This window comes from Caldicellulosiruptor naganoensis (genome assembly GCF_026914285.1).
Lineage (GTDB): Bacteria > Bacillota > Thermoanaerobacteria > Caldicellulosiruptorales > Caldicellulosiruptoraceae > Caldicellulosiruptor > Caldicellulosiruptor naganoensis.
In genome coordinates this window covers 2232501-2290171 of sequence record NZ_CP113864.1, presented here as the reverse complement: position 1 = coordinate 2290171, position 57671 = coordinate 2232501, and the positions used below count along the sequence as shown (strand labels likewise).

Annotated in this window: 59 protein-coding genes, 7 pseudogenes and 2 riboswitches (2 of these 68 cut by a window edge); of the genes and pseudogenes, 52 read left to right on the top strand and 14 right to left on the bottom strand. The window is 35.7% G+C overall.

Going from position 1 to position 57671, the window contains the following annotated elements; translation table 11 throughout:
• Together OTJ99_RS11455 and OTJ99_RS11450 are read left to right on the top strand one after the other, a co-directional pair.
• Positions 1 to 409, top strand: the end of a protein-coding gene (locus OTJ99_RS11455; RefSeq protein ID WP_045166146.1) for an S-layer homology domain-containing protein. 2819 nt of this gene lie to the left of the window's left edge; the window shows 409 of its 3228 coding nt (coding positions 2820-3228); its start codon lies off the left edge, out of view; the stop codon is at positions 407 to 409.
• Positions 410 to 562: 153 nt separating this feature from the next.
• Positions 563 to 1540, top strand: a pseudogene (locus OTJ99_RS11450) (Rpn family recombination-promoting nuclease/putative transposase).
• 80 nt (positions 1541 to 1620) lie between these two features.
• Here the strand turns inward: OTJ99_RS11450 and OTJ99_RS11445 are convergent.
• From OTJ99_RS11445 to OTJ99_RS11435, 3 genes are all read right to left on the bottom strand, one after another.
• Entirely contained in the window at positions 1621 to 1818 is a 198-nt protein-coding gene (locus OTJ99_RS11445; RefSeq protein ID WP_268748534.1) for a PDDEXK family nuclease, read from the bottom strand.
• Positions 1819 to 1901: 83 nt separating this feature from the next.
• Positions 1902 to 3605: an IS1634 family transposase gene (locus OTJ99_RS11440; protein ID WP_045166147.1), complete on the bottom strand. Its 1704-nt coding sequence runs from the start codon at positions 3603 to 3605 to the stop codon at positions 1902 to 1904.
• A gap of 222 nt (positions 3606 to 3827) precedes the next feature.
• On the bottom strand, positions 3828 to 4403 hold the full coding sequence (locus OTJ99_RS11435; protein ID WP_045166148.1) for a Uma2 family endonuclease: 576 nt from the start codon (positions 4401 to 4403) through the stop codon (positions 3828 to 3830).
• Positions 4404 to 4729: 326 nt separating this feature from the next.
• On the opposite strand from OTJ99_RS11435, the pseudogene OTJ99_RS11430 reads away from it, so the two are divergent.
• From OTJ99_RS11430 to rimI, 10 genes and pseudogenes are all read left to right on the top strand, one after another.
• A pseudogene (locus tag OTJ99_RS11430) lies at positions 4730 to 5177 on the top strand (hypothetical protein).
• Between the two features lie 512 nt (positions 5178 to 5689).
• The gene (locus OTJ99_RS11425) at positions 5690 to 9160 is read left to right on the top strand and encodes an Ig-like domain-containing protein (RefSeq protein WP_045166149.1); all 3471 of its coding nucleotides are present in this window, start codon (positions 5690 to 5692) and stop codon (positions 9158 to 9160) included.
• A 36-nt stretch (positions 9161 to 9196) separates the two neighbouring features.
• On the top strand, positions 9197 to 9370 hold the full coding sequence (locus OTJ99_RS11420; RefSeq protein WP_157841373.1) for a hypothetical protein: 174 nt from the start codon (positions 9197 to 9199) through the stop codon (positions 9368 to 9370).
• A gap of 74 nt (positions 9371 to 9444) precedes the next feature.
• The gene (gene queD / locus OTJ99_RS11415) at positions 9445 to 9810 is read left to right on the top strand and encodes a 6-carboxytetrahydropterin synthase QueD (protein WP_045166150.1); all 366 of its coding nucleotides are present in this window, start codon (positions 9445 to 9447) and stop codon (positions 9808 to 9810) included.
• Entirely contained in the window at positions 9803 to 10573 is a 771-nt protein-coding gene (gene folE2, locus OTJ99_RS11410) for a GTP cyclohydrolase FolE2 (protein WP_045166151.1), read from the top strand. The genes queD and folE2 overlap by 8 nt, the downstream gene beginning before the upstream one ends.
• A gap of 63 nt (positions 10574 to 10636) precedes the next feature.
• Complete coding sequence (locus OTJ99_RS11405; RefSeq protein ID WP_045166152.1) at positions 10637 to 12079, top strand: hypothetical protein; 1443 nt, start codon at positions 10637 to 10639, stop codon at positions 12077 to 12079.
• A 29-nt stretch (positions 12080 to 12108) separates the two neighbouring features.
• Positions 12109 to 13275 (top strand): amidohydrolase, encoded by a 1167-nt coding sequence (locus OTJ99_RS11400; protein WP_045166153.1) that lies wholly within the window; start codon positions 12109 to 12111, stop codon positions 13273 to 13275.
• A 48-nt stretch (positions 13276 to 13323) separates the two neighbouring features.
• Entirely contained in the window at positions 13324 to 13791 is a 468-nt protein-coding gene (gene tsaE, locus OTJ99_RS11395; protein ID WP_045166154.1) for a tRNA (adenosine(37)-N6)-threonylcarbamoyltransferase complex ATPase subunit type 1 TsaE, read from the top strand.
• Entirely contained in the window at positions 13772 to 14428 is a 657-nt protein-coding gene (gene tsaB, locus OTJ99_RS11390; protein WP_045166155.1) for a tRNA (adenosine(37)-N6)-threonylcarbamoyltransferase complex dimerization subunit type 1 TsaB, read from the top strand. Before tsaE ends, tsaB begins: the two co-directional genes overlap by 20 nt.
• A gap of 2 nt (positions 14429 to 14430) precedes the next feature.
• Entirely contained in the window at positions 14431 to 14889 is a 459-nt protein-coding gene (rimI, locus tag OTJ99_RS11385) for a ribosomal protein S18-alanine N-acetyltransferase (protein ID WP_045166156.1), read from the top strand.
• On the opposite strand, the gene OTJ99_RS11380 is transcribed toward rimI, so the two are convergent.
• Together OTJ99_RS11380 and OTJ99_RS11375 are read right to left on the bottom strand one after the other, a co-directional pair.
• Positions 14886 to 15068 (bottom strand): hypothetical protein, encoded by a 183-nt coding sequence (locus tag OTJ99_RS11380; protein WP_235374931.1) that lies wholly within the window; start codon positions 15066 to 15068, stop codon positions 14886 to 14888. The two genes, rimI and OTJ99_RS11380, sit on opposite strands and share 4 nt — an antisense overlap.
• A 32-nt stretch (positions 15069 to 15100) precedes the next feature.
• Positions 15101 to 15424 (bottom strand): annotated as a pseudogene (locus OTJ99_RS11375) (EAL domain-containing protein); the annotation flags it as partial.
• Positions 15425 to 15621: 197 nt separating this feature from the next.
• Between OTJ99_RS11375 and OTJ99_RS11370 the strand changes: the two are divergent.
• From OTJ99_RS11370 to OTJ99_RS11340, 7 genes and pseudogenes are all read left to right on the top strand, one after another.
• Positions 15622 to 16410, top strand: a complete 789-nt coding sequence (locus tag OTJ99_RS11370; RefSeq protein ID WP_045166159.1) for an Mrp/NBP35 family ATP-binding protein — start codon at positions 15622 to 15624, stop codon at positions 16408 to 16410.
• 205 nt (positions 16411 to 16615) lie between these two features.
• Positions 16616 to 16852: a DUF5320 family protein gene (locus OTJ99_RS11365; protein WP_045166160.1), complete on the top strand. Its 237-nt coding sequence runs from the start codon at positions 16616 to 16618 to the stop codon at positions 16850 to 16852.
• A gap of 121 nt (positions 16853 to 16973) precedes the next feature.
• Complete coding sequence (locus tag OTJ99_RS11360; protein ID WP_045166161.1) at positions 16974 to 17456, top strand: hypothetical protein; 483 nt, start codon at positions 16974 to 16976, stop codon at positions 17454 to 17456.
• Complete coding sequence (locus OTJ99_RS11355; RefSeq protein ID WP_045166162.1) at positions 17428 to 17820, top strand: NifB/NifX family molybdenum-iron cluster-binding protein; 393 nt, start codon at positions 17428 to 17430, stop codon at positions 17818 to 17820. Before OTJ99_RS11360 ends, OTJ99_RS11355 begins: the two co-directional genes overlap by 29 nt.
• A gap of 174 nt (positions 17821 to 17994) precedes the next feature.
• Positions 17995 to 18417 (top strand): DUF134 domain-containing protein, encoded by a 423-nt coding sequence (locus tag OTJ99_RS11350; protein WP_045166163.1) that lies wholly within the window; start codon positions 17995 to 17997, stop codon positions 18415 to 18417.
• Between the two features lie 153 nt (positions 18418 to 18570).
• A pseudogene (locus tag OTJ99_RS11345) lies at positions 18571 to 21017 on the top strand (heavy metal translocating P-type ATPase).
• A gap of 52 nt (positions 21018 to 21069) precedes the next feature.
• A complete protein-coding gene (locus tag OTJ99_RS11340; protein WP_045166164.1) occupies positions 21070 to 21279 on the top strand; it encodes a heavy-metal-associated domain-containing protein in 210 nt (69 codons plus the stop codon).
• A gap of 93 nt (positions 21280 to 21372) precedes the next feature.
• Here the strand turns inward: OTJ99_RS11340 and OTJ99_RS11335 are convergent.
• The 3 genes and pseudogenes from OTJ99_RS11335 to mntA all read right to left on the bottom strand — a co-directional run bounded on the left by OTJ99_RS11335 (position 21373) and on the right by mntA (position 23294).
• Positions 21373 to 22440 (bottom strand): annotated as a pseudogene (locus tag OTJ99_RS11335) (DUF1646 family protein).
• A 4-nt stretch (positions 22441 to 22444) separates the two neighbouring features.
• Positions 22445 to 22879 carry a type VII toxin-antitoxin system HepT family RNase toxin gene (gene hepT, locus OTJ99_RS11330; RefSeq protein WP_045166165.1) on the bottom strand — a complete coding sequence of 145 codons (435 nt, stop codon included), beginning with the start codon at positions 22877 to 22879 and terminating at the stop codon, positions 22445 to 22447.
• A complete protein-coding gene (gene mntA, locus OTJ99_RS11325; RefSeq protein WP_045166166.1) occupies positions 22863 to 23294 on the bottom strand; it encodes a type VII toxin-antitoxin system MntA family adenylyltransferase antitoxin in 432 nt (143 codons plus the stop codon). Before mntA ends, hepT begins: the two co-directional genes overlap by 17 nt.
• Before the next feature lie 228 nt (positions 23295 to 23522).
• Here mntA and OTJ99_RS11320 point away from each other — a divergent pair, with 228 nt between their 5' ends.
• From OTJ99_RS11320 to OTJ99_RS11285, 8 genes are all read left to right on the top strand, one after another.
• On the top strand, positions 23523 to 23720 hold the full coding sequence (locus OTJ99_RS11320) for a hypothetical protein (RefSeq protein WP_045166167.1): 198 nt from the start codon (positions 23523 to 23525) through the stop codon (positions 23718 to 23720).
• Between the two features lie 18 nt (positions 23721 to 23738).
• Positions 23739 to 23930: a type II toxin-antitoxin system RelE family toxin gene (locus OTJ99_RS11315; RefSeq protein WP_307735279.1), complete on the top strand. Its 192-nt coding sequence runs from the start codon at positions 23739 to 23741 to the stop codon at positions 23928 to 23930.
• Positions 23931 to 23972: 42 nt separating this feature from the next.
• A riboswitch (cyclic di-AMP (ydaO/yuaA leader) is annotated at positions 23973 to 24121 on the top strand.
• Between the two features lie 150 nt (positions 24122 to 24271).
• Complete coding sequence (gene eam, locus OTJ99_RS11310; protein WP_045166169.1) at positions 24272 to 25498, top strand: glutamate 2,3-aminomutase; 1227 nt, start codon at positions 24272 to 24274, stop codon at positions 25496 to 25498.
• 201 nt (positions 25499 to 25699) lie between these two features.
• Positions 25700 to 26116 (top strand): DUF3794 domain-containing protein, encoded by a 417-nt coding sequence (locus OTJ99_RS11305; RefSeq protein ID WP_052671527.1) that lies wholly within the window; start codon positions 25700 to 25702, stop codon positions 26114 to 26116.
• Positions 26053 to 26544 carry a DUF3794 domain-containing protein gene (locus OTJ99_RS11300; protein WP_045166170.1) on the top strand — a complete coding sequence of 164 codons (492 nt, stop codon included), beginning with the start codon at positions 26053 to 26055 and terminating at the stop codon, positions 26542 to 26544. The genes OTJ99_RS11305 and OTJ99_RS11300 overlap by 64 nt, the downstream gene beginning before the upstream one ends.
• Positions 26545 to 26619: 75 nt before the next feature.
• Complete coding sequence (locus OTJ99_RS11295; protein ID WP_045166171.1) at positions 26620 to 27090, top strand: SPOCS domain-containing protein; 471 nt, start codon at positions 26620 to 26622, stop codon at positions 27088 to 27090.
• Between the two features lie 7 nt (positions 27091 to 27097).
• A complete protein-coding gene (locus tag OTJ99_RS11290; protein WP_045166172.1) occupies positions 27098 to 27445 on the top strand; it encodes a hypothetical protein in 348 nt (115 codons plus the stop codon).
• A 345-nt stretch (positions 27446 to 27790) separates the two neighbouring features.
• Positions 27791 to 28771, top strand: coding sequence for an Rpn family recombination-promoting nuclease/putative transposase (locus OTJ99_RS11285; RefSeq protein WP_045166173.1), 981 nt, complete (start codon positions 27791 to 27793; stop codon positions 28769 to 28771).
• A gap of 82 nt (positions 28772 to 28853) precedes the next feature.
• Here the strand turns inward: OTJ99_RS11285 and OTJ99_RS11280 are convergent, their stop codons facing one another.
• Both OTJ99_RS11280 and OTJ99_RS11275 read right to left on the bottom strand, forming a co-directional pair.
• A complete protein-coding gene (locus tag OTJ99_RS11280) occupies positions 28854 to 29621 on the bottom strand; it encodes a tRNA (adenine-N1)-methyltransferase (protein ID WP_045166174.1) in 768 nt (255 codons plus the stop codon).
• Positions 29622 to 29686: 65 nt separating this feature from the next.
• The gene (locus OTJ99_RS11275; protein ID WP_045166175.1) at positions 29687 to 30058 is read right to left on the bottom strand and encodes a CBS domain-containing protein; all 372 of its coding nucleotides are present in this window, start codon (positions 30056 to 30058) and stop codon (positions 29687 to 29689) included.
• A 138-nt stretch (positions 30059 to 30196) separates the two neighbouring features.
• Between OTJ99_RS11275 and OTJ99_RS11270 the strand changes: the two genes are divergently transcribed.
• The 15 genes from OTJ99_RS11270 (at position 30197) to tgt (ending at position 43968) form a co-directional block, all read left to right on the top strand.
• Positions 30197 to 32341, top strand: a complete 2145-nt coding sequence (locus OTJ99_RS11270; RefSeq protein ID WP_045166176.1) for an efflux RND transporter permease subunit — start codon at positions 30197 to 30199, stop codon at positions 32339 to 32341.
• A 32-nt stretch (positions 32342 to 32373) separates the two neighbouring features.
• Complete coding sequence (locus OTJ99_RS11265) at positions 32374 to 34536, top strand: YhgE/Pip domain-containing protein (protein ID WP_045166177.1); 2163 nt, start codon at positions 32374 to 32376, stop codon at positions 34534 to 34536.
• A gap of 137 nt (positions 34537 to 34673) precedes the next feature.
• The gene (locus tag OTJ99_RS11260; protein ID WP_268748524.1) at positions 34674 to 34985 is read left to right on the top strand and encodes a YhfC family glutamic-type intramembrane protease; all 312 of its coding nucleotides are present in this window, start codon (positions 34674 to 34676) and stop codon (positions 34983 to 34985) included.
• 58 nt (positions 34986 to 35043) lie between these two features.
• Positions 35044 to 35457 carry a YhfC family glutamic-type intramembrane protease gene (locus OTJ99_RS11255; protein WP_268748525.1) on the top strand — a complete coding sequence of 138 codons (414 nt, stop codon included), beginning with the start codon at positions 35044 to 35046 and terminating at the stop codon, positions 35455 to 35457.
• Between the two features lie 43 nt (positions 35458 to 35500).
• A complete protein-coding gene (locus OTJ99_RS11250) occupies positions 35501 to 35734 on the top strand; it encodes a hypothetical protein (protein WP_045166178.1) in 234 nt (77 codons plus the stop codon).
• 245 nt (positions 35735 to 35979) lie between these two features.
• Positions 35980 to 36672, top strand: coding sequence for an Rpn family recombination-promoting nuclease/putative transposase (locus tag OTJ99_RS11245; protein WP_235374934.1), 693 nt, complete (start codon positions 35980 to 35982; stop codon positions 36670 to 36672).
• A 15-nt stretch (positions 36673 to 36687) separates the two neighbouring features.
• A complete protein-coding gene (locus OTJ99_RS11240; protein WP_235374935.1) occupies positions 36688 to 36897 on the top strand; it encodes an RpnC/YadD family protein in 210 nt (69 codons plus the stop codon).
• A 101-nt stretch (positions 36898 to 36998) separates the two neighbouring features.
• Positions 36999 to 37124: riboswitch (TPP riboswitch) on the top strand.
• Between the two features lie 172 nt (positions 37125 to 37296).
• On the top strand, positions 37297 to 37491 hold the full coding sequence (thiS, locus tag OTJ99_RS11235; protein WP_083943575.1) for a sulfur carrier protein ThiS: 195 nt from the start codon (positions 37297 to 37299) through the stop codon (positions 37489 to 37491).
• 75 nt (positions 37492 to 37566) lie between these two features.
• Positions 37567 to 38331 (top strand): thiazole synthase, encoded by a 765-nt coding sequence (locus OTJ99_RS11230; RefSeq protein ID WP_045166179.1) that lies wholly within the window; start codon positions 37567 to 37569, stop codon positions 38329 to 38331.
• A gap of 30 nt (positions 38332 to 38361) precedes the next feature.
• Positions 38362 to 39480: a 2-iminoacetate synthase ThiH gene (gene thiH, locus OTJ99_RS11225; protein WP_045166180.1), complete on the top strand. Its 1119-nt coding sequence runs from the start codon at positions 38362 to 38364 to the stop codon at positions 39478 to 39480.
• Positions 39477 to 40082: a sulfur carrier protein ThiS adenylyltransferase ThiF gene (gene thiF / locus OTJ99_RS11220; protein WP_045166181.1), complete on the top strand. Its 606-nt coding sequence runs from the start codon at positions 39477 to 39479 to the stop codon at positions 40080 to 40082. The genes thiH and thiF overlap by 4 nt, the downstream gene beginning before the upstream one ends.
• On the top strand, positions 40069 to 40734 hold the full coding sequence (gene thiE, locus OTJ99_RS11215; protein ID WP_045166182.1) for a thiamine phosphate synthase: 666 nt from the start codon (positions 40069 to 40071) through the stop codon (positions 40732 to 40734). Before thiF ends, thiE begins: the two co-directional genes overlap by 14 nt.
• A gap of 7 nt (positions 40735 to 40741) precedes the next feature.
• Entirely contained in the window at positions 40742 to 42007 is a 1266-nt protein-coding gene (gene thiC / locus OTJ99_RS11210) for a phosphomethylpyrimidine synthase ThiC (protein ID WP_045166183.1), read from the top strand.
• 56 nt (positions 42008 to 42063) lie between these two features.
• On the top strand, positions 42064 to 42843 hold the full coding sequence (thiD, locus tag OTJ99_RS11205; protein ID WP_045166184.1) for a bifunctional hydroxymethylpyrimidine kinase/phosphomethylpyrimidine kinase: 780 nt from the start codon (positions 42064 to 42066) through the stop codon (positions 42841 to 42843).
• A 51-nt stretch (positions 42844 to 42894) separates the two neighbouring features.
• On the top strand, positions 42895 to 43968 hold the full coding sequence (gene tgt, locus OTJ99_RS11200) for a tRNA guanosine(34) transglycosylase Tgt (protein WP_039764827.1): 1074 nt from the start codon (positions 42895 to 42897) through the stop codon (positions 43966 to 43968).
• Between the two features lie 3 nt (positions 43969 to 43971).
• Here the strand turns inward: tgt and OTJ99_RS11195 are convergent, their stop codons facing one another.
• Together OTJ99_RS11195 and OTJ99_RS11190 are read right to left on the bottom strand one after the other, a co-directional pair.
• The gene (locus OTJ99_RS11195; protein WP_235374939.1) at positions 43972 to 44523 is read right to left on the bottom strand and encodes a hypothetical protein; all 552 of its coding nucleotides are present in this window, start codon (positions 44521 to 44523) and stop codon (positions 43972 to 43974) included.
• A 3-nt stretch (positions 44524 to 44526) separates the two neighbouring features.
• Complete coding sequence (locus OTJ99_RS11190; protein ID WP_235374948.1) at positions 44527 to 45513, bottom strand: glycosyltransferase family 39 protein; 987 nt, start codon at positions 45511 to 45513, stop codon at positions 44527 to 44529.
• Positions 45514 to 45718: 205 nt separating this feature from the next.
• Between OTJ99_RS11190 and OTJ99_RS11185 the strand changes: the two genes are divergently transcribed.
• Genes OTJ99_RS11185 through OTJ99_RS11175 form a run of 3 tightly spaced genes read left to right on the top strand, consistent with a single transcriptional unit; the run spans position 45719 to position 48547 of the window.
• Positions 45719 to 46666 carry a glycosyltransferase family 2 protein gene (locus OTJ99_RS11185; protein ID WP_045166408.1) on the top strand — a complete coding sequence of 316 codons (948 nt, stop codon included), beginning with the start codon at positions 45719 to 45721 and terminating at the stop codon, positions 46664 to 46666.
• Positions 46659 to 47090, top strand: a complete 432-nt coding sequence (locus OTJ99_RS11180) for a GtrA family protein (protein WP_045166185.1) — start codon at positions 46659 to 46661, stop codon at positions 47088 to 47090. The genes OTJ99_RS11185 and OTJ99_RS11180 overlap by 8 nt, the downstream gene beginning before the upstream one ends.
• A gap of 17 nt (positions 47091 to 47107) precedes the next feature.
• Positions 47108 to 48547, top strand: a complete 1440-nt coding sequence (locus OTJ99_RS11175) for a glycosyltransferase family 39 protein (protein WP_045166186.1) — start codon at positions 47108 to 47110, stop codon at positions 48545 to 48547.
• Here OTJ99_RS11175 and OTJ99_RS11170 read toward each other — a convergent pair.
• Positions 48532 to 49527: a radical SAM protein gene (locus OTJ99_RS11170; protein WP_045166187.1), complete on the bottom strand. Its 996-nt coding sequence runs from the start codon at positions 49525 to 49527 to the stop codon at positions 48532 to 48534. The genes OTJ99_RS11175 and OTJ99_RS11170 overlap by 16 nt on opposite strands.
• Positions 49528 to 49653: 126 nt before the next feature.
• On the opposite strand from OTJ99_RS11170, the gene yajC reads away from it, so the two are divergent.
• The 6 genes and pseudogenes from yajC (at position 49654) to OTJ99_RS11120 (ending at position 55243) form a co-directional block, all read left to right on the top strand.
• Positions 49654 to 50025 carry a preprotein translocase subunit YajC gene (yajC, locus tag OTJ99_RS11165; protein WP_045166188.1) on the top strand — a complete coding sequence of 124 codons (372 nt, stop codon included), beginning with the start codon at positions 49654 to 49656 and terminating at the stop codon, positions 50023 to 50025.
• A gap of 101 nt (positions 50026 to 50126) precedes the next feature.
• Entirely contained in the window at positions 50127 to 50966 is an 840-nt protein-coding gene (rsmA, locus tag OTJ99_RS11160; protein WP_045166189.1) for a 16S rRNA (adenine(1518)-N(6)/adenine(1519)-N(6))-dimethyltransferase RsmA, read from the top strand.
• Positions 50967 to 51177: 211 nt separating this feature from the next.
• Positions 51178 to 52895: pseudogene (locus OTJ99_RS13100) on the top strand (phosphoenolpyruvate carboxykinase (GTP)).
• A gap of 230 nt (positions 52896 to 53125) precedes the next feature.
• Complete coding sequence (locus OTJ99_RS11130; RefSeq protein ID WP_235374949.1) at positions 53126 to 54181, top strand: V-type ATP synthase subunit I domain-containing protein; 1056 nt, start codon at positions 53126 to 53128, stop codon at positions 54179 to 54181.
• 286 nt (positions 54182 to 54467) lie between these two features.
• Entirely contained in the window at positions 54468 to 55019 is a 552-nt protein-coding gene (locus OTJ99_RS11125; protein WP_235374950.1) for a sugar phosphate nucleotidyltransferase, read from the top strand.
• Positions 54932 to 55243: a hypothetical protein gene (locus OTJ99_RS11120; RefSeq protein WP_269015361.1), complete on the top strand. Its 312-nt coding sequence runs from the start codon at positions 54932 to 54934 to the stop codon at positions 55241 to 55243. Before OTJ99_RS11125 ends, OTJ99_RS11120 begins: the two co-directional genes overlap by 88 nt.
• 71 nt (positions 55244 to 55314) lie before the next feature.
• Here OTJ99_RS11120 and OTJ99_RS11115 read toward each other — a convergent pair.
• Positions 55315 to 57030: pseudogene (locus OTJ99_RS11115) on the bottom strand (IS1182 family transposase).
• A 357-nt stretch (positions 57031 to 57387) separates the two neighbouring features.
• Between OTJ99_RS11115 and OTJ99_RS11110 the strand changes: the two are divergent.
• Positions 57388 to 57671: the 5' portion of a sporulation protein YunB gene (locus OTJ99_RS11110; protein ID WP_235374953.1), read on the top strand. The gene runs 43 nt beyond the window's last position; the window shows 284 of its 327 coding nt (coding positions 1-284); it begins with the start codon at positions 57388 to 57390; its stop codon lies off the right edge, out of view.

The window sequence follows — 57671 nt, the reverse complement described above, 5'->3', positions numbered from 1 at the left end:
ACCATACCTTGCAAATGAGCAGACATACTTAACGCTAAAAGCAGGTGATCTGGATATAAGTGGTAGTAGCAAAGTTATAAAAGACGGGGATGTTGTGGACTACAGCTATATTCAGAAAAATGATGTTGTCTATGCTGTGACAGATATCTGGGGTGGTAATAAGTTCATACTTGTTGTAGATGACAGGGTTGAATGTTATATCAAGAGCTACCAGCCAACAAGGTTTACACCAAAGTCAATTGTTGTAAGTGCAGTAGACCTGACAACAGGAAAGCTTGTGGACAAGACATATGAGGTGAGTGAAGATTTTGACCCGTCTGTGCTTCTCTCTGACACCTTCAAAATTGGTCAGAGAGTGTACCTCATCTTAGGCTACGATGGCAAAGTTGTGAGCATGGTAAATCCGTAACTAAATTGAGAAACAGCTTTCAAAAGGCCGCCAATTCGATATCGAAGGCGGTCTTTTTTCTTAAGACAAAATAGAGAATTTGTGGTATAACTATAATTGAACAATAAAATCAGCTTAAAGCAAAAAATCTAAAAATTGAAAGGAACAAATGTTTTGAGCAAAAATTTGCCTCCTAAAGAACATGATTCCACATTTAAATTTTTATTTGAAGAGAAATAGGATATACTTCTTTTAGTAAAAGATATACTAAAGTACAAATGGGCAGAGATGATAGATGAAGATTCAATTGAGCTGGTAAAAACAAACTATGTAACACAGGATTTTATGCAGATAGAAGCTGATGTCATTGCAAAAGCAAGGTTGAGGGAACGGGAAGTGTATTTTTACATATTGATAGAGAATCAGTCTACAGTAAAAAGGGATATGCCACTTAGAATATTAAAATACATGATAAGCTTATGGGCGCAAGAGATAAGAAAAGGAGTAGAAGTTTTGCCCGCAATTATACCGATAGTTGTTTATAACGGAATTGACGAAAGATGGAATATATCAACAAACTTAATGGAGGCTTTTGATATATTCAGGATGATATATTTAAATACCGGGTAAGTTGATATTATAGAGCTTGATATGAAAAAGTTTTTGGAAAAACAAGAAGATGTCCTTGGTCCAATAGTATTCTATTTAGAGCAGGTAAGAGAAGATAAAAATGATCTTGTGAAGAGACTATACGAAATAGAAGCAAATTTAAAGAGTTTGAGCAGAAGAAATATTGACCGATTTTTAAACTGGGCACATTATATTATACGGCCAAGACTTGCAGAGGATCTCAAAGCAGAGTATGACAAAATAGTAGCAAGGATAAAAGAAGGAGGTGCAGGTAAAATGGGTGATTTTGTATCCAATGTTGCAAGGCTGCTTGATGAGACAAAGACAAAAGAGTTTAATATGGGAATTCAGCAGGGAATTCAGCAGGGGATTCAGCAAGGGATTCAGCAGGGGATATACAGAGCCAAGGTTGAAATGGCAAAAAAGCTTATTAAAAAAGGTTATAGCGATGATGAAATTGCAGAACTTACAGAGCTTGAAGTTGAAGAGATAAGAAAGCTTCGAAAAGAGATTGTTCCTTGATGGCCGCTTTGCCATCAAGGGTTTTATTTTTAACGTTACTTTGAAAATAACCTTTCTTGGAAAATCCATTGTCTTTTTGATTACTTTATCACGCTAAATATTTCATCAACATCTAAAACAAGGTTATCAAATACCTTTATGCTCATACCTTTTTTGTATTTATTTATAGAGCAATATTTCCCATTAATATTATTGCTGTAAACTTCTATACACTCATTTGAAATGTCAACTATCCAGTACTCAGATACTTGAAATTTTTCATACACAGACAGTTTAATTGTCTTGACTTTGTCAGTTTGAAGCTCAAAAAGCTTGGGAGGACTGGGATTGACAAAATATGGACCTCAATTTTGTCACTACATCATTTGCTAATACCAATAAATTCTAAGCCTTCCTCATATGTCATGAAGTTTTTTGGACCCTTTATCTTCATTACATTCAGTATATCTCCAGCTCCTCCCTCAATTCTTTGCTTTATCAAATATTTCTTCCCTTTTATCTCTATTTCAAAAAAGTTCATTGAATATATTGCTTCCATTATCCTTTCACTACTTATTCCTTTACCTTTTCTCCTCAAAATATATTCCAATGTCCTTTGCAGTAAAAATGCCAAAAAACATATCACAAAATGTCCTTTTATTCTGCTTTCTGTAAAGTGATATATCGGTCGCACTTCTAAACAGCTTTTCATTACTCTGAATGACTGTTCTATCTTCCATAAATCGTGATATGCTCCTAAAACCTCTTCTACATCCATATCCTTTTTGCTCGTTTGAATTGCATAATAACCGTCAAATTTCTCATCTCGTTTTATCGTTTCCTCATCCAATACATATTCTTCTGATTTTGATTTCTTCTTCAAATATTTCCTTGCACCTTTCTTTTCTAAGGCTGTTATACTTCCTTTGTTCTCTAAAAGCTCTTTGGCTTTTCTTACCAATCTCTCTCTGTCTTCTTTGTCTTTCTTGGCTCTCTTGCTTGAATACGTTATTATCAAATTCTCTTCTATTTTGAACTCTTTACCCTCTTCATCCTTGACAATATTTGTTCTTTCCAATACCTTATATTTGAATTCATCACCATAAATTTCTTCAGCATTCAAACATCTTTTGCCATCAAGTCTTTTATATCCTTCTTCATTAAAAACTTCATCTAAAATTTCTTTACTTGCATTCTTTAATCTGCTTGCTACTATATAGTCGTACCCAGCTTCTTTTATCATCTTTAAATTTATTCTGCTGTTAAGCCCTTTGTCTGCTACTATTATTATCTTATCTATACTAAATTTTTCCTTCAGCTTCCTCAGTATCTTTACCATCGTCTTGCTATCTATCGTATTACCAGGAAAAAGTTCATACCCTATCGGTCTGCCTTCTTTGTCCACCAAAAGCCCTAATACAACTTGCACTTCATTTACCTTGTTGTCTTTGCTAAACCCAAAATTTTTAAGTTCATCCGCTCTACAACTCTCAAAGTATATTGTCGTCACATCATAAAACACTACATCAACTACCATCTTAAATAAGTCTTTATTTCTCTGATACAGGTATGTCTCTAAATCTTCTTTTACACTGTCAAGAAAATCTAAACACCTGTACAATTGATTCAAATCTATATCCTCTTCAAATCCAAAATATTTGCTTCTCTGATGATAAGTTCTTAGTTTGCTCATTGGCTCTATCAATCTCTGTATGGTCATTAAAAAACTTACTTTGTCTACATCAAATTTTATCTTTCTCTCTTTTGCTGCTTTCCCTTTTAAAAACTTATCAATTTCAAGCTCCTGCCATAACTTTCTGTATACAATGTATCCCCAGTTTTTTACAACTGCATCCAAAATATCTTCTTCAGATTCAATAGTAACAGCTTTTGCATTCTCAGTAGTTGTTTCAGCGACAATATCAGATAGTTTTTTTACAATGTTTTTAAAAGCGGGGTCATCTTTGAGAATATCAAGTCTACCAAAGTTAAATAGTACTCTTTGCTTTACTTTACCATTTTCACGGTAATTTTCGACTAACCTAACATACTGATAACCGCCAGCATTAGTAATTTTGACAAACATATGGCAACTCCTTGAAGATAGTTTGTTATATTGTACCACAAAATATTTAAAAAGTCAAGCAAATTCAGTATATATTAAGCTAAAATTTGTCCCTACATTTTTTAAAATTTTTTATTTTTCTCTTCTTGAAACCCGCATAAATTAAGACTTTGTTATTTTTTGTTAGCTCAAAAACACCTCTTAACTGACAAAGTCAAGTTGGAAAATCCATTGTCTTTTTGATTACTTTATCACGCTAAATATTTCATCAACATCTAAAACAAGGTTATCAAATACCTTTATGCTCATACCTTTTTTGTATTTATTTATAGAGCAATATTTCCCATTAATATTATTGCTGTAAACTTCTATACACTCATTTGAAATGTCAACTATCCAGTACTCAGGTACTTGAAATTTTTCATACACAGACAGTTTAATTGTTCTGTCGCGGTGTTCTGTCGAATATGATAGTATTTCAACAATCAAGCGGGGAATTCCCTTGTATTTAGGTCCGTGGAAAAGTTTAGGGTTGCAGCATACCATTATATCTGGCTGAAATTCGTAAATTTCATTTTGATTTTCAAAGACAACAGCAATATCACTTGTGAAAACTTCACACATGCCACCAAACCCAAGATGATTAATAAACGCTGTTGCGATTTTGTTCTTTACTCTATCATGGTTTGGATGAGCAGGGGCCATAGAAAAGATAAAGCCATTGTCGTATTCAATTTTAAATCGGTTTTCCTCTTTTTGAAGAGTCAAAAATTCTTCGTAGGTGTAATACTCATATTTATTGGGGAAATTTATTTCCAACTTCTACCCACCTTTGCTCAGAACGCAGTGTTTCTCCTTTTTATGATTATACCACAAACTCCATATTCTTTACTACATTAGAAAAGAAATAATTTGTCAGGTTTTCGAAGAGTCCTTCTATATCAAAATCTTTATCTCTGGAAATATTTTAATTTGCTAAATAATTTGATGTAAACTTTAGTTTGCTGTAAATTTTGTGAAGTTGTAATGTCAAAAAAGCAGGGGAGTGTGGTATAATAAAATTGAAAACACAAACAAACTTTCCAATGCAGCTTAAAACTATCATTGTTCAATTTCAACTTATTTGAAGATGGGAGTAAATGAAAATGGAGCAAAAACCTCCTCACAGCCAGTACGATTTGACTTTCAAAAGGATATATTCAGTTTCAAAGAAGTGTTTTTGAACTTTCTAAAATCAACCATCAAAAGACCATGGGTTGATAAAATAGACCCGCAAAGCCTTGAATTCGTTGACAGAAGCTTTGTAAAAGATGAGTTTGTTGAAAAAGAGGTTGGATGAAGGTGGGTGATTTTGTATTTAATGTTCAGCGGCTGATGCAGGAGTATTACAGGGAAGCTGAGGAAAAAGGAAAAGAAAAAGGGTATGAGGAAGGAAGGCTTGAAGGAGAACTTGAAGCCACAATCAGAATAGCACGGAACATGATAGTAGCAGGAGCAGAAGACAGTTTTATTTCAAAGGTCACAGAACTTGACGTTGAGAAAATAAAAGAATTGAGACAAAACATGACAGATGAAGAATTTAGACAATTCTGACAAAAATTAGGGGCTATCTAAAAAATCTATGAAAAATCTAAAATTCAGCTTGTATGTCAAAAGGCGGGAGTGGGCGTTCTAAACGTCCACTTTTCTAGTTTTATCAAGCATACGTTTAATATCATATATCCCTTTGATTTCTCCTCTGCATTTAGTGTAAGCTTTTTATACCACTTTACTAATAATTTGCTAACTTTTTTGAGATACTTCCTCAAATTATCTTCTAACTCTGCTGTTTTTACAAAGAGAAATTGATGTTATTACAAAAGCACGGCTGAAAGAAAGGTATATTTCAGAAAATCAGTCAACAGTAAGGAAGGATATTCTGAGAACCTTTGTAAGCAAAGCGCAGAGGTTTTATTACAAAAGTATTAAAAAAGTATGTAAATTGTGTTTGCTGTTAGGAATAAAGAAAAAATTGCTAAACAATTTCCAACAAAGGTGATATAATATTTTCAAAAGATTATTTTCTTAAGTCTTTTAAAACATTTTTATAAGGAGAGAGAAAAGAGATGGGCAGAATATTTAAAAAATTAGTTGTTTTTTTCTTTTTGGTTTGCTTTACAATCAATATGGTTGCTTTTGCAGGCTTTGCAGCAAACACACAAGCTTATAACCAAGCAGCTCAGGTGCTAAAGCAAAAAGGGGTAATGATAGGAGATACTAAAGGAAATCTTAATCTTGACAAGCCACTCAAAAGGTCAGAGATTGCAAAGATGATGATAATTCTTCTTGGCAAAAAACCTTTGGCAGATTTTTATGCAAACAAGAAAAGATCTTCTTTTAAAGATGTCCCAGTATCACACTGGGCTTTAGGATATATTGAGGCAGCAAAGAATATAGGGCTTATAACAGGATATCCTGATGGAACATTTAGGCCTGACCAGTACTTAAAAGTGGAAGAACTCACTGCAATGGTTGTAAGGGCTCTGGGCGTTAAAGAAAATGAGCTAAAAGGGAAATATCCATTAAATTACATCAAAAAAGCCTATGATATAAACATTTACTTTGGAATTGAGGCTGAGATTGAGGTTGGGAAGCTTATTACACGCGGCCAGACAGCAGTTATTCTATACAATGCATTTTTGAATGAGTCGCTAAAAGAAGCAAAACCTGTTGCAATTGAAAGCATTGACAATACAACTGTAAAAGTCACCTTTGACAAGGAACTGAAAACACTTGACAAGTCTAACTTTGCGTTTGACAATGGACTGAACATCTTAGATGTCAAATTTGCCGACTCTACAAAGAAGGTTGTTGAAATAAAGACAGCTGCCCAGCAAGAAGGAAAAGAATACACATTTGTTTACAAAGGACAAGCAACCAGTTTGAAATTTACAGCTAAAGTCATTCCATTTGGCTTAGGTGAGGATATAAAGGTTGAAAGCCTCAAGAAGATAGACATAAAATTCACAAAAGCAATTTCTCAAAGCCAGATTGATTCGTTGCCAATTAAGGTGTATGTCAACGACAAAGAGGACCAAACAGCAAAATTTGCAGTATCACAAGATTTCAAGACACTGAGTATAATATTTCAAAACAAACTAAATCAAGGTGACAAAGTAAGAATTGTAATTACAAACCTTATGTCAGAAACTAGACAGAGCTTTAGCATTACAAAAGAGGTATCCTGCATTGATGCCACCCAGCCAAAAGTGGTTGATTTTAAAGTTATTAACAGCAAAAAGTTTAAAGTAATATTCAATGAGCCAATTGATAGCAGTTCAAATGGAAGTTTTAAGATCTGCGATGTATCTTCTGTAGGTGCAACAATAAAAGTTGATGGAAACTACCTTTATGCAAAGGTTACACCAAAGTATGAAGAGAACGCAATTGAGATTGAAAACTACACACCGCTTGCAGATGGCAGCCACACAATTGAAATTGCTGATGCCAAAGACTTTGCAGGTTATAGGATTGTATACTATAAAACAACCTTCACAACAACCCTTGACAGAACACCACCAAGGCATGTTGCTTTGAACTTTGTTGCAAACAATAGGCTCCAGCTTGTATTTGATGAGGAGATAAGAACAATTGATGGCAGCACTCCAACTGGAGAGTATGAAGTGTATCAGGCATCAGACAACACAAACCATGCAATTGGTGCAAAAGTGAAATTGCTGCCAGATGGCAAGACAGTTGACATTGAACTTGCCTCCGCTTTGAAACTTGATGTCAGAGCGCTTGTGTCTTTTGAGATAAGGTACAGAAATGTTGAGGATCTTCTTGGAAACAAAGATACAAACTGGATAGTGGTTTCTTCAAAAGCAAACGATGATACAACAAAACCCACTGTGAAGTCTGTTGAGGTTTTAGAAGGGAATGTTATAAAAGTTACATTTTCAGAGAGTGTCAATGCGCAGGACAGAGTATCTTCGTTCAAGCTTCTGTCCTCTGATGGACAAACAATTTTAGATCAGGTTGCAAAAAGTGTTCAGAGGCTAAAAGAAAATGACTATTCAACATATTTGGTTGAATTCAGCTCTCTTGAAAAAGTAAACGGTGGGACATATACTTTAAAAATCAGTGGCATTCCAGATGTGTCTGTAAGGGAAAATATAATGGATGACGCTGCTTTATCTTTTGCTGCAAAGGATACATTGCCGCCAACAATTACAGCAGCAATCGCAAAATATGACCCTGCCTCTGACAATGATAAAATAGACATCTTCTTCTCAGAGGCAATGGATGTTGATAAATTAAAAAACCTCAGCAGTTACTTTATAGGCAATAACACAGCTACAATTCCGCTTTCAAGCGTAAAGGGTGCAAAGATTGACTATATATCACCTTCGGCAAACAGGGTAACATTTATTGTTCCTGGTGCTGATGACAAAACACCCGGAAAGTGGTCTGTATCAGGTGGGGCGGTTGACAAGCTTGCAGCACCTACTTTAACTGATGCAGCAGGAAATTTTTTGGCAAATGCTACAATTGCAATGCCGTATTCAATTCTTGCCAACTTCAAAGGTATATCACCGCAGGACATTGAGGTTTTAGCAATTGGCAGAAACACAATCCAGATAAAGGCACTAAATGACTATATATTTGCATCATTTGACCCAGCTTCGATAATGTTCAGAAATGCCCAAAGCACAACCAGCCTCAATGGCAATCCTGATAACGACAAAATTGTAAGTCTTGGAATTGTAAGCTATGTAATTAGTCCTGATAAAAAGGTAGTGACACTAAAAACAGCTGCTTTGTTAACATCTGATGCTAAAGCTGATACAAATGATACAGGTCAGGAACCTGAAGATCTAAAAATCTATACAACAGGTTCAGGTATAAAAGACCAGTTTGACCAGGTGCTGAATATTCCGCCTACATTGGATGTAAACTTTTATCCGAATATAAAACTGCAGGACAAAATTTCACCCCAGCAGCTTTCTGTGTCTGTTGGCACAGGGCAAAACTCTGATACCATAGTTGTTGCGTTTGATGAGCCTGTTACAACTTTGCCCGGTATAAACAATACCATCTTGGCAGCAGGCATTGAGCTAAAAGATGGAACTGCGACGCTTTTGCCCGATATTGACTATACAGCTTACACTCAAAATGGAGTTCTTTATATAAAAGTCAAAAAGCCAGGAGTTGTTGACAGATCGATTTCTGTTGAGATAAAACGACCTGATTTGATTATAGACTACAATGGAAATCCAGTGGTTGCTGCAAAAGCTCAAGTTATCGACCATGTAACAGAGAGGACATCACCTGATGTGTCGGCTGAGTTTTCCACAACTGATACAAGAAAGGTAAAACTTACATTTACAGAACCAATGGACCCAGCAACATTGGTCCCTCAGAACTTCTCATGCGTTGCAGGCGGGAATATAATAAGCTTTGTAAAATCTTCTGACAATAAAGCTGTTGAAATAACATTTACAAACCCACTGCCAGCAGGAAGTATTGTAAACATATCACCAAACGTCAAGGATTTGGCAGGAAACTCTGTTTTAACACAGGCTGTGAAGAAGTAAGCATCTCAAGAAGTAGAGAAGTGGAAGGTTTTTAAGATGGAAAAAGAAAAGAATAATGAGTCTGCAAAGAAAAAGAGAGATAGAAGGAGAGAAAGAGCATTAAAGCTAATAGAAGAGTTAGCTGGAATAGCGAAAGACGTAGCTATTGATCCTGACAGAGTTAGAGAAGAAAGGATATTAGAAAGATACCACAAATGTGATAAAATATAAATTAAATAAAAGCGGGGGCTGGTCTACAGCCTCCTAATTTTTATTTTTGAATTCAAAAAGGAGTGATTTTTACCATGCTTCTCAAAAAAATCTTCAAGTTTGATGCAGCGCACAACCTCACAAAGTACCATGGAAAGTGCGAAAAGTTGCACGGACACACGTACAAGCTTGTTGTCACAGTCAAAGGAAAATTAGATGAGCAAGACATGGTAATAGATTTTGCCTTGCTCAAAGACATTGTCCAAAAAGAAGTCATAGATATTTTGGACCATGCGTATTTGAATGACATAATTGAAAACCCAACAGCAGAAAACATTGCAAAGTGGATTTGGCAAAGGCTCTACGATAAAATTAAAGCGAAAAATTGTACCCTTTATGAGGTTGAAGTCTGGGAAACAGAAGACAGTGGCGCAGTCTACAGGGGTGAAGATGATGATTGATGTTCAGAGCCAGAAAGACCTTCGAGGAATCGCCATTCAAAAAGTTGGAATAAAGGACTTAAATTGGCCAATTGTTGTGATGGACAGGGCAAACAAGACTCAAACAACCATCGCAAAAATCACAGCAGCAGCAGAGCTAAAAGGTGACATGAGAGGCACTCACATGTCCCGCTTTATTGAGGCAATAGATGAGCTAAATGTGGTAGGCCCGAAAGAAATAGAAAGGCTTCTTGACAGAATAAAGGAAAAGCTTGACTCTCAAAAAGCCTATGTTCGTTTTGATTTTCCATATTTTATAAACAAAAGAACACCTGTAACCGAGACGCTTGCACCTTTAAAAGTTGACTGCTACTTTGAAGCAGAAAAAGGCGAAAAGTTTGATTTAAAGGTAGGTGTAATTGTTCCTGTCCACACACTTTGCCCGTGCTCAAAAGAGATTTCTGAGTACGGTGCACACAACCAAAGATCATATGTGACAATTGAAGTGAGAATGAGACGTTTTATGTGGATTGAAGAGCTTGTTGAAATAGCAGAATCTTCTGCTTCATGCCCGCTGTATTCTATCTTAAAAAGACCTGATGAAAAATGGGTTACAGAACGTGCTTACCAGAACCCGAGGTTTGTTGAAGACCTTTTGCGTGAAGTTGTTGTCAAAATCAGCGGTGACAAGCGAATCAAGTGGTACAAGGTTTTTGTTGAGAGCATAGAGAGTATTCATAACCACAACGCATTTGCATATATTGAAGGGGAGAATACAAAATGATACAATTAAAGTAATAAATCGGCTTTTGAAAAAGCGAGGGAAGGTTTTCAAAACCGCAAAATTATGAAAAAGATAAAGATATACACAAGAAGGCTGGGAATCAGCATTGCAGTTTTAGTATTTGGAATCTTATTTCTCATTCTCTTAATAAGAAGCCTGACAGTAAAAAATGTTCCACCACAGGAAGACAATATAAGCTTTATCAAAAATCTCTTTGGTCTTAAAAATGCTCAGCTTGTTGAAAGTGATATCAAGCTTGAAAAGCTTCCTGATGAGACTTTTATGTACAAGTACCTTTTTGAAGATGGCAAGTCAAAGTATGAAATCTATATGAAAGAGAACCAATCAGTGGTTTACTTTAAAAAATATGTACCATCAGATGTTGTGAACAAATTCTCATTTGGTGATGTAAAATCAAAAGCGTTCAAGCTTCTGTACAAGTTTGCACCGTACACAAAAGGAAATGTTGAGCTTTATGTCACCCAAACCAAAGACAAATACATCTGCAACTTCTACCGTGTTGAAGGGGACAAAAAGGTGCTGTCAAATGAAGCAGTGATTGTTTTGAATAAAGACAATGGAGAACTTTTAGAGTTTGACATAAACTGGTTTTCAAGTATAAACTTTAAATCTGGCAGCAAAAAAGGAGATGAGGAGAATAAAATTTTAAAAAGTATAAAGGTTGTACCAGCAATCAGCAGCGATTCTTTTTTGAAATATACAACATTAAATAATGTACTTTCCTTAAAGGACCTCTACTTTGATTATGTAGAAGGAAAAGTCTTCCCAGAGATCAATTTAAACCCAAATAAATTTAATCTCCAAGAGTACAACAATTACGTAGATTATGCTCAAAAGAAGGCATCAGTTGAGTATGTTAAGCTAAAATTTGGCAAGATTTTAAACATGCTATCGTCTCAGCAAAGAAGATTGCCATTTTCATTATCTGAATTCAAAATTGAGCCATCTGGTGGATATTCGTACAAAAAAGATAGTTTATATGGCAAGGTAGAGATATCAGCTGATAAGTTTGGAAACATCCTCAAGATGACAGCAAACCTCAAAGCATCTGGCAATATCAAGAAGGTAGAAACTAAGGTTTTGAACGACAGGGCGGAGCAGCTCATGCAAACTCTTTTGGGAAAGTTTGTCACTGCTAAATCCTATATTTTTGACAATGAAAATGAACATGCTGTTTCATACAAATTCTATATTGGTGGGGCTTTTGTTATGGCAGGAAAACTAAATATCAGCTTTGACAAGCTTTCAGGCGAGGTCACCACAGTTGATTTTGATTTGGGATTGAAGCCAGAATTCATGGAAAAGGCAAAAGAAGTAAAGGATACAGCTGAGTACCTAAAACTTGTAAAGTCCAGCGGGTTTGAAGAGGTGTATGTATTGACAAAAGACTATGGCAAGGTGTATCTTTTTGAAAAGAGTGTAGATGCACACTTGGCGCTAAAGCCAAAGTTTGACCTGACATATCTTATGAATGCAACAAAGTAAGATAAAATAGAAAAGGATGAGGTACATAGATGGACATACTTATTAAAAATGCAAAGATTTTTACAATGGATGAAAAAGGGATAATCGAAAAAGGAGATATATTAATTAAAGATGGTAAAATACATAAAATTGATGAGAAAATCACAGCAAATGGTGCAGAGGTTATAGATGCAACTGGAAAACTTGTCTTTCCGGGCTTTATAGATGCACACTCTCACATTGGTATGTGGGAAGACTCTGTTGGCTTTGAAGGAGCAGATGGCAATGAAGACTCAGACCCTGTCACACCACATCTTCGCGCAATTGATGCTATAAATCCATTTGACAGAAGTTTTGAAGAGGCGATAGCAGGCGGGGTTACATGCGTTGCAACAGGTCCTGGGAGTGCAAATGTCATTGGCGGCCAGTTTTGTGTTATAAAAACATATGGCAAAAGAGTTGACAAGATGGTTATAAAAGAGCCGGCTGCGATGAAGGTTGCGTTTGGTGAAAATCCAAAAAGTGTTTACCATGAAAAGAATCAAGCACCTAAGACACGCATGGCAACAGCTGCAATCTTAAGAGAAGCTCTTTTTAAAGCTAAAGAGTACTTAAACAAAAAGCTTGAAGCAGAAAAAGACGAGGAAAAAGACCCACCAGAGTTTGATATGAAAAGCGAAAGTTTGATTAAGGTATTGAATAAAGAGATTCCGCTCAAGGCACATGCGCACAGGGCAGATGATATCTTTACAGCTATCAGGATTGCAAAAGAATTTGATGTTAACCTGACTTTGGACCATGTGACAGATGGGTATTTGATTGTGGATGAGTTGAAAGAAGAGAACATCCCATGCATTGTTGGGCCAAACCTTACAGACAGGTCAAAGGTTGAGCTTAAAAACCTTGACTTTAAAAACCCCGGAATATTAGCTAAAAACGGCATTCTTGTTGCTATCATGACAGACCATCCTGTAATTCCGCAAAAGTACCTGACACTTTGCGCAGCGCTTGCTTGCAAAAGTGGAATGGACGAGTTGGAAGCTTTAAAGGCAATTACAATAAACCCTGCAAAGATTTTAGGGGTTGACAGCAGGGTAGGAAGCATAAAAGAGGGCAAGGATGCAGATATTGTTATTTATAGCGGCCATCCATTTGAGCTTTTCTCTGAGGTGGAATATGTACTTATAAACGGACAAGTTGTTTATAAGAGAAAATAATATTTTGAGTATAATGGCAACAAAAATTTCCAAAGGATGTAAATGACTATGAAAGAACTAATTTCATACTCATATGATGAGACAATTTCAATTGGCTATAAAATAGGCGAAAACCTTTTTAAAGGTGCAATTGTGACGTTGCAAGGTGATCTTGGCAGTGGTAAGACTGCTCTGGTAAGAGGTATTGCAAGGGCTTTTTCGATAGACGATATTTCCAGCCCAACCTTTACTATATTTCACATTTACGAAGGAAAATTGCCGGTATATCATTTTGACATATACAGAATAGAAGAGGATGAACTTGAGGATATAGGCTATGAAGAGTATTTTTATAATGATGGGGTAACTTTAATAGAGTGGGCAGACAAACTAAAAAGACTTTATCCAAAAGAGTGTCTTAGAATTGTCATTGAAAAGCTTGATAGCAATGTTCGAAAAATTATTTTAGAAGGTATAGGAGACAGATACAAAAGGATAGAGGATGTGGTTGAAAAGGATGAAGATTTTGGGGATTGAGACATCGGGCAAGGTTGCAAGTGCCTGTATACTTGACGGTGAGAAGATTGTCTCAGAGATAACTCTTAACACAAAGCTTGTTCACTCTGTTATGTTAATTGACTTAATTGACATGGCACTCAAAAATGCTTCAATTGACATCTCTGACATAGACCTGTTTGCGGCCTCAGTAGGCCCTGGTTCTTTTACAGGGCTCAGAATCGGTGTTTCAACCATAAAAGGGTTTTGTTTTGCTCTAAACAAACCTTGCATTGGTGTAAACACTTTAGAAGCACTTTGTTACAACTTTTATTCATCATCAGATTTTTTGATGCCGATTTTGGATGCAAAGTCTCAGAAAGTATTTGCAGGGGTTTTCAGGTTTGAAGCTGGAGAGCTTGTGACTTATGAAGAAACCTCAGTTTATGATATTGATAGAGCAAAAGAAATGGCCGAAAAATACAACCCTATTCTTCTTGGCGAGGGGTTAGATGTATATGACTTTTCATCTTTTAGATTAGCGCCAAAGTTTTTGCAGTATCAAAGAGCTTCAAATGTGGCAATTGTAGCAAAAAAACTTGCAGAAAAAGGCAAGTTACTTTCTCACTTTGAACTTGTCCCGCTGTACCTCAAAAAATCGTATGCAGAAGGGAAATGAGAATGACCCAAAAAGGTATTATCAGAGGGATGACAAAGGAAGATGTTGACAGTGTTTATGAGATAGAAAAGCTTTCTTTTTCTGTGCCGTGGAGCAAAGAAAGTTTTTTAGCAGAAATCGAAAATGATTATGCTATCTATTTTGTATACGAAGAGGACTCAAAAGTGTGGGGCTTTGCCGGCATGCACCATATAGTTGATGAAGGACACATTACAAACGTTGCAGTGCACCCGGAAAAGCGAAGGCAGGGCATTGGCAAAGCACTCCTTTGTGCCCTGATCTCGTATGCAAAAGAAAATGGTTTAATTGGCCTTACACTTGAGGTAAGAAGCAAAAACATCCCTGCAATTTCGCTTTACAAAAGCTTTGGATTCAAAGAGGCAGGCCTTCGCAAAAACTACTATACAAATCCACCTGATGATGCCATAATTATGTGGCTTTATTTTAAAAATAGCAGTTAGAATCTACCAAGAAGCTTCACTCCTGTTGTGTAGATTAAATTTGCAAATGTTGTTGTGTCGTTTTTAAGCCTTTCCCACTCTTCAGGCGTGTACACTATAATGTCAACATCTCTTGAGTAGTCTAAATTTAGTAGCATTTCTTGAACAAGCTTTCTTTTATCAGATGTATCTATAATCAAGCAAAGGTCAATATCACTGTTTTTTCTTACTTTTAAAATCTCTTTGCAAGCTCCAAAAACTCTTCCTTCGGCATAGGCTTTCCAAAAAGATACCCTTGCCCAAAGTCGCAGGAAAAGATCTTTAAAAGTTCTGCCTGTCTTTCATCTTCTATTCCTTCTGCTACAACTTTCAGATCTAAAATATGAGAAAGGTCAATCAGGCTTTTTGCCATCTTTTGCTCTTTTTGGTCATATGTCATGTTTTGTATAAAGCTTCTATCAATCTTGACAATGTCAATTGGAAGCTGCTTTAGATAGTTCAAAGATAAATAACCTGTTCCAAAATCGTCAAGCAAGATCTTTATACCTCTTTCTTTCCGGCTCACACCTTTATTCTTTTCTTTCATTTTTTTACTCCACTAATTTACTTTACATTTTACATAACCTTTAAGAATATTTGTACCCGGTTTGTAGAAATAATTAACATTAAAATTTTAAAGTTATTGACATATGCCAAAAATGAATATAAAATATGAAAGAACAAGAAAACTTTATGATAAGGAGAGGTTTTAAGTTGAGAGAAAATGTAATGCACCCAATTCCCAAAAATGAATTTACTGATGTTAAAAAGATTTACGCAATTGTCAGTGGCAAAGGCGGAGTTGGGAAAAGCCTTGTTACATCTCTTTTGGCGGTGGGACTGAGAAGAGAAGGGTTTGATGTAGGGGTATTTGATGCTGATATTACAGGTCCTTCTATTCCAAAGATTTTTGGTGTAACTGGCGCAAAGATTGATTCTGACTCTAAAGCAATTTATCCTGTGAGGACTCATAATGATATAAGAATAATGTCAATGAATCTGCTTTTAAATAAAGAGGATGCTCCTGTTATTTGGAGAGGACCGCTCATTGCAAAAACAATAGAACAGTTTTGGACAGAAGTTGGCTGGGGTGTACTGGACTATCTTCTTATTGACATGCCACCTGGTACGGGTGATGTTGTTCTCACAGTTTTTCAGTCGATTCCAATTGACGGAATAATAATTGTAACATCTCCTCAAGACCTTGTATCTTTAATAGTCAAAAAAGCCTATAACATGGCAAAACAGATGGATATACCAATTGTAGGAATTGTAGAGAATATGAGCTATGCAATATGTCCTCATTGCGGAAAAGAAATTGATATCTTTGGCAAAAGCAAGCTGGAGAGCATAGCCCAGCAGTTAGATTTAAAAATTTTAGGCAGGGTCCCAATAGACCCGGAACTTACTAAACTTTGTGATGAAGGTGAAATTGAAAGGGCAAAGAATTTGTACCTGGATTCTTGTATAGAGGTCTTAAAGAAAGAAATTGCAGAAGAATAAAAGGGCTTTTAGGTAGCTTTTTGTTTTAAAAACTTGAGTGCTTTTTAAGCGTCGAAACTATTTATCTTGGCTGATCAGTGCCCGTGTGAAAAAACAAGGGTAAAATTTTTTCAAAAAAGTTATTGACATATGCCAAAAACATAGTATAATTATAATTAGCATATGCCAATAATAAAAATAAAAATGGTTTTGGAGGTGAAAAATGATGCCTTGGGGTTTTGGACCTGCATGGGCAGGAAGAGGATTTGCAAGAGGCTTTGGAAGAGGTTTTGGCGGCGGTTTTGGTTTTGGCAGAGGTCTTGGAATTTGCAAATGGCTGTATTTGAGCACTTCAAGTGACGTTCCTTTTGCTAAAGAAGCTTTGGAGTATGAAAAGCAGATTTTAGAGCAAAGGTTAAAACTAATTGACAGGCTTCTTTCAAAAGAACAAAAACAAGAGTAAAAGCTAAAATTGCTTTGAAGGGGGGCTTTCAAAAAAGTAAATTCTCGTGCCCCCCTAAAATAGCTTTTTAGGTGTAGATTGAAAAAGAATGAGCTTCAGTTTCAAAATATGGTGAAATGATATGGTGGTGTATAAAAAGAGGGTTTTAAGAAATAATCAAATATGTGAAATGATACTTGACAATTTAAAAGAAAGTAGCAACATTGCAAAAAAAGAAGACCTGGTTAAAAAACTAATGAGCTTTGCAAGTTTGAGCACTATCTATAGAGGTATAACCAGATTAGAGAAAAAAGGATTAATAGTAGCATTTGATGTAGCCAATGATAAATACATTGCCTGTATCGGTGACAGGTCCAATAAGATCTTGAATTTAACCTTCTTTGTATGTGATATATGTAATCAGAGATTCTGGCTAAAACTGGGCAACAAAAAGCTTGAGAAGATTAAAAGAGAGATAAAAAAATTGTATAATTTTGATTCAAAATTTGTATTGTACGAATTTCACGGGGTTTGCAAAAATTGCTTGCTGTCCAAAAGTTCAAATCCATTGAGTTTAAAAAAGGAGGAGATAAACAATGAAAATAGCAGTTATGCTAATAGGTGACAAAATAAGCCCCCATTTTGGTGGCAGCGAAAAAGTTTGCATATATACAGTTGAAAATGGTGCTATTGTAAATAAGGAATATTTTGACATGCCAGAGCACAGGGCTGGGCTTTTTGCAAAGTTTATAAAACAAAAAGGAGCAGATGTTGTAATTGCAGGCTCAATTGGCGAGAGGGCAAGATATATATTCGATAGTCTTGGCATTAAGTATTTCATCGGTGTTTTAGGTTCTCCAGATGAAGCAGTTGAAAAGCTATTAAAAGGTGAGCTAAAATCAAATGAAGCACTTGCAAATGAGATCCATGAGCATGAAGAGGGACTGCATCATCATTCACATGGACATTCACTCCATAATAAAATCTAAATACTGGAAAGTATAAATTTGATTTTTTGAATATAGAGATTTGAGTAGCCTTGCTTTTTTGATGTGTGTTATAATCTAATTTAGAAAAACAATGTTGAAATAACCAGTATTGAGGGGCAGGGTTAAGATCCTGCCTTTTTGTTCATAATAATTTGAGAAAAGGAGGCATTTGACTTGCCACGACCAATAAGATGCAGAAGAGTAGAATTTCTGCCAAGGTTCAATTACTTTTCACCAAAAGAAGGTTCAAATGATGAAGTGGTTTTAAAAGTAGAGGAGCTTGAAGCAATAAGACTTAAAGACTTAGAAGGGCTCATGCAGGAAGAATGTGCACAAAAAATGCAGGTTTCTCGTCAGACGTTTCAGCTCATATTAGAAGAGGCGAGAAAAAAAATTGCCGATGCTTTGGTCAACGGCAAAGCTATCAGAATTGAAGGTGGTAACTACGTTTTTGGGAATTGCAAGTATACTTGCTTAAATTGCGGTAAAGTTTTTGAATCAGAAAAGGATGAGTGTCCAGAATGCCACTCTTCTCATGTTGTATGTCACAGAGGGAAAGGAAGAGGACACTGCTTCAGGCACCACGGAGGATGGTGATGATAAGCAAAGAGAGCTGATAGTATTTTTTAGTAGTTGGGTATAATAAAACCGAAAGACAAATTATTTTTTAAATAATTCCTACTTGACATATAGAAATAGTAGAGTATAATAAAATTGTATTGGCAAATGCTAAAAAAGAGGGTGTTACATGTGGAGAAAAAAACTTTGAATGTAACAGGTATGACATGTGCTTCGTGTGCAAGGGCGATTGAAAAAAGTGTTAGCAAAGTAGAAGGAGTAAGTAATGCGTCGGTTAACTTTGCCACTGAGAAACTTATTGTTGAGTTTGATGAGAGCAAAGCCAGCATTGAAAAGATCAAAGAAGCTGTTGAAAGAGCTGGATATGGTGTTTTGGATGATGTTGAGGAAACTATTAGAGAAGTAACCATTCCTATTTCAGGCATGACATGTGCTTCATGTGCAAGAGCAATCGAAAAATCAATTTCAAAACTCAGTGGAATAAAAGATGTAAGTGTTAACCTTGCAAGTGAAAAAGCAAGAGTTGTGTATGATTCATCTCAGGTAAGACTGTCTGAAATAAAAAATGCGATAATAAAAGCCGGATATACGCCACTTGAGATTGAGAAGACATCCTATGAAGATTTGCATCAAGAGCGAAAACAAAAGGAGATAAATAGTCTTTTTAAGAAGGTTTGTCATTGCAAGTGTATTTGCAGTTCCACTTTTATTGATTGCTATGGCACATGTGGTGGGAGTTTCGCTGCCAGAGATAATTCTGCCAGAAAAACATCCTTTGAATTTTGCGCTTGTACAGGCAATATTGGAAATTCCAATTGTCATTGCAGGATATAAGTTCTACACGGTAGGCTTTAGCAGGCTTTTAAAGCTGCAGCCCAACATGGACTCATTAATTGCAGTTGGGACAGGAGCTGCTTTTTTTTATGGTCTTTTTGCTATATACCAAATTGCAATGGGTAACTACCAGTATGTAAAGGAGATGTATTTTGAGACTGCAGGTGTAATTATAGCCCTTGTCTTACTTGGCAAATACTTAGAAGCAGTTTCTAAAGGTAAAGCTTCTGAGGCTATAAAAAAATTAATGGAGCTTGCGCCAAAGACTGCAACAGTTATTCAAGGGGGAAATGAAATAGTTATTCCAATAGAAGAAGTTGAAGTCGGGGATATAATTTTAGTGAGACCGGGTGAAAAGATTCCCGTTGATGGGGAAGTAATTGAAGGTAGAAGCTTTGTTGATGAGTCAATGCTAACAGGGGAGAGCATCCCTGTTGAAAAAACACCTGGCAGCAAGGTTATTGGCGCTACAATAAACAAAAATGGTACGCTAAAGATAAAAGCTACAAAGGTTGGCAAGAATACAGTCATTGCACAGATTATCAAGCTGGTTGAGGACGCTCAAAGCGCTAAAGCACCAATCGCAAGGTTGGCAGATGTAATCTCAGGGTATTTTGTACCAGTTGTTATTCTCATTGCTACAATCTCAGCCCTTGCGTGGTACTTTGTTGACAATTCATTTATTTTCGCTTTGAGAATATTTATTACCGTCTTAGTTATCGCATGCCCGTGCGCTTTGGGTCTTGCAACACCAACTGCTATCATGGTTGGTACAGGAAAAGGTGCAGAACATGGGATTTTGATAAAAAGTGGTGAGGCGTTAGAAATCTTGCACAAGATCACAACAGTTGTCTTCGACAAAACAGGAACAATCACTGAAGGAAAACCAAAAGTGACTGACATAATTCCGGCAAATGGGTGGGAAAGCGAAAGACTGTTGCAAATAGTAGCGTCAGCAGAAAGGCTCTCTGAACATCCTTTAGGTGAAGCAATAGTTGCTGCAGCAAAGGAAAAGAATCTGCAACTTTTTGAAGCAAGTCAGTTTGAAGCAATTTCAGGGCATGGAATAGAGGCAGTGGTAGATGGGCAAACAATTCTTGTTGGTAATGAAAAACTTATGAAAGATAAAGGGATTGAGATAGATTTCTTACTTGATGTAGAAAAGCTTTCACAGCAGGCAAAGACACCTATGTTTGTAGCGCAGAATGGAAAGTTTGCTGGCATAATAGCAGTATCAGATGTGGTAAAGCCAGATGCTAAGCGGGCAATTGAGCTTTTGCATAAAATGGGTATTAACGTTGCAATGATTACAGGGGATAATAGAAAAACAGCAAAAGCAATTGCAAAGCAGGTTGGAATAGATAGGGTTTTAACGGAGGTCTTGCCACAGGACAAGGCAAATGAAGTGAAAAAACTTCAGGGAGAAGGTAAAAAGTTTCGATGGTGGGCGATGGGATAAACGACGCACCAGCTTTAGCTCAAGCTGATGTTGGTATAGCAATTGGGTCTGGAACAGATGTTGCAGCAGAAGCTGCTGATGTGGTTCTTATGAGAAATGATATATTGGACGTTGTAATGCAATACTGCTTAGCAAAAAGACAATACAGAACATCAAACAGAATCTATTCTGGGCATTTTTCTACAACGCATTGGGCATTCCGATTGCGGCAGGGGTTTTACACATATTTGGTGGACCACTTTTGAATCCAATTATAGCGGCTTTTGCTATGGCGTTTTCTTCAGTCTCTGTGGTTTCAAACGCTCTGAGGCTAAAAAGATTTTAAGCCTGTAAATTAATATTTATATAAAAAATTAAAAGAAAGGATGGGTTTTGAAATGACAAAGAAAATTTATATTGAAGGCATGACTTGCGAACACTGCGTAAGAAGAGTGGAAAACAGCCTAAAAGCCATAGAAGGTGTAAGCTCTGTTAAGGTTGATCTGCAAGGAGGCGTTGCAACCATTGAGCTAAGTAAAGATGTAAAAGATGAAGAGTTTGGTCGAGCAATTGATGATGCAGGGTATGAGGTTGTGAGAATTGAATAGGAATATATTGTAAAAATAAAAACAGGGCTGGGTAATCAAATCCTCATGGTATTACCCAGCTCTAAATTTTTCTCTTTTTAATGGAGCCTTCTTTTATATTACTAACAAAATAACATAAAAGGTTGTCAATAAAACCAGACCTATAGGAAAACCAAATTTAACCCATTCTTTGCTCTTTATTTCGAGTTTATTTGCCGCAATAATATTTGGAATGTTTCCTTGAATGAGCATTCCACCACTTGCTAAGAGACTGATAAGAATAGCAGTTACTTGGCTTGAGGTAAGTTTTGGGCTGATTATAGCAGCTGCAACTGTTGCATTATCTAAAACGGCAGATATAGTATTAAGCCAAAATAATAACTTGTCACCAAGCTTTACAATGTATTTGTCTATAAACGGTTTAAATCCATTTCCTAAGATCTCTAATGCCACTATAAACAAAAATATTTACCTGCTCTTATCACTACATCTTTGTGTGTTTCAACTTCTTTTATGTGCTGTTCTTCTATTTCAAAATACTTTCTTTCTTCTTCAGACATCTCTTCTTTTCTGTAAAAGAATTTCTTTTCTCTTTTAGCAATAAAGCTTCCAAGTAAAGCCATGACAAGTATCACAGGTATAATATAGTGACCCACAAGACGAAGGAGATAAGCAAAATCTTCTTTCAATATACTTACAACAATAGTAGAAAGAGGCTCGCCAATTGGTGTTAGCGCAGCGCCAAAGCCAATTGTGTAGCACCCAGCAATTGCAACTTTTGATTTTGATGAATGTTTCAAAGGTAGCAGATGTAATATTTCTACCATTATCAGTGTTGCAACAATAGCAGTAATTACGCTTGAGAAAAGTCCCAAGATTAACAAAACCAAAAATATAAAGATTTCAAGGTTTATCTTGCTAAGTAAAAGGTTAATAGCATTTTTAAGCTTGTTAACCGAGAGATTAAAGAGAAAGCCCATTATTAAAACTACTGCAGTGACAACATAGAGAAGATAATTTGAGAGAATATGTCCAATCAAATGCGCAGATAAAGTTTTTGAAACGATTGTTGCCAAAATTCCCATGAAAAAAAAGAAAAATTTCTAAATTGTGCTCCACCTTTTTAAACACGAATGGCAAAATGAAAACAAGAGCTAAGATTAATATCAGCAAAAAGTCCATGTCATCACTCCTCATTAAAAATTTTGCTTGAAATCTCATTCCAAAACAGTTCAAAATCACTAAGATTGTTTTGGAGGATTTCATATAAAGTTTGGTTGTCTACCTCAAGATACAAATGAACTATTCTGTTTCTAAATTTCACCATTCGGATTAATTTTTCTGCTAAATTAGTTGAAATATAACTATTTTCAAGCAAAATTTTGATGGTATCAGAATAACTTGAAGGCTTACCTAATTTTTTTCTTGAAACGATATGATTGCATATATCAATAATAGCTTCAATTGATGTTTGTAATAGATACTTACAACTTGTGATATTCCTAAAATCAGCAATGAAATCTTGGTAACTTAATTTTTTGAGCTGTTCAAGTTTTGATAAACATTCTCTGATATATTTCATTTTCAAGGAAATTTTATCTAAGTCAAGGTTGTTTTGCATGATTACTCGACTCCTTTGATAGTGAAGCTTTAAAATCTTCCCAAAAAGCCTTGTAGAAATATTCATGGTCTTGATATAGGTCTAAAACCTGCTCTTCAAAATCTGCAACTTTTTTAAAATCTCTTTCAAAAATTTGTCTTCCTTCACTGATTGTTTTGAACTGCAAAGTAAGTGGTGCCTTATTTAAGTTGACAATGTCAACCATATCAGTTTCAAGTATTTCACAAATTTTAATTTCAATGTCAATCTCTTCGAAAATGCTCATATCTTTGTCAAATAGAATTGCCAAATCTATGTCACTGTCTTCTGTTTGAAATTCAGTTCCATATGAGCCTATTATCCATACACCCAGTATTTCAGGTGTTGAGCTAAAATATTCAATTAGTTTTGGCAATTTTGATTCTACGTCCAACACAGAAAACACCAGCCTCTTTAGAAACTCTAATTAATCTTATCATGAAACAAATTGAAAAATCAACAATATTATGTTCAGTTTGATTTTCAGTTGTTTATGTTGTTACAAAGCTAATGGATGTGGTATAATTAAAATAACAGAGATGGCTATAAGCTTTTAGAGGTGTAAATAGAGGATTTCAAAGAAAAAATTTAAGTTATCATAGTGCAGATAATAGTATAGCAGGAAATGAAAGTAAAGATAGAACTCATTGAAAATATACCTGTTACTTTTTATGCTCCTGAATTGAAAAAAGAGTTAGATGAATGGGCAGAGACCGCTGAAATTTGCCTCGATGATGAACTTATGAATAGATTAAAAGAAGCAGAAAATGAATTTAAAACAGGTGGCAGCGTTAGATGGGAACATCCGACAAATTCAATATAATATTTTCTAAAGAAGCATATAAGTATTTGCAGAAATTGCCGCAAAATATTAGGCTCTCTTTCTTCTCCCAAAATTACAAGACTACATGGGAAGTTAGAAGGTTTTTACAGATACAAAGAAGGTGATCTCAGGATAATATATAGTTTAGAGAAAGATAGACTTATAATTTATGTCTATGATATTGGACCAAGAGGAGACATATATAAATAAGTTTTTGTACCAGAAAAAATAAAGTAAAGATAGTCTTGTACTCCTTTTGAAAAGCTGAATTCCCAAGTGAACCTTGGGATACGGGGGACCCAATTTTTCTTGGGGTGAATCAGAAGCCAAAAGCTTCTGTAGGGCTAACCCTTTCGGCCCGAACCCGTCAGCTAACCTCGGAAGCTTTGAAAGGGGAGGCAAAAGGAGTTTTTTTATGCCTTTTTTTGAAAAAGGAAGGTGTTCCTTTGCCTTTGATTTCAAAGCAGCCAAATTCCGAGGTTATGGAGTTTGGCTGCTTTTATTTTTGTAAAATGCCTGGGTGTTAAATTTTGAAAGGAGGTATCTGGCAAATGGAAAGGTTAGATGTTGTTAACAATAAGGAGAGGTTTGAAAAGTTAAAAGAAGCAATTCAAGACTACTTAGATGTCAAAGACACAATCAAGACTGGTATAGAGGATGAGGAAAAAATTGAATATCAAAAGAAAAAGATACTTTCTTACTTTGGTGCCAGTGAAAATGACTGGGGAAATTATAAATGGCAACTGAAAAATAGAATTGCCTCAGCCAAAATATTAAAAGATCTTCTAAACCTTGATGAAAAAGAAGCACAGCAAATAGAGCAAGTAGGTAAGATTTATCGCTTTGCAATCTCACCTTATTATTTATCGCTAATTGACCCGGATAATCCAAACTGCCCAATAAAAAAGCAATCAGTCCCAAGCTCATTTGAGCTGATAGAAAAAGGAGAGCTTGACCCAATGGACGAAGAGCACACATCACCTACAAAGATTATTACACAGCGCTATCCAGATAGGCTCATAATAAAGGTTACAAACATATGTGGGATGTTTTGCAGATTTTGTCAGCGAAGAAGGCTCATTGGCGAGACTGACACACACGCATCCTTAGATGATATTACAGATGCAATAGAGTATGTGGCACAAAATCCTCACATTCGAGATGTACTTATCACAGGCGGAGATGCTCTGATGCTTTCTGATGAGATTTTGGAGTGGATTTTAAGGTCACTCAGGCAAATACCTCATGTTGAGATAATCAGAATTGGCACACGAGCACCTGTGACTTTGCCACAAAGAATTACAAAAGAACTTGTTAATATGCTAAAGAAATATCACCCTATTTATATCAACACACATTTTAATCATCCGCGAGAGATAACGAAAGAATCAAAAAGAGCTTGCGAGATGCTGGTAGATAGCGGCATTCCACTTGGTAACCAGATGGTTTTGTTAAATGGGATCAACAATGATAAGTATGTTGTTCGAAAGCTCAATCAAGAGCTTTTAAAAATCCGGGTAAAGCCATACTATATCTTTCATCCAAAAAGGGTAAAGGGAACATCGCACTTTTGGGTGACAATTGAAGAGGGCATGGAGATTATTGAAAGCCTCAGAGGTAGAACCTCCGGCATGGCAGTTCCAACATACATCATAAATGCACCAAAGGGCAAGGGGAAAACCCCAATTTTGCCAAATTATCTTCTTTACTTTGGCAAAGATAAGGTTGTGTTTAGAAACTGGGAAGGTGAGGTTTTTGAGGTGGAGAATGGGCAATAAGACTAATTTAAGTTTTTGTCTTGAGCAACCGCAATTTTGTGGTTGCTCTTTTATATTGTTTTTGTTATTTGCAACGAGATCTTGAGGAATCATTTTAACCTCATACTGTCCCATCTTTCTTCTAAAAATTCCTTTCACACATTTTTACTCCATTTCATATTATACTTATGTAAACACAATAAAAACAGAGATGATGGTTTGATGCTCAAAAACTTTATCAGTATCGAAGGGGTTGCAAATGTATCTGAGTTTCCCACATTTACAACTCTTGACAGATACAACCAGTTTGAGGTAGAGGAACAAGTTACAATACCTGCAGAAAAGCCTGAGATGGAGCAAATTATCTCTGTTATGGTAGAGGCAAGTATAAAAAACTACTATGCAATTGCAACACCAACCGGGCTAAAAGTAATTATCGAAGGTGAACTTAAGCAAAAGATAACATATGTTGCAAATAAGCCAACACAGTCTATTCACTCAGCAATGTTTATAACAGGCTTTTGCAACTTTATAGATATACCACTCAATCTTCCAACTGATCAGAATGTGCCGGAATTGCTGATGCGCCAAGCTTTCCAACTTTACTTCCGACAAATCCTAACACAGAATATATTGTAGAAGAAAAACTCACAATTCCTCAGGAAAAACCTGATGTTGAGCAAATAAACACAGTCTTGATTGAAGCAAAGGTGACAGACTCAAGAGTAATTCCAACACCTGTTGGACTGAAAATTGTTGTTGATGGTGAGCTCAAACAAAAGATCATATACACAGCCAATGTCACAGAGCAGTCTGTTCACTCAGTTTTGTATGTTGAACCATTTTGCACATTCATCGAAGTGCCACTTAAGCTTCCTGCTGGCACAAACACATTACAGCTTCTGCAGACATTGGGTATCACTTTAAATGGTGTTTTGGTTGGAAAAACCAACGTGCTGATTGAAGATGTGACAGTATCACTTCTTGACCCAAGAACAATTGAAAAATGCACAGTCCTTTTCATCTGGGCAACATTAAATAGCGCACTATCAACTGTACTTGGCTAAATTTAGTATCATTAAATAGGAGAAGTTGCCATAAAATCAACATTAGAACAATGTTAAAAAGGTCTATAGGGAAAGATGGAAATACAAAAAGGTTGTGCATACTTAGGGGTAATTGAACCACATGAGTATGACGATGTAAAAAAGACACACGTTTATAAACAAGTGCTGACAAAGGCAGAGTTTGAAATTTCAGAGTCAAAGCCAGAGATAGAAAATTTTTCGTCGGTAGTGATGCAAATTACAAGAAAAAAGTGCAAGCTAATCTGCGGGCCGCTTGGTGACAAAATAGTTGTTACAGGTACAATAAACTTAAATGTGATGTACACAGCTGCAAATCCACAGCAATCTGTTCACAATGTACATTTATGCCATGATGTTGATGCTTTTATAAACATCAAATGCTTGGAAGAGACTCACAAAAGCTTTTGTGGCTGCTGCGATGTTAAGATGTATATTGAGTGGGCTGATCTTGAGGTAGTAGACAAAAGAAGAATCAAAGGATGCTTTTTAGTGTTGATAACTGCCAAGTGCAAGTCTGTAAAGTAAGGAAGTGATGATAGCTTTGAGTGGTCCAGAGTTTGTCAGAAAGCCAAGGGATGAAATTACAAATGAGATTTTAGAATCCATTGCAAAAGAAGAGATGGCTATTGCAAATCTTATGAATGCTGAGTCTGAGAAGATAAAAAGAGTTGTTGCGAGCCATGATCTTCAAAAAGCTGAGGATTTTTCACAGCTACTTAGTCTTCAAAAGCTTGTTGCAGAGATTTTAGAAAAGCTTATTCAAAAGCAAAATATCATAATCAAAAAGCTTGACATGATAAGAGAGTTTAAGGTTACTATAATAAAGAAAGAAAAACCTCATCCTTATCATCCTATGCCGCAATATGACAATGAAGAGTGAAAAGTTTTAGTCTTGGTGGTGTATACCATCAAGATTTTTTGTTATTTGCTTTCTAAACTTCCCATTGCACTTTTTAAAATTCTATCATAATCCATTTCCTTCTTTGAAAACTCATGAACTTTTTTGCCTTCTCTCAAAACCAAAATCCTGTCACACATGCCAATCAGTTCTGAAAATTCAGAGGAGATGAAAATAATTGCACAGCCAATTCGTGCAAGCTCGTTTATGATGTTGTAAAGATTTACTATAAAATATCGTTATTGCCCTGCTTTTTAGTGTATTTAGTTTTCTTTTCAGATAATTCATGGTATAATTATTATAAAACACTTCATGTAGGGGAATTTAATGTGTGATAATTTACCTTACAATATAAATGATCTTGAATACAAATATATATTTTCCAACAAAAGCCTATTTTTGAGACTTTTGGGAAGGATTGGCAAGATAAAGATATTTAATGAACTAACAGAAGAAAACCTTGAACTGGTGGACAAAAATTATGTATTGCCAGATTTTTCTGAACAGGAAAGTGATCTTTTGTACAAGGCAAGATTGCAAGAAGAAGAGGTTTTTTTCTATATTTTGTTTGAACACCAATCTACAGTTGATTATAACATGGCTATGAGGTTGTTATTTTATATAACCGACATTTGGAGAGATTGGCTCAAGCAATTTGATAAAAATCAATTTAAAAATAAAAGTTTTGAATTTCCACCAGTTGTGCCAATAGTTTTATACGATGGTGATAATCCTTGGACAGCGATTGTAAATTTGAAAGAGAGAATAATGAATTTTGAGATGTTTGGAAAGTATATAGTAGATTTTGAATACATACTGATTGATTTAAATAATCCTGAAGAGATGGTGTTCAAATATAAAGATGTTTTAAGTTTAATATTAAAATTGAATAAGGTGAGAACAGGTGAGGAATTAGAAAGATTGTTTTTAGATTTAAATAAATATCTACAAGGTGCAAAAGAAAAGGAGATTAATACCCTAAGGATATGTTTGCCAGCTGCATTGAAGGAATTAGGTGAAGAGAAGATACAAGAAGCAAGAGATATTTTGGAATATATAACAGGAGGTGCAGGTATAATGCCACTTTTTCAAAATTTGAGAAAAATAAGAGAAGAGTGGTATCACGAAGGAATTCAAAAAGGAATTCAGGATGGACTGCAACAAGGACTGCAACAAGGGCTGCAGAAAAAGGAGCTTGAGATAGCAGAAAAGATGATAGTAAAAGGATATTCAGATGAGGAAATTCATGAGATAACAGGGCTTGATATTGAAAAGATAAAGGAGCTGCGCGCAAAGCATAATAATTAAATGATTTTTTTCGCTTTGTCCAAAGAAATTTTCTTTAAAAAACAAAAGGGCTGGGCAGAAAAAACTGTCCAACCCTTTGTTTTTACTCACCAATTTTCCTTCCAAAGATCATATAAGCAGTATGGCCTATCATCCTGTCATCAGGCCTGAGCCTTTCTGGCACGGGTTTGTACTGGCGCATCATAATCTCCACAACTTCAGATACATAAAACTTATGTTCTTCTAAAGCTCTCAGGGTTTCAGCAACCTGATTTGTTGTAGGTACAAGTATTCCTAAGTGCCCTGCAGGCTTTAATGCTTTTCTGATTTCAGGTATAGCTTCTTCTGGTTCTCTTATGTCCAAGAAAAATGCGTCCAAATCTTTTTCTTCTATTCCATCGAGGATTGATTTATTATGCATCACGACATTGTCAAATTTTGAAAAGCCCTTAATGTTCTTTTCTGCCAGTTTATAAAACTCCTCTCTTTGCTCGTAGGTATATACTTTTCCTTCGTTTCCTACAGCCATTGAAAGATATAAAGTGAAAGCTCCAGAGCCGGTACCTGCTTCACCAACTCTTTTTCCAGGGTTTATATCAAGGCGCATGAGTATGTATGCCCCATCTTTCGGGTAGACAATCTGGGTGTGGCGCTTTAGATAATGCATAACATAGTCAAATGTGTCACAAGGAAACACATAATATTCAACATCGTTTGCTACAAAACTGCCGCCTGGTGGTATTTGCGCTAAAGAAGTAGAATCTATATATCCTGTTGGCAAATTTACTCTCTTTGGTACGGTTATGTCAACTACTTTTTTAAAACCATCTGGGCCAATTATAACCCTTTTTGTTTCAAATCCCTGGTGCAATTGTTAGCCCCCTTTTCACAACAGATTTTTTTGCAATTTTTAAAAATTTACTTGAATATTTAATACTACATTTTTATAAAGTAATCAACTATATCCTCAAGCCCTACAAGCCCTATTACTTTTCCATTGTCTAAGACAGGCACAGCTGAGATGTCATTTTCACGCAAAAGCTTTGCAACATGTTTTATATCATCGTTTTTATCAACAGTAATTACCGACTTTGTCATTGCAAGCTCAACAGGATATGTTTCAAAGTGCCCAGGCTGACTTAAGAACCTGTATATATCGGCTTTTACTATAATTCCTTTCAGAAAGTCATTTTCATCTACAACAACCGCAACGCTTTTCTTTCTTTTTTGCATTTGCTCTAAAGCATGCTTTACTGTATCTGCTGGAAAAAGCTTTATGAAATCTTGGTTAATAATGTTTGAGAGCATCTTATCTCCTCCAGAACAAATGTTATTTTTCTTAAAAAATTTCTCCTCTTGCTATTATTATATACCCAAAAGTTTTTACAACCCCAAAAATTTATTTAATGTATTGACTGTTAGTCAATTTTGTTTATAATATAAATCATGACTATTAGTCAAAATCGAAATGGAGATGATGCGGCTGTACCCAAGTTTGGGCTTTTTGTTGCAAAGCACAGAAAACTTGTTTTAGCAATTGCAATTTTGCTTTTGATTCCATCAATCTATGGGTTTGTCACCACAAAGATCAATTATGACATTCTCACATACCTTCCAAAGGATTTAGAGTCAGTAAAAGGGCAAGATATCTTGGATAAGGAATTTAAGCAAGCTGCACTTTCAATGCTCATTGTAAAAGGAGATATGAACATATCAAGTATACAAAAGCTCAAGAGTAAAATCTCACAGGTTGATGGGGTTGAAAAGGTCATATGGATTGACGATTTTTTAGACCCAACAATTCCAAAAGAGATGCTACCGGATATTTTGAAAAACACGTTTTATAGCAAAGACTCAACCCTTCTGCTTATCCAGTTTAAAAACTCAGCATCATCACTTGAAACTCAAAATGCAATATCAAAGATAAGGAAAATTGCTACAGCTCAGTGCTTTTTAAGTGGTATGTCAGCAATTATAAAAGATACAAGGGATTTGTCGGACAGAAAAACTCCTTTGTATGTACTTGTTGCTGTAATATTTATATTCATCCTTCTATTGTTGACGATGGAATCACCTATTGTACCTATCCTGTTTTTGACAAGCATCGGGATGGCTATCATATACAATTTGGGTACAAACAAATTCTTAGGCGAGATATCATACATTACAAAATCACTTGCTGCAGTGTTGCAGCTTGGTGTTACAATGGACTTTTCAATATTTTTGATGCACAGATACGATGAGGAAAGAAAGAGGTTTGACTTAAAAGAAGAGGCAATGGCAGAGGCTATTTCAAAGACTCTTGTTGCAATCTTGTCAAGTGCTGCAACTGCAATTGCAGGGTTCTTGGCACTCTGTGCGATGAGGCTAAGAATTGGTGCAGACATTGGCATAGTTATGGCAAAAGGAGTATTCCTCGGTGTTATTGGAACTGTAACCATTTTGCCTGCCTTGATTCTAACATTTGACAGGGCAATCCACAAATTTAGACTTAAAAATATCCTTCCGACATTCTCTAAAACAGCAGAGTTTGTAACAAAATACCATGTAGTGCTTTTTGTTGTATTTTTGCTTGCATTTATACCAGCTATTTATGGCAGAGTGAACATCAAAGAATATTACAACCTCATAGATTCTTTGCCAAAGACAATGAAATCTGTGCAGGCAACCGACCTTCTTAAAAAAGAGTACAACATGACAACAACTCATATGGTTTTAGTTGACAGGTCAGTGCCGAAGTATCAGATTAAAAACATGTGTGAAGAAATAAAAAGGGTCAAAGGTGTTGAAAAGGTATTGGCATTTGACGATATCTTGGGACCGGCTATTCCAGATGAGTTTATACCATCGTCTGTCAAGGAGAACTTTGAAAAAGGAAATTTCAAGCTCATAATGATAAACTCCATTTACAAATCAGCTACAAATGAAGAAAATGCCCAGATAGAAAGAATACAGCAAATAGTCAAAAAATATTCTAAGCGTTCATATGTTACAGGCGAAGGAGTATTGACCAAAGACCTTGTTGAGATGGCAGACACAGACCTGAAAAGAGTAGATTTTATCTCTATCTTGGCAATATTTATGATAATACTCATAACATTCAAATCAATCTCAATTCCAATAATTTTAGTTTTGGCAATTGAACTTGCGATATTCATCAATTTAGCAATTCCATATTACACAAATGTAACAGTGCCGTTTATTGCATCAATTGTACTTGGAACAATCCAGCTTGGTTCTGCTATTAACTATGCAATCTTGATGACAACAAGGTTTAGAGAAGAAATTCAAAAAGGTCATGATAGATTTGAAGCTATAAAAATAGCTGTAAAAACATCTTCACGCTCTGTTGTAACAAGTGCGCTGGCATTTGCATTTTCTACATTGGCTGTAGCACTCATTGCAAAGATTGATATGATAAGAAGCCTGTGTGAGATGCTCTCACGAGGTGCAGTTATAAGCATGATAGTTATATTGTTTATTCTGCCATCATTATTACTTCTTTTTGAAGGTGCAATTGCTAAAACAACTTTTGGTTGGAGTTCAAAAGAAGCTTCTGTAAAGCCATCAGAAGAATATGAAACGTTATAAAGTGAAGAGAAGAGGAGGGAAAGTGTAGTACAATGATGAGAAATAAAGGCTTTTTAAAACTAATTTCTCTCAGCCTTGCGGTGGTGTTTTTGTTCACAAACATTACTGCTTTTGCTAATACGGCTGTCAAAAAGGAAACAGTATATGTCATTTTGGACGCTGGCGGCAGAGTAAAAAGCCAGATAGTCACAGACTGGATACACTCAGATACCCCAAATGTCACAATAAAAGACAAATCAGAGCTTAAAAATATAGTAAATCTAAAGGGCGATGAAAGTCCTCAAAAAGATGGAGAGTATATCACCTGGAAGTTAAATTTCAATGATTTGTTTTACCAGGGCACTATTTCAAAAGAGCTTCCATTTGAGGTTTCAATCAAATACTATTTAAATGGAAAAGAGATAAAACCCCAAGATTTAGCAGGTAAGTCTGGAAAGGTAAAGATAAAGATAGAGGTTGCAAGCAAAGAACAAAAGATTGTGAAAATAAATGGGAAAAACAGAACAATTTATCTACCTTTGACCTTTGCGGCGGTTGTAAATCTTCCTCTTGATAAATTCAAGAATGTCAAGACAAATGCTGGTGAGGTCATAACAGAAGGAAATACACAGGCTGTAGTTTCGGTACTCTTTCCTGGCCTGTTGGAGAGTCTTGGGCTGGAAAGCGAAAGTGATATTGTAGATGTTCTAAAGTATATAGAAATTACTGCTGATTGTAAAAATTTTGAGCTTTCTCCAATCTATATGGTTGCGACAAATAAGCTGCTTGATATAAAAGATATAAAAGAGATTGATTCGGTTGATAGCTTACAAAAAGCAATTAATACACTTTACACATCCAGTGAAAAAATCCTTGAAGGTGCTGTGAAAATATCTGAGGGTGAAAAAGAGTTTACTTTAAATTTTGAAAAGTTCACAAATGGTTTGAAACTTTTGTCAGACGGGTCAGGTGAGCTTTACAAAGGGGTAAAGAGTCTTGAAGCTGGGGCTGAAAAGCTATACGCTTCTTCAAAGCTGCTAAGAAAAGGTACAAGTGAACTGCTCAAAAACTCACAAAAACTTTACAAAGGTGTTACAGAATTTGGAAATGGGGTTTATGAGTATACCTATGGAAGTTCACAGTTTTCTGACGGTGCAATTAAGATAATAGATGGATACCAGACCTTGTCTAGAAAAAACAAAGAGCTTTTTGATGCAGTAAAGAAGGTATCTTCTGGGCTTGATTTGGTTGCTTCTTCACAAAAAGATTTGGAGGCTGGGGCAAAGAGGCTGCAGGATGCAATTCAAAATGTTCTTGAAGGGACCAAAAAAGAGCTTGAGGTTTTAAACATTGTTTATAATGGATTTGACACAGTTATTTCTGGCTTGCAAAAATTAGAGAACATCCCTGTTGTCAAGGACATAGTTGCAAACCTCATAGCAGGAATTGACAAGCAAAGACAGGCAATAAAGGGGTTGATTGATTCAAAACAGGCAATGATAAATGGTCTTTCGCAGATTCTTGACAATGTAAAAAAGATGTCTCAAGGGCAAGAAAAGTTAAGCACAGCTTTGCTGCAATTAAAAGATGCACAGGCTAAAATTGCAAGCTCGTCTGATTTGATTGTGCAAAATCAAAAAGTCTTAGACCAGTCAGCAGCAAAGCTAAAAGACAGCAAAAAAGCTTTGGATGAAGGAGCAAAAAAACTTTTGGCTTCAAAAGAACAGCTGGTAAGCGGTACAAAAGCGTTTTGTGAAGGCACAGCAAAACTTGACAGTGCAACAGCACAGTTTGTCTCCGGCACAGAAAAGTTAAAAGATGGTGCAAAACAGCTTTCCGGCGGAATGGAAAAGTTTGATGAGAAGGTAAAAATGGTTTATTCAGCTTCAGAGAAGCTTTTGGAAGGCTCGAAAAAACTTGAAGATGGAACACTGGTTCTTAGCAACAGCTACCGAAAGTTCCACAATGAAGGTATAAAAGAGCTCTATTCAAAAACAGATGAGGCATTGGGGAAACTTGATGATATAAAAGACACTTTGAATGAACTGAAAGAATTTTCTCAGAGTTATAAGACATTTTCTGGTATTTCGGATGAGCTTGATGGTGAGGTAAAATTTGTTTTAAAGACAGATGAGATAAAGGCAAAAGAAGAAAAACAGGTTTCAGAAGAGGTAAAAACAGCAAATGTAAAGGCTCATGAAAAGAAAAGCTTTTGAAAATGGCTTTTGGGGCTTTTGCACATTCAGGTAGACTGAGGCAAAAGCCCTCTTTTTTTATTTTGTTTGATAATTAAAGCTTCTATGGTATATAATTCTGTATAACACATATATAACTTAAAAAGAGGTGTTTTGTTATGGTATCTAATCTCAAAATCATATTTATGTGCATTACACTTCTTCTTTCAGTAGGCTTTCCGGTTGTGCTGGCTGTGATTGTTTTAAAGAAGTACTCAGGAGTTTTAAAATCAATTTTAATAGTAGCATTAATATTTTTCATTTCTCAGGTTATTCTGAGAATTCCGATACTTCAGATCTTGTCAAAACAAAGTTACTTTGTACAATTTTCCAAGCATTACATTGTATACTCTCTCTTTTTGGGTCTGACAGCTGGGATTTTTGAAGAGGTTGGAAGATATATTGGTTTTAGAGGGTTTTTAAAAAGATAGGCTAAACTATCAAAACGGTCTTGCTTATGGGGTTGGACATGGTGGGATTGAATCAATCTTGCTTGTTGGAATAGCCTATATAAATAACATTGTGTATTCTTTTTTAATTAACTCTGGCAGTTTAGATATTCTTTTAAAAGGCAAAGTTTCTCCTGAGGTAATTAAGTCTATAAAAAGTGCACTTATTGAAACACCTGCTTCGACATTTCTTCTTGCCGGTTTTGAAAGAGTCTTCACAATGACAATTCAGATTGCTTTTTCGCTTTTGGTTCTGGTAGCTGTTAAAAGAAAGAGGCTGTATTATCTTGCTTTTGCAATATTGCTTCACACAATCATTGATGCCCCTGCTGCATATATGGCATTAGTAAAAGTTAATATATTTGCTATTAAACTTGTAGTTTTGCTATGGACTGTATTGAGTCTAATTTATATCATAAAGTGGAAAGACATTCATAAAATACAAGAAAGCTAAAAGGGCTGAAAGAAAGGTGTGTATAAAAAAGGGGGTGGAGCTAATGGGTGAGTTTGTGTCAAATGTGGCAAGACTTTTGGATGAAGCAAAAACAAAAGAGTTTTTGGCAGGAGTCCAACAAGGGATTCAACAAGGAATTCAACAGGGTATCCAGCAAGAGAGGATAGAGACAGCAAAAAGAATGATTCAGTTAGGAATTTCATACGATATCATATCCAAGGCGACCAACCTAAGTATTGAAGAGATTGAAAAAATAGCGCAGGAGAAGATTAACTAAGGTCCAGAACAACTTAAAAAACTTTATTGTTTGTTGTAAAATTAAATGTAACGATAAACAAAATTATTGAAGCCTTAATCAATTGATAATTTTCAGTTTCTTTTAAAAAATGTTGTATTTAATATTACAATTTAGATAGATTTGGAATCTGAAAAAGCTTATTGTTATCGATGATTTAAAAGAGGTATAATAAAAATAGCATTGACTTTTTGCAATGATTGTAATTTTACAAAAAGGAGAAAAGTATGAGCACTTATAGAAAGTATGATGAAGGATACAAAAAATTGTTTTCTAATAAAGAGAATCTAATTTGGTTTTTACAGGATGTTTTAAATGAAGAAAGATTTAGAAGAATAGAAAAGAATGATATAGAGATTATTGCAACTGAGTCGATAAATAAAAAGTGGCAAAAGAAAAGCTCAGACATAGTATATAAGATAAAGTATAAAGATTCTTTCTTTTGTTTGACCATTGAATTTCAAAGTAGAGAGGACAAGAGAATTTTACACAGATTATATGAATATATGCATCTCATTCAGCTCAAAAACAAAGTAAATGGTGAAATACCAGTAGTTGTGCCAATTGTGCTGTATAATGGTATAAGTCATTGGAAACCTAATGAACAGTATAGCGAAATTAGCCTATTTGCAGAAGATTTTCCTGAGTACGCACAAAATTTCAAGGTGATATTCTTAGATATCAAAAGTATACCCGAGGAGAAGTTAATTAGTGCATCAAACGTATTAGCAATAGCAATGTACATTGACCAAGTATCTAATAATCCTGAAAGGGTGCTTAATAGAATATTGAATTTAAGAGGAAAAATACATCTTAACTGGGAACAGAGAGAAGAATTAGCTGATTGGTTGTATGAGGTTATTTTAAGGTCTTATGGTGTTAGTGAAGAAGAAGCAGAAGAAATGTTTAAAAAATCATGATTGGAGGTGGATGAGATGTTTTCAAGCACAGCAGAAAAGATAAAGCAAGGAATTGAAAGAGAAAAGAAAAAAATTGCTAAAGAGGCAATGAAGCAAGGCATGAAACAAGGTATGAAACGCGCAATGAAATTAATCGCAAAACAGATGCTAAAAGATAATCAACCTATAGAGCTTATTTCAAAGTATACGGGTCTTACACCTGAAGAAATAAAAAAATTGAAGTAAGAACAAACTGTGGTTCTTATAACTTAAAGTTTTTTGTTGAGTTTGATTTTCTTGCAAAGCTTTTTCCAAAGTGGTATACTAAAAAGTGAAAAATTAAATATCTGGTTTTAAGGGGGAGCTGAGCGGGGCAAAGCTCGGCTGAGAGTAGGCACTAAAAAATCCCCGTGCCTTGACCCTTTGAACCTGATCCGGGTAATGCCGGCGAAGGGAAGAAAAGTGCAAAAAATAAAAGCCTTTAATGCTATAAAGTCCGGCATTAAAGGCTTTTTTGTTTATATAAAAGCTCATTCAGACGCGAACAAAAAAAAAGAAGCTGCCGGCAAAAGGCAGCTTTTTGTTTTAAGAGCACTTTTGAGACACTTTTTAGCTTGCAAAAAGCCTGTAGGGTAGGTGAGAACTTTGCTTATAAGAGTAAATGACAAAGAAATGGAGTTTTGTGGGAACATCTTAGATCTTGTGCTGAATTTAAATCTAAATCCTAAGACCTGTGCAGTTTTGGTAAATGGCGAGATTGTAAAGAAAGATGATTGGGAAAATTTTGTTTTAAAAGATGGTGACTATGTTGAGATTGTAAGCTTTGTTGGCGGCGGCTAAAAAAATTAAAAAATCATATCAAAAACAACTGTGTTACAAATCAATCACAAAAATTACAAAGAAAGGTGATGCTGTATGTTTGAAATAGGTGGCAAGAAGTTAAAATCAAGGCTTTTTGTTGGAACAGGCAAACTTCCTGACTATAGCCTAATTGAAAAGATGTACTATGAAGCCGGCATTGAGGTTTTTGCGGTGGCTGTTCGGCGAATTGGTCCTAACACCAAGCATACCAAAAATGTTTTAGAGTACATTCCGAAAGGTGCCACAATTATGGTAAACACATCAGGTGCACAAGACCACAAAGAAGCAGTAAAGATTGCTATGATTGGAAGAGAACTTACAGATTCTGACTGGGTAAAGGTTGAGATTGAAAAGGACACTAAATATCTTTTCCCAGATAGCTTTGAGACGCTAAAAGCTTGTGAAATCCTTGTAAAAGAGGGTTTTAAGGTATTTCCTTACATCTACCCTGATCTTAACCTTGCAAAAGAGCTTGAACAAATTGGAGTTGAAGCAGTCATGCCGCTTGGCTCGCCAATTGGGACAAACAAAGGAATTGGCTGTGAGGTGCTTTTAAAGCCTATCATAAACGAGATAAAAATCCCTGTAATAATTGATGCGGGGATTGGAAGACCATCTCACGCAGCACAGGCAATGGAAATGGGAGCAGATGCTGTTTTAATTAACACTGCAATTGCAACGTCAGCTGATCCTCTTAAGATGGCAATAGCGTTTGCAAAGGCAGTTGAGGCAGGAAGGCTTGCTTTTGAAGTTGGGCTTTTGAAAGAGTATGAGTATGCTCAGGCATCATCACCTTTGGAGGATTTTATAAGCGGCTAAAAATTTTTTAAAAAAGAAGGTGCTGTCAAAATGGTCAGCTTTTTAAAAGAGGCAGAAGAACTTTTTGAAGAGTACAAAGACTATGCTCCTTCTCACAGGGAAATTTGCGAGATTATAGAGAATAAGGAGTTTTTGACAAAAGAGGATTTAGCAAAGCTTTTGAACGTCAGCAGCAAAGAAGATATAATGCTTATGGCAAAGAAAGCTCAAAAGCTTACACGCGAGAATTTTGGCAAAGTTATTCTTCTGTATGCTCCGCTTTACATTGCAAATTACTGCCAAAACGGCTGTGTTTATTGTGGATTTTCATCCAGGAAAAACTACAAAAGAGAAAAGCTGAGCTTTGAAGAGATTGAAAATGAACTTAGAAAGATGAAAGAAGAGGGGATTGACTCTGTTATAATCCTTACAGGCGAGGATAGGATCAACTCTTCATTTGAATACATTGAAAAAGCTTGCAGTATTGCAACAAACTATATGTCTGAGGTTTCAATTGAGGTGTATCCCCTTTTTGAGGAGGAATATAGGAAACTATCGAACATTGGAGTTGTTGGAATCACTGTATACCAAGAGACATACCAGAGAGAAGACTATGATAAGCTTCATCCATTTGGACCAAAAAAAGACTTTGAATTCAGGCTAAATGCACCTGAAAGAGCATTAAAAGCTGGATTTCATGAGGCGTGTATAGGCCCACTTTTGGGACTTTCTGAGCCCAAAAAAGATGTTTTGTGTGCAATACTTCATGCAGAGTACCTGCTTGACAAGTTTCCAAAAGCTGAAATTTCAATCTCCTTCCCAAGGTTCAGAAGCGCTGGCACAGAGTTTATACCACCATACACTGTATCAGACAAGGAATTTATCAAATTTTTGATCATTGCAAGGCTATACCTTCCAAGAGTTGGAATTGTGGTGTCAACAAGAGAAAGGCCTTCTCTTCGTGATGCTTTGATTGATGTTTGCATAACCAAGATGTCAGCAGGTTCTAAAACAACAGTTGGTGGGTATGCAGAAGAAAAAGACGAAGATGCTGAGGCTCAGTTTGAGGTAGAAGATAGAAGAAGTGTATCTGAGGTTGTAGATGTTATAATTAAAAAAGGACTTCGACCCGAGTTTACAAACTGGGTAAAGGGTGTGAAAAGTGTATGAGCTTATTTGAGATGATGCTTAAAAACTACTTTGATGAAAAGATGCTTGAAAAACTCTCAAAAGTGAAGATTCTTATCATTGGCTGTGGTGGGCTTGGTTCTAACATTGCAGTTATGCTTGTAAGAAGTGGCGTTAAAAACCTTACAATCGTTGATTTTGACAAGGTAGATGTTTCAAATCTCAACAGGCAAAACTATTTCTTCTACCAGACAGGGCAGGAAAAAGTGGCAGCCCTCAAAGACATTCTTGAGAAGATAAATCCGTATATAACTGTGAAGGCTCTGAATATGAAAATTGATGAGTCAAATATAGATGATTTGATTTTACAGCATGACATAATTGTTGAGGCAGTTGACAATGAGCAGACAAAAATGCTCATCTTCAAAAAAGCACATGATCATGGCAAGAAAGTTGTTTTAGCCTCAGGCGTTGCAGGGTTTGGCGATTGTGAGAATATCAAAATAAAGCGTGGCAAGAACTTTTCAGTTGTGGGCGATTTTGTGACATCAATCAAAGAAAAAAAGCCTCTTGCACCAAAGGTAATGGCAGTTGCCGCAATGCAGGCAGATGAAGTATTGAGGATGGTGAGTGAGCTTGAGTAAAGAAGAGAAGCTGCAGCTTTTTAAAAACTACAACATCTATGGCTTGACAGCTGAGAAATTTTCAAATGGAAGGTCGAATATAGAAGTTGTAAAGGCAATGCTTGAGAGTGGAATAAAAATAATCCAGTACAGGGAAAAGTACAAAAGTCTAAAAGAAAAATATGAAGAGTGTCTGCAAATCAGAAAACTTACCAGGCAATATGGTGCGCTTTTGATAGTAAACGACCATGTGGACCTGTGCCAGATGGTGGGGGCGGACGGTGTTCACTTGGGGCAGGAAGACTATCCAGCGAAAGAGGTAAGAAAAATCTTAGGAGAAGACTTTATAATCGGTGTTACAACCCATACAAAAGATCAAGTTGAAAAAGCAGTTGAAGATGGAGCTGACTATATTGGTTTGGGTCCTGTGTTTCAGAGCTTTACAAAAGACAAGCCACATCCGCCGATTGGCCTTGAGATGGTCAGCTGGGCAGCAAAAAACTGCAAGATACCTTTTGTTGCAATAGGTGGAATAAAAGAGCACAATCTAAAAGATGTGCTTGAGGCGGGTGCAAAGTGCGTCAGCCTTGTGACAGAGATTGTAGGTAGCGATGACATTTCACAAAAAATAAAAAAGCTTTGGGATATTATAAAAGAGTTTGAAAGGAGCTGATTTTGTGATGAAAACCCAGATGACATATGCAAAAGAAGGAATATTTACACGCGAGATGGAACTTGCAATCCAGAATGAAGAGATAGATAAAGAAGAATTCTTGCAAAAGGTTGCAGAGGGCAAAATTGTCATTCCTGCAAACAAGAACAGGAAAAGAGACAAATATTTTGCAATTGGAGATGGAACATATGTAAAAATCAATGTAAATATTGGCGTGTCTGAAGCATGTCCGAATTTTGATATAGAGGTTCAAAAGCTTGATATTGCAAAAAAATTTGATGTTGAATCTGTGATGGATTTGTCAAGCGGGCTTGACGCTTCAAACTTCAGAAAATACATTCTTCAAAACTATGACTTTATAGTAGGAACAGTTCCAGTTTACCAGGTTGCATCAAGGCATGATGACATTACAAAGGTTGACAGCAAAGAGTTTATAGAAGAGATTGAAAGGCAGGCAGAAGAAGGAGTTGACTTTTTCACAATACATGCAGGAATTACAAGAAGGACTTTGGAGAGGTTTGAAAAAAATGATCGTCTGCTCAAGATTGTCTCAAGAGGCGGAGCACTTCTTTATAAATGGATGATGGCAAACGGAAAAGAGAATCCTTTGTATGAGCATTTTGATGAGATTTTGAAGATATGCAAAAAACATGATGTTACAATCAGCCTTGGCGATAGTCTAAGACCAGGTGCGGTGGCTGATGCAACAGATGCGCTGCAGATAGAAGAACTTATAAACCTTGGAGAGCTTGCAAAAATGGCCTGGAAAGAAGATGTGCAGGTGATGATAGAAGGGCCAGGGCACATGAGAGCAAACGAGATTGCAGCAAATATGGTAATTCAAAAAAGGCTTTGCCACGGTGCACCGTTTTATGTCTTAGGTCCTCTTACAACAGACATTGCAGCAGGGTACGACCATATCTCAGGTGCGATGGGTGCGCTCATTGCAGCTTTAAATGGAGCAGATTTTCTGTGCTATGTAACACCTGCTGAACACCTGCGACTTCCATCGGCAGATGATGTCAAAGAAGGAATTATTGCGTTCAAGATTGCAGCGCACAGTGCTAATATTGCAAAAGGCTTTAAAAAGCCACTTGAAAAAGACATTGAGATGTCAATTGCAAGACGTGACCTTGACTGGGAGAAGATGATAAGCCTTTCGATTGACCCGCAAAAGGCAAAAGAGTACAGAAGCACATACCCTTCCGATACATGCTCTATGTGTGGAAGGCTGTGTGCTGTAAAAAATTCAAGGGATGAGGCAGTGTTATAGACATCATAAAAAGATAGTTTGATGGATTCAATACATTTTAACAGGAGATGAAAAAAGTGAGAAAAGTTCTTATAATTGCTGGATTTGATCCTTCTTGTGGAGCTGGCATTGTACTTGACACAAAGGTTGTAAGAGCGCTTGGCGAGTTTGCAGCCTCTGTAATAACCTGCTTGACAGTTCAAACTACAGAAAGGGTCTATGATGCAAAAACCATAGACCCTGATTTTTTTGAGTATCAGCTTCAAAGGATTATTGAGGATATAGAGCCAGATAGCGTCAAGATTGGACTTCTGGGAAGTGAAGAAATAGCAAAGGTTGTGCTGAGGAATATAAGAAGGTATAATCTCAAAAACATTGTGTGTGACCCAGTTTTGAAATCAACAAGCGGTTTTGAGTTTGGGGAAGATAGGTTTGTCGAGTTTTTGAAAAGTGAATTTTTAAAAGTTTGTAGCGTTATCACACCAAACAAAACCGAGGCAGAAGTCATTTTTGATATGAAAATTGAAAATTTTGGAGAAGATATTTTAAATTCTATTCAACAAAAAATGAATAAGATGGGTATAAAGTCATGCGTTTTAAAAGGTGGGCATGTTGATGGATATCTTGCAGAGGATGTTTTGATAACACAAACTGAAATTTATAGAGTTTCTGCTAAAAAGAAGGGCTCAACAGACAACATTCACGGCACTGGCTGTGCCTTTTCATCTGCGTTTGCTACTTTCCTTGCAAAGGGATATAATATGTATGATACGTTAAAACAAACAAAGGATTTTGTTTCAAACTTGATACACAATTCAATAAAGATAGGAAAGGGAAGACTTGTTTTAAATCCTTAAGAATACACAGAAAAATTAGCTGAAGATATTAATGGGAAGGGGCAGGGCAAGGTGGCAATAAAGTTTGAGCTGATAAAGAAGAGCAAAAAATCCAATGCAAGACGAGGAAGGCTCTACACACCACATGGAGTTATTGAAACACCGGTTTTTATGCCAGTCGGAACTCAAGCAACAGTCAAGGCAATTATGCACAGGGACCTGTATGAGATGGGAACTCAGATAATTCTGGCAAACACGTACCATTTGTATCTTCGACCTGGAATAGATGTCATAAAAGAAGCAGGCGGGCTTCACAAGTTCATGAACTGGCAAAAACCAATTTTAACCGACAGTGGCGGGTTTCAGGTGTTTTCACTCAGCAAGCTAAGAACAATTACAGACGATGGCGTTGAGTTCAGGTCACACATAGATGGTTCTCGGCACTTTTTCACACCTGAAAAGGTAATTGAGATTCAGAACATCCTTGGTTCAGATATAATAATGGCATTTGATGAGTGTGTACCATACCCTTGTGACCATGAGTATGCAAAGTGGGCTTTAGAGAGAACAGCAAGATGGCTCAAAAGATGCAAAGCTCATCATAAAAACACAGAAAATCAGGCTCTGTTTGGGATAGTGCAAGGCTCAACTTACAAGGACTTGAGGATAGAGAGTGCAAAGCGCACAGTTGAAGAAGACCTTCCAGGCTATGCGATAGGCGGGCTTTCTGTGGGCGAGCCAAAAGAGCTCATGTATGAGATGATAGAGGTACTTCACCCGCTTTTGCCAGAGGACAGGCCACGATACCTCATGGGTGTTGGAACACCAGACTGCTTGTATGAATCTGTCATTCGCGGTGTTGACATGTTCGACTGTGTATTTGCAACGCGAACTGCTCGAAATGGAACAGTTTTCACAAAAGAGGGCAGGATGATTATAAAAAATGCTCAGTATGCAAAGGACTTCAGACCCATTGAAGAGGACTGTGACTGCTACACATGCCAGAACTTTACCCGCGCTTACTTGAGGCACTTGATTAAAGCTGAAGAAATCCTCGGTGCAATTTTGCTTTCTATCCACAATGTAAGATTTTTGCTGAGGTTCATGGAAAAGCTGAGAAAGGATATTGAAGAGGATAGGATATAAAGCTCAATTTTTCGAAAGAATTTTTGTTATTAATGAACCTCCATTAATTATACCTTGAGCTGCAATAAAACAAAACCATATCAAAGAATGATTTTTATATCTTAAAGCTACTTCAAAAGGTATGTGTAATAATATAGTGCCTAAAATAATAAAACATCCTATAAGAGGAAGTGGATTTGTAAAATCATTATTTTTACTATTGAGGAATAACGCAATAAGAGAAGGCAACAAAATTGCCAGATAGTAAGCATTCATTATCAATTTTGGAATTTTATTATCTTTTCTAAGTTTGATTTTTGCAGTCAAATTTTTTGATTGAGCTTCTGCGGCATAATCATAGGCTTCATGGTCAGCATGCCACATGGTTATAATTTTGTCAAGAGAAAAACTTATAACTTTTTTTTCTTTTATTATTGCATTTAAACGTTTAAGAGAAAGTTCTAAGAATATTTTTTGTGCTTGAGTAGGTCCTTTTTCTTTTATTAATTTTTCAAAAAGCTGAGAATCGTTTTTATTCCATTGGCCATGATAATTTGTGTTCAATCCAACATACATATTCTACCCTATACGGGGGGAGGCAATCTTTTGCCTTATTTTAGATTCAATTGTATAATTTATTACAAATGTAGTTAAAAGGTATATTATTATTGTTATTAAAGTTAAAAAAAGTTTAATAGGAAATATATTTTGTGTAAAAATTTTCAACATATTAGGAGAAGTCAAGTTTATTTTAGCAAAAAATAAAAAGTACAATATTATAGCAATTAATATTATAATTTCATTTGGTCTTATACTGCTTAGCCAAGCTGAAAAAATACCTATTAACAATATGTACAAAACTCTCTTATTAGCATTTGTGGTTTTTAAAGTCTTAATAAATAAAAATGTTATTACAAGAGCTACAACATTGAATAAATTTTCAGTACAAATTAAAAGAGAATATAATATTCGTGATGGCATTAAAGCCCACAGCAAAGCTGCAAAAAAACCTAACTCTCTATTACCAATTTCTTTGCCAATTACATATATTAAAATTACTGAAAGAGCAGAAAGGACAGAACCTGTTAGTTGAGCTATAATAACTGAAGAACCAAAAATACGAAACACAAGTGACAAAAAAAATGGGAATGAAATAGTATGAGGAAACATTGCAATGTAATTTGGAATAAAAATTTTATTTAAAGATAAATTTCTTGCAATTAGATAATAAGTAAGGAAGTCAGATTTTGGTTCAACCTTTGTTATAATGATTAACATAACAGACATCAGTAATGGAATAACTAAAAATGCAATAACAATAAAACTTTTGTTATGTATAATTGATTTTAGATTGTTGAGCAAGAAGATAAAAATAAAACTGATTACAAAAATAACAATAAACAAAAAAAATCTTGACAAAATTTTAGGAAATCGATCTGGTAGAATATAATCTAAATTTCCATTAATGAAAATTTTTATAAAAACAAAAATTACAAAAGCTGCTGTTAAAGAATATATAGAAATGACAAAATATTTTTCAATTTTTTCTAATAACCTAAATTGCATATTATAGATTTTCACTCCCTTTAAAAGATAGAGTTTTGAAGAAACCTTGAAAATTTTATCACAAATACTATACTATACAAAATTTCTCAATACTATCTAATTGTATATTAAAAAATTGCTTTCTTTATTTGAATAGATAAAAGTTGAAGATGCTAAAAAGGTGAGATATAATTTTTTAAAAATTTGCGAAGAAAGGATAAATACCATGCCTCCAAAAGTATACTTTGTAATCCCATGCTACAACGAAGAAGAGATGCTTCCTTACACAATTGAGAAGATGTCACAAAAGTTCGATAGCCTTTTGAAGAAGGGACTCATATCAAACGAGAGCAAGATTGTGTTTGTAGATGATGGAAGCAAGGATAATACCTGGCAGCTTGTAAAAGAAGCAGCCAAAGACAAAAGGTTTGTTGGTGTAAAACTTTCAAGAAACTGCGGACACCAGAACGCTTTGATGGCTGGAATGAACTATGCTCTGAAGTTTTGTGACTGTGTAATTACATTGGATGCTGATTTGCAGGATGATATAAACGTGATTGACGAGTTTATCAAAAAGTTTGAAGAAGGCTATGATGTTGTGTATGGTGTTCGAAGCAGCAGAAAAACTGATACATTTTTCAAGAGGTTTACAGCACAGAGTTTTTATAAGCTGATGCGGGCATTTGGAGTTGAAATTGTGTATAACCATGCAGATTACAGGCTTTTGAGTAAAAAAGCCTTGGAGTTTTTGATGCAGTTTGAAGAGAGAAATTTGTTTTTGAGAGGAATAATTCCCCTGATTGGGCTCAAATCAACAATTGTGTATTATGAAAGACAAGAAAGGATTGCAGGTAAGACAAAATATCCACTCAAAAAGATGCTTTCTTTTGCCTTTGAAGGAATAACCTCATTTTCTGTAAAGCCAATAAAATATATAACCTCTGCGGGTTTTATAATGTTTTTACTCAGCATTGCAATCTTGATATATGCAATAGTTCAAAAGATAAGAGGACAAGCTGTCACAGGCTGGACTTCGCTTACAATTTCAATCTGGTTTATAGGCGGGCTTCAGCTTGTTGCCTTAGGGCTCATTGGTGAGTATATTGGCAAAATTTATAAAGAGGTCAAAAGAAGACCTTTATACTTCATTGAGGAGATAGCAGGGGATGAATAATTTTAGCTATTTTGTAGAAAAGATAAATTTGTACAAAAAGCAAATAGTCCAGCTTGTGAAATTTTCGATAGTTGGGGTTATAAATACAGCAGTTGACTTTGCAGTATTTTTTCTTTTTTATTCTGTCTTTCATATCAGTTACTCACTCAGTCAGGTTTTTGGATACACAAGCGGCATGATAAATAGCTTTATAATGAACAAAAAGTGGACATTCGAAGACAAAACCACCGGCAAAGTAATAATTACAAAGCTGTTAAAATTCGTGATTACAAACCTTGTTTCATTAGGATCTTCAATTGTTGTCTTAAAACTTTCAAAAACCTACCTATCAAATTCAATTTTAATCGCCAAAATTCTTGCAACTCTTTGCGCTCAGATGATAAACTATTTATCGTATAAGTATTGGGTATTTAACAAATTTTGAAAGGGCGGGGTATGTGAATGCAAAATACAGTAGGAAGACTTGACACATTTTTTAGATACATTGTTGTAGTGCTTTTAGGATTAGCCATTGTTTTGTCATTTCAGTTTCGGATAGTTGCTCTTACACATAAGAAAATAAGTTTTGTTGTGATGGTTATTCTTCTTTTGTCAGCTTTTTTAATCTTTAATATTTGGCTTTTTATATTTCAAAAACTGGCAAACAAAAAACTCGCTATACTCTTGTTAATTCTTGTTATAGCAGCTCCAAGACTTATATGGATTTTTTTGATGCCAACAAAGCCAGTTTCGGACTATTTATGTTTTTATTCCTATGCTCAAAAAGCTTCTCAAGGTTTTTTAAAAGGGTATGACATGACTTTTACACTCTTTAGGTTCAGATTTGGATATTCATTAATTTTGGCACTTGTTTTCAAGATTTTTGGAAGCAGCATAATTGTAGGAAAATTTTTCAATGTGTTTCTTTCAGTAATTTTAGGACTTATCATATATTTTACTGTTGACTATCTTTTTGGCAAAGAAGCAGCCACATATTCAGCAGTTTTGTATGCCTTCTGGCCATCGCAGATAATGTATAATTCAGTTTTGGCGTCTGAACACCCGTTTATTGTGTTTTTAGTGCTGGGGCTGTATTTTTTGATAAGGGCAATAAAAGAGAAAAAAGCTATTTTTGGCATATTTGCAGGAGTCCTTGTGGCAATTTCAAATCATATAAGACCTGTTGCTGTTGTGATCATAATTGCGATGGTTTTCTTGTTTGCACTAAAAGCTCTTTGTAAAGATTTTAAAATCTTAAAAAGTGCTGTCTTAAGTATAATTTCATACGTTGTTACATTCTATACAGTAGGATATTTAATTTTTTGTCTCACAGGCATTCCAGTGTGGAAAACCTCAATGGGACTTAATCTCATGATTGGCACAGACTATACAACATATGGTATGAACAATCCTAAACATTCTTTGTTTGTTAAAAAATATGCTTATGATTTTCAAAGGATGCACGGTGAGGCTATGAAAATAGGGTTAGAGAGACTTAAAAAAGAAACAAAAAAATTTCTTGCTATTCTTCCTCGCAAACACGCCATTATCTGGGGCGATGATAGCTTTGGGTATTTTTGGAGTACTTTTAAGGTTTACAAAACCACACATTTTGTAAATCTTGTAAAGAATCATCCAACCATTTTCTATATGTTCTCTCAGCTATATTACTATGTAATTTTGATTTACATCATTTTAGGAATTCTTTCATCTAAAAAAAATGCCAACAAAGAAATTTTTCTTTTGTTAAATCTTATATTCCTTGGCTATGTTGTATTACACATATTTTTAGAAGTTCAACCTCGTTATCATTACCCTGCAATTTTTACACTCTTTTTGTTAAGCGGCCAAGGAATAAAGTGGCTGAGAGAGAAATTAAAAAGATTTCAATACTGTTCATAAAACTCTCTTGGCCCAAGGTCAAATGCCTCTACGTTTTTCTCTAATACCAAAAACCTTCTTATATCAAAGCACAGGCTGCACTTGTGAAGGTAGCTCTTTTGAGGCTTGTATCCAAAGTTTTCTTGGGCAAACCTGAAGAGCTCATGAACACCTTTTGTGTAGAGCATATTTACAAAAAAGTACTTTTTGCTATCAAGATCTTTTCCCAAGTCATCAATAGAAATTTTAAATCCCACACATGGATTTGGAATAAAATTTCCAAATAGGTCCATGTGAAAATGTGTTTTGCTATTTAGTTCATGGCAGGCAGAAGACTTTTCTATTATTTCATCAACACTCTTTTTTGGGAAGAACTCTTCAAAGGTTTTTATTGCCCTTCCATTTAATGTAAGGTAATAGCGCAAAGGTAGCGATTTTACATAGTTTTCTCCAAAGGTATCTATGTATTCTGAAAAGGGATGTGTTTTTTCAATATCAAATCTCTTTATCTCAGGCAAAAATCCTTCTACCCAAGGAAAGATTTCAATCCCAACTTCTTTTAAAAGGTTTATTAGCTTTAACACTTTTTTGAGTGGAATGTATTCGTTGTGAAATGGACTGATTGATACCAAAATAGTTTCTATTCCAAGGCTTTTTAGATCTTTTAGCTTTTGCTTTGCCTCTTTTTCATTTTCCACCCATGATGCGTTTGTCTCAATGTACTCTATGTACACCCTATTTTCATTTGCCTTCTCTACAACCTTTTTAAGACCTTCAAAATTCAAAAAAGGCTCACCACCGCCTATATGAACAGAGTAAACTCCAAACTTTTTTAAAGTCTTAAAGACCTTGTCTGCCATCTGCGGAGTTATATACTCTTTTTTCCATGAAGGTGAGCTGTTGTAAAGACAATGCCTGCACCTTGATGAGCAGTAGTAGTTTGTTATAACCCCACCAGAGATAAGTCTGTCAATTTTGAGACTGTTATTTGAAGCTGGCATAACTTATACCTTCCCCTCCTTATGCTTTTCAAAAGTGCTTGTCTTTTTTTTGAAAACTATTATAATATTATTATGTTAGTTTTAGATTAAAAAATCAAATTGATAAATAGGAGGCAAAAGAACTTTATGAAACTGTTTAATCTTTTGTTTGAAGTAGCTTTTGCGACGAACAACGCTCAAAACTCATCGAATCAGGCGCCAGCAGGGGCGACTTGGGTGATAGTCTTTACCCAGCTTATTCTTCCGTTGATTTTGATGTTTGCTATCTTTTATATCTTTATAATCCTTCCGCAGCGAAGAAGAGAAAAACAATTCAGAGACATGATAAATTCACTCATTGTTGGTGATGAGATAGTAACAAACGGTGGGATTGTTGGAAAGATTGTGAATATCAAAGATGACATTCTGACAATTGAGGTAGGGGCTGATAGGGTAAAGCTAAAGGTTTATAAATGGGCTGTAAAGGAAGTTTTGAAGAAGGCTGAGCCAAGAGATTAAAGAGCAAAAAAATACCATAAGCTAAAAGAAGAATGGTTCTGAAGAGTGTTGGCTTCAGAGCCATTTATTTTTAGATAAAGGATTTATTTTTTGGAGAAGGAGTGGAGAGTACCATTACAATTTCTGAGCTTCTTTCACTTCTTGAAAAATATAGTCTTAAGCCAAATAAAAAACTTGGTCAAAACTTTTTGATTGATGAAAACATTGTAAGAAAGATAATAAATCTTGCAGAGGTTGATCAAAAAGAGGTTTTGGAGATTGGGGCTGGCCCCGGCACTTTGACCACATTTCTTTCTCAAAAAGCTAAAAAAGTCTTCGCTGTTGAGATTGACAAAAAGATTTTGAATGTCTTAAAAGAGGTTTGCCAGAATCTCTCAAATGTAGAAATAATAAACCAAGATTTTCTTAAACTTAATGTTAAAAATTTAACAAGTACTCAAAAACTCTGTGTTGTTGGCAATCTACCGTATTATGTAACTTCACAGATTCTGTTCAAGTTATTTGAGGAAAGAAATTATATAGAGTCATTTACAATTATGGTTCAGAAGGAAGTTGCACAGAGACTTTTAGCAAAACCGGGTTCAAAAGACTATGGTATTTTGACAGTTGCGATGAACTTTTATTGCAAAGTAGAAGACTATTTTCATGTTAGCAAAAACGTCTTCTATCCACGCCCTGAGGTTGACTCAACTGTTTTAAAGGTAACCTTCAAAGAAGATATTCCGGATGTTGATGAGAAAAAGTTTTTCAAGATAGTTCACGCCTGTTTTTCTACACGAAGAAAGACCATTTTGAACTCTCTTTCAAATTCTCTTGGGATTGAAAAAGCAGAACTAAAGCACGTATTAGAAAAGGCTTTTTTGCAGGAAAATTTGAGGGCAGAGGATTTGAGTTTGGACCATTTTGTAAGACTTTACAAAGAACTTAAAAATATAATTTAAAATTCTAAGTCAAGTAAAAAGGGCTTTGCAACAATTGATATGTACAATTTCATTTTTACACATCGCCTTAATTTTTTATTTTGACATTTTCAGTTAAGTTAAGGTATAATATAACACAAATTGCAATTGTACAGAATAAAACTTGCAAGGTGGTGGAGAAAAGGTGGTAGAGGTGAACTTACATCCATCCGTGTATCAATGGATTGACGAGATGGCAAGGATTACAAAGCCAGACAAGATTGTCTGGATAGATGGATCTGAAGAGGAAAAAGAGAAGCTCATTAAAGAAGCTCTTCAGACGGGGGAGCTGATGGAGCTCAACCAGGAAAAGCTTCCAGGGTGTTATCTTACAGAACACATCCGAGCGATGTTGCAAGGGTTGAAGACAGGACATTTATCTGCACTCCAACAAAAGAAGAGGCAGGTCAAACAAACAACTGGATGGACCCAAATGAGGCTTACAAGATGCTCTACTCACTTTTTGACGGTTCCATGAAAGGTCGAACAATGTATGTTGTTCCATATTTGATGGGACCTGCTAACTCACCATATTCAAAAGTGGGAATCTAGCTTACAGACAGCATCTATGTTGTACTAAATTTAAGAATTATAGCAAGAATTGGCGATGTTGCGCTAAGACATCTTGGCTCTTCTCCTGACTTTGTAAAAGGACTTCACTCAAAAGCAACACTTGATCCATAGAAAAGATACATTTGTCACTTTCCACAGGACAACACCATCATGAGCGTAAACTCAGGATATGGTGGTAATGTCATCCTTTCTAAAAAATGTTTTGCACTCAGAATTGCAAGCTACTTGGGGAAAAAGAAGGCTGGATAGCAGAACACATGCTGATTGTCGGAATTGAAGACCCAAACGGTAAGGTAACATACATCGCAGGTGCGTTCCCAAGCGCGTGTGGAAAGACAAACCTTGCTATGCTAATTCCATCAGAGCCGCTCAAGAAGCTTGGATATAAAGTTTGGACTGTTGGCGATGACATTGCATGGATGAGAATAGGCGAGGATGGAAGGCTTCGGGTTATCAACCCTGAAGCAGGGTTTTTTGGAGTTGCTCTTGGCACAAGCTACAAGACAAATCCGAATGCAATGGAGACAATAAAGAGAAATACTATATATACAAAATGTTCTTTTAAAAGAAGATGGAACAGTTTGGTGGGAAGGCATGGATGGAGAGCCGCCAGAGCGAGGTATTGACTGGCTTGGAAGACCATAGACAAAAGACAGCAGTGAAAAGGGTGCGCACCCGAACGCAAGATTTACAGCACCTGCCAGCCAGTGTCCATCAATTTCAAAGGAGTGGGAAAATCCAAAGGGCGTACCCATTTCGGCAATAATATTTGGTGGCAGACGTGCAAAGGTTGCACCACTTGTTTATGAGGCATTTGACTGGCAGCATGGTGTATATATCGGTGCTACAATGGCATCTGAAACAACTGCTGCTGCAATGGGCAAGGTTGGTGTAGTTCGTCGCGACCCGATGGCAATGCTTCCGTTCTGTGGCTATAACATGGCAGACTATTTTGCGCACTGGCTTGAGATGGGTAAGAAGATTCCAAACCCTCCAAAGACTTTCCATGTGAACTGGTTTAGACAAGACGAAAATGGCAAGTTCATCTGGCCTGGGTTTGGTGAGAACTTGAGAGTGCTCAAGTGGATAATCGAAAGATGTGAGGGGAAAGTCCCAGCAAAAGAGACACCGATTGGTTATGTTCCATATGTTGATGACCTTTACTTAGAAGGTCTTGATATAGACAAAGAAACTGTAGAAAAGCTTCTTGAGATAGATAAAGACCTGTGGCTCAAGGAAGCAGAAGATGCAAGACAGTTTTTAAGCCAGTTTGGAGAAAGACTCCCACGTGAGCTCATTGAAGAGAACGAAAAACTAAAACAAAGGCTTTCAAGGTAAACAATCACCAAACTCAAGACTTCCTTCATATACTGATACAAAGGGTATGAAGGAGGTCTTTTGTTTTGCTAACAAACTCAGCATTTACAAGAGTTGTTGTGATATTAAAAGGAATTGAGGAAAAAGGATAGATTCCTTTCGGGTATGTCAAGATTCAAGCGATTGTAGATACTGTAGATTTAGAGGTTGTTCTGCAAGGAATTGAAGAGACAGAGGAAAGAATAGTTTTGATGGGCGTTGTAAAAAGGTCTGATAGGTTTTTCCCTGTGTTCTTGTGCCACCTTCAAAAACCGCAAAAAGGTGTAATTTTCCAGCTCCTTTCAACAAGCAGATTTAATTTGTTTGGTTCAGGTTATCAGCTGAAAGAAATAGTAGGCTTTGCAGTGGCAAAGGAGAAAAAAGGCAAGAGAAAAATTCTTCTGATTGGAAGTATTGAGGAAAATGACCTTTATACAATGGAAAAGGATGTTTTGCAGAAGATTGATGAAGGCAAGAGAAAAGAAGGCAAAAAAGACGAAAAAAGTGAAATTGACAAGCTGTCATCAGGCCAAGACTTCGCAGCTGAAGGTCTGAACTTCAAAGAACATACACCAGAGGACAATTTAAATACCAATTCTGAGTGCGAAAAAGAGAAGGCTATACTTGATGCTGGAAATACTCATTTGGAGGATTTGAAAATTGAAGCAGATGAGAGGACTCTTTCAGTCAGTAACAATTTAAATTTAGAATGCATTCCAGAAGAAAGAAAAAGCCTTCCAGAGATATTTGAAGACAATGAAAAAGAGATTAAGAAGATAGAAAACGAAAGAGAAAAAGAAGGCGGCATTGAAGAAGTAGACAAAATGGAAGATACCCTTCCTGATCTTGAGAAAAACTATTGTATTTTAAAATTTGGCGAAAAGAGAGTATGGAAGAGAATATTTGAAGATTTAAAAGAAGCTTGTGAAAAATTTGAACCTTTCTCTGATGACAAAGTAAAATGGGTAAAAGTTGACAAAAAGAATATCCTTAGACTTTCAAATCTACATCCGTTTTTATATGTAATTTCCAATCCATTTGTATTCAAACTTGTCTCAGATCAAGGGTATTTGGTAATTGGATATAAGCGGTCGAAGAAGAAAAAAGACAGAATAGAAATTTTGGTGCCAGGTGAGTATTCGGAGGATGCGGAAAAGAAGGCAAAGGCGTTTGGATTTTCTGAGTTTGTCACAAAAGATGGAAAGGTCATAGAGGGCAAGGAAGGTTACTTTAAGATGACCTTAGAGCTCATAGAAAAGGAAGAATAAAAAGGTTATGGAGTATGCTTGTATATTGTCTGGAGGTAGTGGGCTCAGACTTTGGTCAAAAAGCAGAAAATCTTTTCCAAAACAATTTTTAAATTGTTTGGTGACAAAAGTTTTTTAGAAATGACGTACGACAGAGTAAAAAAGATCATCCCGCCAGAGAGAATTTTCATAGTCACCCATATAAACTATAGAAGTCATCTGAAGCTTTTACTGCCACATGTAAAAGATGAAAATTTGATATTTGAACCAGAACAAAAAGAAACTCTTGCTTGCATTGCTTTAGTATGTGTCCACATTCTTAAAAAAAGACCCTGAAAGCGTATTGGGCGTATTTCCTTCAGACCATTTTATATCCAATTTAGAAAAGTTTGAGGCTGCAATTAAAAAAGGATATGAACTTGCTAAAAAAGGCCACATTGTATGTTTTGGCATCACTCCTACAAGGCCAGAGACAAACTATGGATATATAAAAAGAGGAGAAAAGATAGGAGAAGATGTATTTTTTGCAGAAAGATTTGTGGAAAAGCCGGATAGTAAAAAAGCAATGTATTTGGTAAAATCAGGGTATCTTTGGAATAGTGGAATCTATGTTTTCAAGGTCTCAAGTTTTCTAAAAGAACTAAAAAGATATATGCCACATTACTATGAAGTTTTCATGAGGATATTTTCAGCTGTTGCTGGCGACAACTATATAGATGAACTGAGAAAAGCTTACAGATTTCTTGAAAAAATTCTGTTGACAAGGCAATTATGGAAAAGACAAGAAAGCTTGTTGTGTGTCTTTCTGAGTTTGAATGGGACGATGTTGGAACTTGGAGCGCTTTTGAAAGGATTTTAAGAAAAGATGAGAACGACAATGTCATAAAGGCAGAAGCTATTGTAAATGAATCAAGAAATTGCATAATATTTTCTGACAAATTTGTAATGGCACTTGGTCTTAAAGACATTATCTTAGTGTCAGTTGAAGATGCAATCTTGATATGTCATAAATCCAAAGAAAAAGAAATCAAGGATATAATTCAAGGGATAGCCTTGAATGAAAAGTACAAAAGATTCTTGTAAACTATGGTAATCAGACAAAGCAAAGGTGCATAAACTTAATATAGAAAAAAAGAGGCTTTTTCAAGATGAGGTTATATGGCTACAAAAAGCGCAGACGAGGCTGTCCAAAAACAATAATTTTTAATAACCAAAATCAAGCATTTGATGGTATTTAATGTTAATATTGAACTATGCAGTAAAAAGCAAGAGGGTTGGCTGGCAATTTTGCCCCAACCCCCTATTATTATCTTCGCCAATCTTTCTATGTTATAGGCAATACAAACCAAACTCTACTTTAGCTTCACACCCTTCATACCCCTGAGCAGGAATCTCCTAAACCCTTTATTGTTCTTTATTATCCCAAATACTGTCTCAACTTCTATCTTCCTTTTTTCGTAAATCTCTTCGCCTTCTCTACTTAACAGCCTTTGCCTCACCTCTTCCTTCAATTTCTCTAACCTCGGTCTTATACTAAATCTCTTCTTCCATCTCTTACCTTTATAACATTTTTCTCTGTGTTCACAACCATTACAAATATCTTCACATTGATATACCTTCTCATAACTTACAAATCCTCTCTCATTTGCACTTATCTTCGGATATAAGTATTTCACCTTCTTACCAGCAGGACAAATATATGCATCTTCTTCAGCTATGTACTCCCAGTTCCTTACATTGAAAATATCCTTCTTAAATCTTCTTGTCTGTTCCAAGTCAAATGTGTTATACTTAATGTAGCTATTTATGCCACATTCTTTCAGATGAAGGTAGTTTTCTTCAGACCCATAGCCACTGTCTGCTACAATGTTCTTTGGCATGAAACCTGTTATCTTCGTCACAAGCTCAAGGTGTTCCTTTAGACAGACAGTGTCTGTGGGACTTTGGTGGATGCTAAAACCTATGACAAATCGGTTCTGTGTGCCGATTTGTACATTATACCCGGGTTTTAGCATCCCATTTTTCATATGGTCATCCTTCATCCTCATAAATGTGGCATCATTGTCTGTTTTTGAAAAACTATTCCTGCCATTTAAGATCTGCTCATAAGACTCATATTTCTTGAGTCTTAATACGCAGTTGTTTTGGAGAGTTTTTACAAGCTTTTTCACTCTCCTTTCTTTCCTTTTGCTCCCAAAGTTAGCTTCTGCTATCTTTTGGGAGAGTTCTTCAACTTTTTGTTCAAGCTCTTGGCTATCATAATCAGCTTCTAAATTGACATCCAACTCGCCAAGAATTCTGTCTTCTTCCTCATTTATCCTCTCTATTTCATTAAGAATTTCTCTTACTTTTTCTCTTAATTTCTTTTTGTATGTTCTTGTACTTCTTGCCCATACAAATGTATACTTGTTCGCATTTGCTTCAATCTTTGTCCCGTCAAGGTAGTAATACTCAAAGTTTACATACCCCAGTTTTACAAGAAGTTCAATAACTTGTGCGAAAATCTCTTCAATGCAATCACCTATTATCTCTTTTCTGAATCTATTGATAGTTCTGAAATCAGGGGTTTGAAGTTTTGAAAGCCACATAAAGGTTATATTCTCTTGAAGTGCTTTTGCTATCTTTCTTGAAGAGTATATCCCCTGTATGTAAGCATAGATAAGTACTTTCAAAAGCATCAAAGGATGGTAGCTGGAAGTCCCACCACCTTTGTATTTCTCTACTATGGTTGAGATATCTATTTTATCAATGATTTTATCGATTGCTCTTACTAGATGAGTTTGAGGGATAAAGGCTTCAGGGTCGATTGGCATTATTAATTGGTTGGGGTTATATTCTTTGAAGACTATTTTATCATGTTTGCGTGGCATATTAATCCTCCTTATGTAATCATTTCTGAGATATTATATCATAAATATCTTACAATGTAAATACAGTAAAAATAAAGAGGCTGTCACCTCATCTTTTTAGACAGCCTCTTTTTTGATCTCAATTTTGATAATTTTTGCTATTATAATTTCAAATTGGATCGAAAATATGTTAATAGATGCATTTGAAGATAGAGTAAAACAGAAAATAACAGAGATAACAAATTATTCAGTTTTGCAAGTTTTACAGCATCAACGGGTTGAATATGATGATATTGTGAAGTTTGAAAAAAAAACAAAGGTACATCCTTTATCAAGATTGACACCATTTATTCAAATAAGGTTATATCAAGCTGGATTTTGCTGATAAATCAAAAAATAAGCAAGAATACTCCTGTTGTAGTGGAATTTAAATTAGGCTACATTTTCAAGACCATCTTCTTTAATCAGTTCGGTCCTTCCTTGAAAGGCCATGTGTTGTATATATCAGCAGTTTCATATGATTGGCAATCAGAATTTAAATCAGCCGGAATAAACCAAACAGTTCATAGGATATACTTAAATTTAAACTTTGAAGGGCACATGCTATTTTTAAAAAAGAAAAGGTCATTCAAAATACCACAGCGCATTTTAATTGCTGAAAA

Bases quoted from the DNA above. Each gene is read 5' to 3' on its own strand.
- OTJ99_RS11420 (WP_157841373.1), top strand. From the start codon at position 9,197: ATGGAAAAAGAAAAGAATAATGAGTCTGCAAAGAAAAAGAGAGATAGA.
- OTJ99_RS11440 (WP_045166147.1), bottom strand. From the start codon at position 3,605: ATGTTTGTCAAAATTACTAATGCTGGCGGTTATCAGTATGTTAGGTTA.
- OTJ99_RS11340 (WP_045166164.1), top strand. From the start codon at position 21,070: ATGACAAAGAAAATTTATATTGAAGGCATGACTTGCGAACACTGCGTA.
- OTJ99_RS11405 (WP_045166152.1), top strand. From the start codon at position 10,637: ATGAAAAAGATAAAGATATACACAAGAAGGCTGGGAATCAGCATTGCA.
- tsaE (WP_045166154.1), top strand. From the start codon at position 13,324: ATGAAAGAACTAATTTCATACTCATATGATGAGACAATTTCAATTGGC.
- OTJ99_RS11190 (WP_235374948.1), bottom strand. From the start codon at position 45,513: ATGCAATTTAGGTTATTAGAAAAAATTGAAAAATATTTTGTCATTTCT.
- OTJ99_RS11170 (WP_045166187.1), bottom strand. From the start codon at position 49,527: ATGCCAGCTTCAAATAACAGTCTCAAAATTGACAGACTTATCTCTGGT.
- OTJ99_RS11305 (WP_052671527.1), top strand. From the start codon at position 25,700: ATGCTCAAAAACTTTATCAGTATCGAAGGGGTTGCAAATGTATCTGAG.
- OTJ99_RS11290 (WP_045166172.1), top strand. From the start codon at position 27,098: ATGATAGCTTTGAGTGGTCCAGAGTTTGTCAGAAAGCCAAGGGATGAA.
- OTJ99_RS11360 (WP_045166161.1), top strand. From the start codon at position 16,974: ATGGTGGTGTATAAAAAGAGGGTTTTAAGAAATAATCAAATATGTGAA.
- queD (WP_045166150.1), top strand. From the start codon at position 9,445: ATGCTTCTCAAAAAAATCTTCAAGTTTGATGCAGCGCACAACCTCACA.
- OTJ99_RS11365 (WP_045166160.1), top strand. From the start codon at position 16,616: ATGCCTTGGGGTTTTGGACCTGCATGGGCAGGAAGAGGATTTGCAAGA.
- OTJ99_RS11275 (WP_045166175.1), bottom strand. From the start codon at position 30,058: ATGCTCTCAAACATTATTAACCAAGATTTCATAAAGCTTTTTCCAGCA.
- tsaB (WP_045166155.1), top strand. From the start codon at position 13,772: ATGAAGATTTTGGGGATTGAGACATCGGGCAAGGTTGCAAGTGCCTGT.
- rimI (WP_045166156.1), top strand. From the start codon at position 14,431: ATGACCCAAAAAGGTATTATCAGAGGGATGACAAAGGAAGATGTTGAC.
- OTJ99_RS11400 (WP_045166153.1), top strand. From the start codon at position 12,109: ATGGACATACTTATTAAAAATGCAAAGATTTTTACAATGGATGAAAAA.
- yajC (WP_045166188.1), top strand. From the start codon at position 49,654: ATGAAACTGTTTAATCTTTTGTTTGAAGTAGCTTTTGCGACGAACAAC.
- OTJ99_RS11295 (WP_045166171.1), top strand. From the start codon at position 26,620: ATGGAAATACAAAAAGGTTGTGCATACTTAGGGGTAATTGAACCACAT.
- OTJ99_RS11120 (WP_269015361.1), top strand. From the start codon at position 54,932: ATGGAAAAGACAAGAAAGCTTGTTGTGTGTCTTTCTGAGTTTGAATGG.
- eam (WP_045166169.1), top strand. From the start codon at position 24,272: ATGGAAAGGTTAGATGTTGTTAACAATAAGGAGAGGTTTGAAAAGTTA.
- OTJ99_RS11265 (WP_045166177.1), top strand. From the start codon at position 32,374: ATGATGAGAAATAAAGGCTTTTTAAAACTAATTTCTCTCAGCCTTGCG.
- OTJ99_RS11245 (WP_235374934.1), top strand. From the start codon at position 35,980: ATGAGCACTTATAGAAAGTATGATGAAGGATACAAAAAATTGTTTTCT.
- OTJ99_RS11240 (WP_235374935.1), top strand. From the start codon at position 36,688: ATGTTTTCAAGCACAGCAGAAAAGATAAAGCAAGGAATTGAAAGAGAA.
- OTJ99_RS11195 (WP_235374939.1), bottom strand. From the start codon at position 44,523: ATGTATGTTGGATTGAACACAAATTATCATGGCCAATGGAATAAAAAC.
- OTJ99_RS11270 (WP_045166176.1), top strand. From the start codon at position 30,197: ATGACTATTAGTCAAAATCGAAATGGAGATGATGCGGCTGTACCCAAG.
- thiF (WP_045166181.1), top strand. From the start codon at position 39,477: ATGAGCTTATTTGAGATGATGCTTAAAAACTACTTTGATGAAAAGATG.
- hepT (WP_045166165.1), bottom strand. From the start codon at position 22,879: ATGCAAAACAACCTTGACTTAGATAAAATTTCCTTGAAAATGAAATAT.
- OTJ99_RS11230 (WP_045166179.1), top strand. From the start codon at position 37,567: ATGTTTGAAATAGGTGGCAAGAAGTTAAAATCAAGGCTTTTTGTTGGA.
- OTJ99_RS11130 (WP_235374949.1), top strand. From the start codon at position 53,126: ATGGGCGTTGTAAAAAGGTCTGATAGGTTTTTCCCTGTGTTCTTGTGC.
- thiH (WP_045166180.1), top strand. From the start codon at position 38,362: ATGGTCAGCTTTTTAAAAGAGGCAGAAGAACTTTTTGAAGAGTACAAA.
- OTJ99_RS11175 (WP_045166186.1), top strand. From the start codon at position 47,108: ATGCAAAATACAGTAGGAAGACTTGACACATTTTTTAGATACATTGTT.
- OTJ99_RS11320 (WP_045166167.1), top strand. From the start codon at position 23,523: ATGAAAGTAAAGATAGAACTCATTGAAAATATACCTGTTACTTTTTAT.
- OTJ99_RS11425 (WP_045166149.1), top strand. From the start codon at position 5,690: ATGGGCAGAATATTTAAAAAATTAGTTGTTTTTTTCTTTTTGGTTTGC.
- OTJ99_RS11180 (WP_045166185.1), top strand. From the start codon at position 46,659: ATGAATAATTTTAGCTATTTTGTAGAAAAGATAAATTTGTACAAAAAG.
- OTJ99_RS11260 (WP_268748524.1), top strand. From the start codon at position 34,674: ATGGTATCTAATCTCAAAATCATATTTATGTGCATTACACTTCTTCTT.
- folE2 (WP_045166151.1), top strand. From the start codon at position 9,803: ATGATTGATGTTCAGAGCCAGAAAGACCTTCGAGGAATCGCCATTCAA.
- OTJ99_RS11355 (WP_045166162.1), top strand. From the start codon at position 17,428: ATGAAAATAGCAGTTATGCTAATAGGTGACAAAATAAGCCCCCATTTT.
- OTJ99_RS11185 (WP_045166408.1), top strand. From the start codon at position 45,719: ATGCCTCCAAAAGTATACTTTGTAATCCCATGCTACAACGAAGAAGAG.
- OTJ99_RS11285 (WP_045166173.1), top strand. From the start codon at position 27,791: ATGTGTGATAATTTACCTTACAATATAAATGATCTTGAATACAAATAT.
- thiC (WP_045166183.1), top strand. From the start codon at position 40,742: ATGAAAACCCAGATGACATATGCAAAAGAAGGAATATTTACACGCGAG.
- OTJ99_RS11250 (WP_045166178.1), top strand. From the start codon at position 35,501: ATGGGTGAGTTTGTGTCAAATGTGGCAAGACTTTTGGATGAAGCAAAA.